The sequence below is a fragment of the Allobosea sp. AAP35 genome, from assembly GCF_001295925.1.
Classification (GTDB): Bacteria; Pseudomonadota; Alphaproteobacteria; order Rhizobiales; family Beijerinckiaceae; genus Allobosea.
In genome coordinates this window covers 56,952-114,622 of sequence record NZ_LJHQ01000038.1, presented here as the reverse complement: position 1 = coordinate 114,622, position 57,671 = coordinate 56,952, and the positions used below count along the sequence as shown (strand labels likewise).

The 57,671-nt window shown below is 62.2% G+C and carries 43 protein-coding genes and 7 pseudogenes (2 of these 50 cut by a window edge); 24 read left to right on the top strand and 26 right to left on the bottom strand.

Translation table 11 applies throughout. The annotated features are described in order from the left end of the window. The 3 genes and pseudogenes from IP69_RS13745 to IP69_RS21465 form a co-directional block, all read left to right on the top strand. Window positions 1–942 carry the 3' portion of an AAA family ATPase gene (locus IP69_RS13745; RefSeq protein WP_054143392.1) on the top strand. The gene continues 930 nt to the left of window position 1, outside the view, so only the last 942 of its 1,872 coding nucleotides appear in the window; its start codon lies beyond the left edge, outside the window; the stop codon is at window positions 940–942. An 8-nt stretch (window positions 943–950) separates the two neighbouring features. Next, the gene (locus tag IP69_RS13740) at window positions 951–2,774 is read left to right on the top strand and encodes a UvrD-helicase domain-containing protein (protein ID WP_054143391.1); all 1,824 of its coding nucleotides are present in this window, start codon (window positions 951–953) and stop codon (window positions 2,772–2,774) included. Window positions 2,775–3,417: 643 nt separating this feature from the next. After that, window positions 3,418–3,736: pseudogene (locus IP69_RS21465) on the top strand (DUF736 domain-containing protein). Between the two features lie 95 nt (window positions 3,737–3,831). Here the strand turns inward: IP69_RS21465 and IP69_RS13730 are convergent. Continuing rightward, the gene (locus IP69_RS13730) at window positions 3,832–4,797 is read right to left on the bottom strand and encodes a LysR family transcriptional regulator (RefSeq protein WP_054143389.1); all 966 of its coding nucleotides are present in this window, start codon (window positions 4,795–4,797) and stop codon (window positions 3,832–3,834) included. A gap of 243 nt (window positions 4,798–5,040) precedes the next feature. Here IP69_RS13730 and IP69_RS13725 point away from each other — a divergent pair, with 243 nt between their 5' ends. The 6 genes from IP69_RS13725 to mobF all read left to right on the top strand — a co-directional run bounded on the left by IP69_RS13725 (window position 5,041) and on the right by mobF (window position 12,563). Beyond that, window positions 5,041–5,661 (top strand): hypothetical protein, encoded by a 621-nt coding sequence (locus tag IP69_RS13725; protein WP_054143388.1) that lies wholly within the window; start codon window positions 5,041–5,043, stop codon window positions 5,659–5,661. Window positions 5,662–5,666: 5 nt separating this feature from the next. Then, entirely contained in the window at window positions 5,667–7,388 is a 1,722-nt protein-coding gene (locus IP69_RS13720) for a type IV secretory system conjugative DNA transfer family protein (RefSeq protein WP_248306832.1), read from the top strand. Between the two features lie 3 nt (window positions 7,389–7,391). Then, on the top strand, window positions 7,392–7,862 hold the full coding sequence (locus IP69_RS13715) for a hypothetical protein (protein WP_156323452.1): 471 nt from the start codon (window positions 7,392–7,394) through the stop codon (window positions 7,860–7,862). Then, window positions 7,859–8,578, top strand: coding sequence for a hypothetical protein (locus tag IP69_RS13710; protein WP_054143385.1), 720 nt, complete (start codon window positions 7,859–7,861; stop codon window positions 8,576–8,578). Before IP69_RS13715 ends, IP69_RS13710 begins: the two co-directional genes overlap by 4 nt. 827 nt (window positions 8,579–9,405) lie before the next feature. Further along, window positions 9,406–9,696, top strand: coding sequence for a hypothetical protein (locus tag IP69_RS13700; RefSeq protein WP_054143383.1), 291 nt, complete (start codon window positions 9,406–9,408; stop codon window positions 9,694–9,696). Then, window positions 9,693–12,563 (top strand): MobF family relaxase, encoded by a 2,871-nt coding sequence (gene mobF, locus IP69_RS13695; protein ID WP_054143382.1) that lies wholly within the window; start codon window positions 9,693–9,695, stop codon window positions 12,561–12,563. The genes IP69_RS13700 and mobF overlap by 4 nt, the downstream gene beginning before the upstream one ends. A gap of 48 nt (window positions 12,564–12,611) precedes the next feature. On the opposite strand, the pseudogene IP69_RS22410 reads toward mobF, so the two are convergent. The 5 genes and pseudogenes from IP69_RS22410 to IP69_RS21460 all read right to left on the bottom strand — a co-directional run. After that, a pseudogene (locus tag IP69_RS22410) lies at window positions 12,612–12,731 on the bottom strand (IS5/IS1182 family transposase); the annotation flags it as partial. Window positions 12,732–12,826: 95 nt separating this feature from the next. Then, window positions 12,827–13,627, bottom strand: a complete 801-nt coding sequence (locus IP69_RS13690) for a DUF1269 domain-containing protein (RefSeq protein WP_082359308.1) — start codon at window positions 13,625–13,627, stop codon at window positions 12,827–12,829. A gap of 358 nt (window positions 13,628–13,985) precedes the next feature. After that, window positions 13,986–14,588 carry an HdeD family acid-resistance protein gene (locus IP69_RS13685; protein WP_054143380.1) on the bottom strand — a complete coding sequence of 201 codons (603 nt, stop codon included), beginning with the start codon at window positions 14,586–14,588 and terminating at the stop codon, window positions 13,986–13,988. Between the two features lie 74 nt (window positions 14,589–14,662). After that, entirely contained in the window at window positions 14,663–15,361 is a 699-nt protein-coding gene (locus IP69_RS13680) for a hypothetical protein (protein ID WP_054143379.1), read from the bottom strand. Between the two features lie 99 nt (window positions 15,362–15,460). Further along, entirely contained in the window at window positions 15,461–16,252 is a 792-nt protein-coding gene (locus tag IP69_RS21460) for a Crp/Fnr family transcriptional regulator (protein WP_082359307.1), read from the bottom strand. Between the two features lie 308 nt (window positions 16,253–16,560). On the opposite strand from IP69_RS21460, the gene IP69_RS13670 reads away from it, so the two are divergent. After that, complete coding sequence (locus IP69_RS13670) at window positions 16,561–17,181, top strand: hypothetical protein (RefSeq protein WP_054143377.1); 621 nt, start codon at window positions 16,561–16,563, stop codon at window positions 17,179–17,181. 14 nt (window positions 17,182–17,195) lie between these two features. Here IP69_RS13670 and IP69_RS13665 read toward each other — a convergent pair. Beyond that, window positions 17,196–17,615, bottom strand: a pseudogene (locus IP69_RS13665) (helix-turn-helix domain-containing protein); the annotation flags it as partial. A 569-nt stretch (window positions 17,616–18,184) separates the two neighbouring features. Here IP69_RS13665 and IP69_RS13660 point away from each other — a divergent pair. Next, window positions 18,185–19,336 (top strand): annotated as a pseudogene (locus IP69_RS13660) (alpha/beta hydrolase); the annotation flags it as partial. A 229-nt stretch (window positions 19,337–19,565) separates the two neighbouring features. Here IP69_RS13660 and IP69_RS13655 read toward each other — a convergent pair. From IP69_RS13655 to IP69_RS13630, 6 genes are all read right to left on the bottom strand, one after another. After that, a complete protein-coding gene (locus IP69_RS13655; RefSeq protein WP_054143374.1) occupies window positions 19,566–21,074 on the bottom strand; it encodes a globin-coupled sensor protein in 1,509 nt (502 codons plus the stop codon). A 91-nt stretch (window positions 21,075–21,165) separates the two neighbouring features. Beyond that, a complete protein-coding gene (locus IP69_RS13650) occupies window positions 21,166–21,660 on the bottom strand; it encodes a hypothetical protein (protein WP_054143373.1) in 495 nt (164 codons plus the stop codon). A 130-nt stretch (window positions 21,661–21,790) separates the two neighbouring features. Further along, window positions 21,791–22,489 carry a TetR/AcrR family transcriptional regulator gene (locus tag IP69_RS13645; protein WP_054143372.1) on the bottom strand — a complete coding sequence of 233 codons (699 nt, stop codon included), beginning with the start codon at window positions 22,487–22,489 and terminating at the stop codon, window positions 21,791–21,793. A gap of 146 nt (window positions 22,490–22,635) precedes the next feature. Next, on the bottom strand, window positions 22,636–25,722 hold the full coding sequence (locus IP69_RS13640; protein ID WP_054143371.1) for an efflux RND transporter permease subunit: 3,087 nt from the start codon (window positions 25,720–25,722) through the stop codon (window positions 22,636–22,638). Further along, the gene (locus IP69_RS13635) at window positions 25,719–26,798 is read right to left on the bottom strand and encodes an efflux RND transporter periplasmic adaptor subunit (RefSeq protein ID WP_054143370.1); all 1,080 of its coding nucleotides are present in this window, start codon (window positions 26,796–26,798) and stop codon (window positions 25,719–25,721) included. The genes IP69_RS13640 and IP69_RS13635 overlap by 4 nt, the downstream gene beginning before the upstream one ends. After that, complete coding sequence (locus tag IP69_RS13630) at window positions 26,795–27,838, bottom strand: efflux RND transporter periplasmic adaptor subunit (protein WP_248306831.1); 1,044 nt, start codon at window positions 27,836–27,838, stop codon at window positions 26,795–26,797. Before IP69_RS13630 ends, IP69_RS13635 begins: the two co-directional genes overlap by 4 nt. Before the next feature lie 289 nt (window positions 27,839–28,127). Between IP69_RS13630 and IP69_RS13625 the strand changes: the two genes are divergently transcribed. After that, window positions 28,128–29,021: a LysR substrate-binding domain-containing protein gene (locus tag IP69_RS13625; protein ID WP_054143368.1), complete on the top strand. Its 894-nt coding sequence runs from the start codon at window positions 28,128–28,130 to the stop codon at window positions 29,019–29,021. A 90-nt stretch (window positions 29,022–29,111) separates the two neighbouring features. Here IP69_RS13625 and IP69_RS13620 read toward each other — a convergent pair whose 3' ends face one another. After that, window positions 29,112–30,488, bottom strand: a complete 1,377-nt coding sequence (locus IP69_RS13620) for a GGDEF domain-containing protein (RefSeq protein ID WP_197279871.1) — start codon at window positions 30,486–30,488, stop codon at window positions 29,112–29,114. 249 nt (window positions 30,489–30,737) lie between these two features. Here IP69_RS13620 and IP69_RS22405 point away from each other — a divergent pair. Beyond that, a pseudogene (locus tag IP69_RS22405) lies at window positions 30,738–31,018 on the top strand (IS5/IS1182 family transposase); the annotation flags it as partial. A gap of 490 nt (window positions 31,019–31,508) precedes the next feature. On the opposite strand, the gene IP69_RS21455 reads toward IP69_RS22405, so the two are convergent. From IP69_RS21455 to IP69_RS13590, 6 genes and pseudogenes are all read right to left on the bottom strand, one after another. Beyond that, entirely contained in the window at window positions 31,509–31,913 is a 405-nt protein-coding gene (locus IP69_RS21455; protein WP_082359311.1) for a MucR family transcriptional regulator, read from the bottom strand. Window positions 31,914–32,349: 436 nt separating this feature from the next. Continuing rightward, complete coding sequence (locus tag IP69_RS13610) at window positions 32,350–33,696, bottom strand: globin-coupled sensor protein (protein WP_054143365.1); 1,347 nt, start codon at window positions 33,694–33,696, stop codon at window positions 32,350–32,352. 212 nt (window positions 33,697–33,908) lie between these two features. Further along, window positions 33,909–35,744 (bottom strand): methyl-accepting chemotaxis protein, encoded by a 1,836-nt coding sequence (locus IP69_RS13605; protein ID WP_197279869.1) that lies wholly within the window; start codon window positions 35,742–35,744, stop codon window positions 33,909–33,911. Between the two features lie 868 nt (window positions 35,745–36,612). Continuing rightward, window positions 36,613–36,960 (bottom strand): annotated as a pseudogene (locus IP69_RS13600) (transposase); the annotation flags it as partial. A 232-nt stretch (window positions 36,961–37,192) separates the two neighbouring features. Further along, window positions 37,193–37,384: pseudogene (locus IP69_RS21450) on the bottom strand (SPFH/Band 7/PHB domain protein); the annotation flags it as partial. A gap of 328 nt (window positions 37,385–37,712) precedes the next feature. Continuing rightward, window positions 37,713–38,669 (bottom strand): LysR family transcriptional regulator, encoded by a 957-nt coding sequence (locus IP69_RS13590; protein ID WP_054143363.1) that lies wholly within the window; start codon window positions 38,667–38,669, stop codon window positions 37,713–37,715. A gap of 155 nt (window positions 38,670–38,824) precedes the next feature. Here IP69_RS13590 and IP69_RS13585 point away from each other — a divergent pair, with 155 nt between their 5' ends. Both IP69_RS13585 and IP69_RS13580 read left to right on the top strand, forming a co-directional pair. Next, window positions 38,825–39,250 (top strand): hypothetical protein, encoded by a 426-nt coding sequence (locus IP69_RS13585; protein ID WP_054143362.1) that lies wholly within the window; start codon window positions 38,825–38,827, stop codon window positions 39,248–39,250. Window positions 39,251–39,411: 161 nt separating this feature from the next. Beyond that, window positions 39,412–41,823 (top strand): transketolase, encoded by a 2,412-nt coding sequence (locus IP69_RS13580; protein ID WP_054143405.1) that lies wholly within the window; start codon window positions 39,412–39,414, stop codon window positions 41,821–41,823. Between the two features lie 190 nt (window positions 41,824–42,013). Here the strand turns inward: IP69_RS13580 and IP69_RS13575 are convergent, their stop codons facing one another. From IP69_RS13575 to IP69_RS13565, 3 genes are all read right to left on the bottom strand, one after another. Continuing rightward, window positions 42,014–42,319: a hypothetical protein gene (locus IP69_RS13575; RefSeq protein WP_054143361.1), complete on the bottom strand. Its 306-nt coding sequence runs from the start codon at window positions 42,317–42,319 to the stop codon at window positions 42,014–42,016. 100 nt (window positions 42,320–42,419) lie between these two features. Beyond that, a complete protein-coding gene (locus IP69_RS13570) occupies window positions 42,420–43,214 on the bottom strand; it encodes a hypothetical protein (protein WP_054143360.1) in 795 nt (264 codons plus the stop codon). 19 nt (window positions 43,215–43,233) lie between these two features. Next, a complete protein-coding gene (locus IP69_RS13565; protein WP_156323450.1) occupies window positions 43,234–44,337 on the bottom strand; it encodes a hypothetical protein in 1,104 nt (367 codons plus the stop codon). A 475-nt stretch (window positions 44,338–44,812) separates the two neighbouring features. On the opposite strand from IP69_RS13565, the gene IP69_RS13560 reads away from it, so the two are divergent. The 6 genes from IP69_RS13560 (at window position 44,813) to IP69_RS13535 (ending at window position 49,408) form a co-directional block, all read left to right on the top strand. Then, entirely contained in the window at window positions 44,813–45,847 is a 1,035-nt protein-coding gene (locus IP69_RS13560) for an aspartate-semialdehyde dehydrogenase (protein ID WP_054143358.1), read from the top strand. A 173-nt stretch (window positions 45,848–46,020) separates the two neighbouring features. Continuing rightward, window positions 46,021–46,950, top strand: coding sequence for a DMT family transporter (locus IP69_RS13555; RefSeq protein ID WP_054143357.1), 930 nt, complete (start codon window positions 46,021–46,023; stop codon window positions 46,948–46,950). Between the two features lie 276 nt (window positions 46,951–47,226). Further along, window positions 47,227–47,748, top strand: a complete 522-nt coding sequence (gene irrA / locus IP69_RS13550) for an iron response transcriptional regulator IrrA (RefSeq protein ID WP_197279867.1) — start codon at window positions 47,227–47,229, stop codon at window positions 47,746–47,748. After that, on the top strand, window positions 47,745–48,032 hold the full coding sequence (locus IP69_RS13545) for a (2Fe-2S)-binding protein (protein ID WP_197279865.1): 288 nt from the start codon (window positions 47,745–47,747) through the stop codon (window positions 48,030–48,032). The genes irrA and IP69_RS13545 overlap by 4 nt, the downstream gene beginning before the upstream one ends. Window positions 48,033–48,126: 94 nt before the next feature. Further along, window positions 48,127–48,612: a bacterioferritin gene (gene bfr, locus IP69_RS13540; protein ID WP_054143355.1), complete on the top strand. Its 486-nt coding sequence runs from the start codon at window positions 48,127–48,129 to the stop codon at window positions 48,610–48,612. Between the two features lie 253 nt (window positions 48,613–48,865). After that, on the top strand, window positions 48,866–49,408 hold the full coding sequence (locus IP69_RS13535; protein WP_156323449.1) for an MOSC domain-containing protein: 543 nt from the start codon (window positions 48,866–48,868) through the stop codon (window positions 49,406–49,408). Between the two features lie 234 nt (window positions 49,409–49,642). On the opposite strand, the gene IP69_RS22520 is transcribed toward IP69_RS13535, so the two are convergent. Both IP69_RS22520 and IP69_RS13525 read right to left on the bottom strand, forming a co-directional pair. After that, window positions 49,643–50,323: a cold shock domain-containing protein gene (locus IP69_RS22520; protein ID WP_054143354.1), complete on the bottom strand. Its 681-nt coding sequence runs from the start codon at window positions 50,321–50,323 to the stop codon at window positions 49,643–49,645. Window positions 50,324–50,469: 146 nt separating this feature from the next. Then, window positions 50,470–51,771, bottom strand: coding sequence for a Zn-dependent hydrolase (locus IP69_RS13525; RefSeq protein ID WP_082359298.1), 1,302 nt, complete (start codon window positions 51,769–51,771; stop codon window positions 50,470–50,472). A gap of 201 nt (window positions 51,772–51,972) precedes the next feature. On the opposite strand from IP69_RS13525, the gene IP69_RS13520 reads away from it, so the two are divergent. Beyond that, a complete protein-coding gene (locus IP69_RS13520) occupies window positions 51,973–53,253 on the top strand; it encodes a phospholipase D-like domain-containing protein (protein WP_054143352.1) in 1,281 nt (426 codons plus the stop codon). Between the two features lie 42 nt (window positions 53,254–53,295). On the opposite strand, the gene IP69_RS13515 is transcribed toward IP69_RS13520, so the two are convergent. Next, on the bottom strand, window positions 53,296–53,541 hold the full coding sequence (locus tag IP69_RS13515) for a hypothetical protein (protein ID WP_054143351.1): 246 nt from the start codon (window positions 53,539–53,541) through the stop codon (window positions 53,296–53,298). A gap of 223 nt (window positions 53,542–53,764) precedes the next feature. Between IP69_RS13515 and IP69_RS13510 the strand changes: the two genes are divergently transcribed. Together IP69_RS13510 and IP69_RS13505 are read left to right on the top strand one after the other, a co-directional pair. Next, window positions 53,765–54,595 (top strand): methyltransferase domain-containing protein, encoded by an 831-nt coding sequence (locus IP69_RS13510; RefSeq protein ID WP_054143350.1) that lies wholly within the window; start codon window positions 53,765–53,767, stop codon window positions 54,593–54,595. 905 nt (window positions 54,596–55,500) lie between these two features. Beyond that, window positions 55,501–57,671, top strand: the 5' portion of a protein-coding gene (locus IP69_RS13505) for an EAL domain-containing protein (protein WP_054143349.1). Its footprint extends 1,219 nt past the window's final position; only the first 2,171 of its 3,390 coding nucleotides appear in the window; it begins with the start codon at window positions 55,501–55,503; its stop codon lies beyond the right edge, outside the window.

The window sequence follows — 57,671 nt, the reverse complement described above, 5'->3', positions numbered from 1 at the left end:
GCAATGCTGTCGCAGATCGCAGAGGACAAGCAGAATGTCATCTTCGCCATGGAAGAGGTCGAAACCGCGATCCCGCCCTATGCTCAGAAGCGGATCGTGCATGAGCTGCGCAAGCTGGCAGCGCAGTCGATCGTTACCTCGCACTCGCCTTACGTACTTGAGGAGTTCAAGCTCGACGAGACCGTGATCCTTTCGCGGACCAATCACGGTGTGCTCAGCCAAGCGCAGATATCGTTGCCCGACAGCGTAAAGCACAAGCGTTATCGGCAGGAGTTTCGCACGCGCTTTTGCGAGGGCCTCCTATCCCGCCGCGTGCTCATCGCCGAGGGTGCGACTGAGGCCAGCGCCTTTCCGGTGGCTGCGCGCCGGCTGTCGGAGCTAAACCCAGCCGCCTATGCGTCGCTTGAGGCGCTCGGGATATGCGTCATTGATGCAGGCACGGAGTCCCAGATCGCCGACCTCGCCGGGCTGTACAAGGGCCTCGGGAAGCGGACGTTTGGGCTATGCGACAAGCAGACCGATCCAGCGAAGGCGGCGATCGAAGCCCAGGTCGAGCGGCTGTTCATGCATGAGGAAAAGGGGATTGAAGATCTCATCATCAAGAAGACGACCCAAGATGCGCTTGAGCGGTTCTCCGACGCGCTCGACTGGCCGCCGCATATCCTTGCGAAATATCCCGATCCGAAGGGCAGCGTGAACGCGGCGCTGAAAGAGTATTTCGGCTGGGCAAAGGGCAATTGGGGCATCGCCGATTTCCTAGGCCAGTGTTCCGAGGCCGAGTTCCCCTCCTGGATTCGCGACGCCTGCATAACACTGAAGGCGATCTGTGATCCGCCGCCTGCGCCGCCGATACCGCCCGCTCCTCTTGCACCGACTGTGCCAGCCCCGCCAGCGCCACCGGCAGTGAACGGCCAGCAAGCCGCGCCAGCGTCCGGCGCCTAGAGGGCGCGATGGTCGATCTGACGCCAGCGCAAAAGGATGTTCTGGCTGCCGAGGGGCATCAGCTCGTCGTCGGCGGTCCCGGCTCGGGCAAGACCACTGTGTCGATCCTGAAGGCGGCGAAGATCGCGCGCGAGAAACTTAGGCCGGGGCAGCGCATACTTTTTCTGAGCTTCGCGCGAGCGACCGTCTCGCGAGTGTTCGAGGCGATCGACGAAGAACGGTCGGTCACCAAGGAGGAAAAGAAGCGGATCGAGGTCGATACCTATCACTCCTTCTTCTGGCGCATCCTCAAGGCGCATGGCTATCTCGTCGGATTTCCGCGGCGGATGACGATCCTGACGCCGCCGAATGAGGCGATCGCGCTTTCAGCGATCCGCGGCGGCTTCAAGGCGCCGTCAAAGCTATCGGATGAGGAGAAAGTGCATAAGGCCGCGCTGGAGGTGGCCGAGCGCATGCGGCTCGCGACCGAGGAAGGTAAGGTCTGCTTCGATCTGTTCGCCGAGCGCGTGGCCATCTTGCTGCATGGGTCAACAAAGGTCTGCGAGCTTGTCTCGACGATGTACCCGTTCATCATCCTTGACGAGTTCCAAGACACAAGCGCTGATCAATGGCGCGCGGTCGAGGCGATCGGGAAGAGCAGCACGCTGATCTCGCTGGCTGATCCCGAGCAGCGCATCTTCGATTTCATCGGCGCGGATCCCGAGCGGCTGAACCACTTCAAGGAGGCGTTCAAGCCGTTCGAACACGACCTGGCCGGGGACAATCACCGAAGCAAGGGGACCGATATTGCTATCTTCGGCAATCACCTCCTCACGGGCAAGTTTCGCGACCAACCCTACCACGGCGTGGAGTATGAGGGGTTTGCCTCGAATCCTAACCAGGCGTATGCGTCGCTCGTCGCTCAGGTGCTCAGGGCCCGGCAACGGCTCCTCGCGCTGGGTCGCCGGGACTGGTCGCTCGCAATCCTGGTTCCGACCAAGCGTATGACACGTCTGGTCTCCGACAATTTACGCGCGCCGTTTGGCAACGTGCCGCCGATCACGCACACTGCGGCCGTGGATATGGAAGGTCCGATTCTTGCCGCCGAGGTGATCGCCTTCCTGCTGCAACAGCGCAGCAACAGCGGCTGCTTCGATGAATTCGTAGGAGTGCTTTGCAGCTTCTTCAACGGACGAGGCGGAGCGACCCCGACCAAGGGCGATCTAGAGGAAGCCTTGCGCTTCAAGTCCGCGCTGGAGAAATGGAATGGATGCATTGCTAAGGGCAAGGCGACGCCGGGTAACAGCGTTCTTCAGGCGACATTCGCCGTCCATGAGGCCGCGAGCACTATTGCGCTGACGGGGCAGCCCGATGCCGACTGGACAGCGATTCGAGCCGTCCTCGAAGCCGGAGGCTGCAAGCGTATCGTCGAGGTTGCCCAGGAAGCCCGTAATGTCCGCCTGCTAGAACGCGGAACCCAACTGCGTCAAAGCCTCTCACAAGATTGGCGCGACACCGGCGGCTATAAGAACGCCCTCACCATTACGCGGCAGTCCTTTGCCCAGGAGCATTTCGCGACGGCACACAAACCCGAATCCGGCATCGTCGTGATGAATATGCACAAGGCCAAGGGGAAGCAGTTCGACGAAGTCATAATCTTCGAAGGCTGGCCTAAGCGGTTCAAGGGCGAAATCGTGGGCAATCCGGATCGTATCGTCGGCGGCAATGTCAAGTCGCGTGCTTTGACACAGGCCCGCCAAAACTTTCGCGTCAGTGTAACCCGAGCGAAAATGCGCACGACCATCATGTCGCCGAAAGACGACATCTGCGTCCTGTTGATTCCCATGGAATAAAAAATTAGCGGGCCTGCTTCCTCGAAGGATCTCTGTAGCTGGGCCTGTCGCACCATATGCTATCTGCGGCGTTGATATCCGCGATCAACGCTTGGCGACGACTGCGACCTAGCCGCCGTGGTAATTGTCCACCATCAATGCGTCGCCCGGGAGCAGACGCTGGCAGCGTCTGCTTGGAGCTGCTCCAAGGCGAACAGCCTGCTGACAAGCGGACCTCCTGGATGTGAACAATGGGACATGAGAAGGTCTTTTCGTTGAAACGGAATGGCTCCCGGCCTGTTTGCCGACTTCTGCCGGTGAGGTTGATGGTGAGCATGCGCCTGTCGTGTTCGCCGACGCTGCTGAGTAGGCGGACGCAGAGGTTCGGGATCATGGGCGGCCGCTCCGGTTGGGGCGGCCGTTTTCGTCGCGCTTGAAGGTGCCGATTGGCGCGGGAGGGTCTCTCGATTCCGGGATAGGGCCGCGTCGATCGCGACCTCTCATGTCTGGTTTTCGTTGCCGAGCATGCCCTGTTCCGCGCAACGGCTATCGCCGTTCTCCACATGAGTTTCGACCCTACGGGTGCGCGTCGGGCCTGCCCGGCACTTCGACCGCTATCGAGGACGCGGTGGTCGCGGCCCGACCATAGAAACAGGAGACCATCATGGCGACGATCGGCACCTTCAAGCGCGACGAAAACGGCGGCTTCGCCGGCGCGATTGCGACCCTCACCCTCAACGGCAAAATCCGCTTCGTCCGTAACGCCGCCGAAAGCGACAAGGGCCCCAGCCACCGCCTCTTCGCCGGCAAGACCGAGATCGGCGCGGCATGGGCCAAGACGTCCCGAGAAGGCAAGACCTACCTCTCGGCCAAAGTCGACGATCCAAGCTTCCTTCCCGGCAGCAATCTACGCGACCCTCATCGAGGACGCCGAGACCCCCGGAGCGTTCTCCCTGATCTGGTCCCGCCGGACTGCCGAGTGAGAGGCCGGCCAATCGCCCCGCCCCACAAGGGCGGGGCAGCACTCAGACGGGTTAGCCATCCATTCGGTAACCCGTTGAAACACCGTGCCAGCGCTTCAGATGCGCACCCCTGCAAATTCGTCCGGGTGGATGAACTCGTCGCCAAACCATGGATACTTGCGTGTATCGTAGATCGACTTGATCCAGTCGATAACATGGGAAGCGCTACTGGAGGCGCGGACTTCAGGCCGAAACGTTAGCCAGATATCGAGGTGGCAGGTGCGCAAGCCGATGTCGATCGGCTCGATCTCGCTACCGAAGAAGGCGATGGTGTAGGTCGGCAGCACGCCGATGCCGAGCCCCGCCTCGATCGCCGCTAGGTTGGCGGAGCTGTTGTTGACGCGAGCGACGATCCGGCTCGCGACCTGAGAGCCTTTCAGAATGTCTTCGACTTGGCCACTGGGCACGCCGCTATCAACCTGGTCGACGAATGCGTGCCGGGCGATATCGCCCCAGTCATGAGGCTTGCCGAAGCGCTCGATGTAACTGGGGCTTGCAAACAGGTGGAAATGCATTCGGCCCAGGCGGTAAGCCACGACGTCTGCATTTTCAGGTCGGCGCAGTTGTATTGCCATCTGGCAGCCAAAGCGCAGCACATCAGCAAAATCCATCGATAACCTGAGATCGAGCTGGATGTTGGGATGCGCGGCCTGAAACTGGTTCCAGCGCGGGATCAACCAGCCAACTCCCATGCCTTGCGTCACCGTGACCGAGACGGAGGAGGCGCCGGCGCGCTCGTCCTCGATAAGGGCTTTCAGATTCTGCAAGGGCGAGCGCATCTCGGCCACGACCTCAAAAATCCGTTCACCCAGCGTGGTGAGCACGATGCCATCAGGCATGCGGTTGAACAGTTTCAGGCCGAGCTGATCTTCGAGAGCATCAATGCGCCGTGCGAAGGTCGAGGCGCTGACCTTTGCGGCAAGGCCCGCCCCCCGGAAACTGCGGTGGCGAGCGGCCATCGTGAAGAGACGCAGATCGTCCCACGAAACGGCATCGAGATCGATCGGGCTCGATCCTGTCATGAGAATCACTCCACTAGCGGTACCCATAGGTCGTTGGCGGGCGACCCGACGCAACCCTGAGTGTGCGTCATACCTGAAGCACGGCGTCGCTGCGATGACGCACTTCCGGCAAGGATTCATTAAGAAGACGGGGCAGATGATTAGCGAATGAAAACTGCTAAAGCGTTTTCATTTAATAGTGTCTATCCGTATCAAGCTTACATAATCTAATTCGGAAACCCGTTTTTATCAGAGAGGCTTTCAATGCCGACAGAAGCAGGCGATCATCGCAACGTCATCCTTGTCAATCAGGATTTAAATAAAGAATTCGGATACGAATATTTCGTAGTCAATTTAAAGGAACAGCATGATATTCCCGATGCTTTGGTAATCGAAACCCTCAATCCTGATGCGGAATTCCTCGCAGTCAACGATCTGACGCCGCTTTCTGGAAAGCAGCGGGCTGCATTCGACCGCGACGGCATCGTGCTCCTGCTGCAGCACGCTCTGGTGCCACGCTTAACGATGCCGATCGCCACAATCGCTGCCAAGGCAGTCGAGTTCGCGTACGAGACGTTGACAGCGCAAGTCGCCATCCTGACCCCAGATCTCAAAAGAGACGATGCGCAAGAGATTTTCGATGCCGCTTGGGCAGCGAGAACAAACGACATCATCGCTAACATCGATCAAATGCCCGATGCCGAGCGGATAAACTACTTCATCGCGGCGTTTCGTAATGCGTTCACGGGCACGGATTCGACGGTAATTGATCGCTACGTCAACGATCAACGGGAGGAACTGCGTGCGGCGTTGACCGAGGCCTGGGCCGAACGCCGCCACTTTTTGCAGCGCGGCCAGCGGGCTACGCGCATGCCGGGCGCGTAACCTCGATGATGATCCGTCCCGATCTGCCGGCTCGTGCCGTTCGCATCGCGCTCATCGCGTTCTTCGCACTGCTGATCGCATATCCCGTCAGCTTCGTCGCCACGCACGGCTTCGATCCTGACGGGTGGCCAAGCGCGAGGACGCTTACGGGAGAATTCCCATCAAACGCTCTGACGCCCGCGAGTTATCTAGCTAGATTGCTGAACGGTCAATTCGGCGCGATCGCGAAACTCTACGGTGCCATGGCTATTGGGCAAGCTCCTATGCTGCCTGCCGGTGGTCGTTGGTGGGCTCTCGGCTGGGTTGTACTGCCTTGTATCTACGGTGCCGTAACGGTTGCCATCGCGCCGCTGATGTTGCGGCGTGACCCCAACAAGCCATTCGGGGACGCGAAATGGGCCTCCCCGCAGGCGCTGGCTCGGCTCAACCGCGGTGTCGAGATCGGGCTCGATCCGAACTCAGGCAAAGCCGTGCGCATCGCGGTTGAGGGAAACCTCTTGACGATCGCACCGCCGCGGATGGGCAAGACGAACGGTCTCGTCTTGCCAAACCTTGCGCTGGCGGAGCCTGGGGCCTTCGGCGGCCCTGTCGTCGTCATCGACCCGAAGGGTGACGCCTATCGCGCGGCCAAGGCGCACCGCGAAATGCTCGGCCAGACCGTTCGCTGCCTCGACCCCTTCGGACTCGTCGAAGGGAGCGACCGGTGGAACCCCCTGCTTCACAAGGAAGCTGGCGACGTCACCTATCTTCTGGCCATGGGCAGAGCGCTTCTCCCCGACACGGCAGGCGACAGCGCCGCCAGCGCGTTTTTCCGCGACCGCGCCAGCGCGCTGATCGCGGCGGCCCTCGCGGTGGCCATCATCGACAATCGCCATAATCCGATCGTCGCGGCGCGACTGATCCGCGACGAGAATGCATTTCGCAAAGCGCTTGAGGGACGCACCGATGATTTGTCGCGAGATGCGATGTCAACGCTCAACAGCAGCGACGATAGGACCCGCGGAAATATCGTTTCGACCACTCAGCAGGCTTTTCAGTGGACGCTGGACGAGCGGATGCAGGCGGCAGTCGATCATACATTCGACATTGCCGATCTCAGCTCAGGCCAGACCGATCTGTTTGTTGTCCTGCCGGCCGACGATCGGGGCGACATTGTCGCGCCCTATGTGCGCTGGCTCCTGTCGGACCTCTTTTCAAGCATCCGGCGCAAGCGGCCAGTCGAACGGATCCTCATCGTAATCGACGAAGCGTTCGTCCTTGGCCGGTTCGCGGCGCTCCTGAAAGGCGCTGGCGAGTTGCCCGGCTATGGCGCCAGCATCTGGACGTTCTGGCAAAGCCGCCAACAGCTCGTCGAGGCTTACGGAAAGTCGGGAGCCGACATCTTTATCGACACTGCCGAAGTGGTCACGCTGTTCAACCTGACACGGGCCAATCCCGACGAGGCAGCGCATTGGTCGAAGGCGCTGGGGACATATTCGGGGTTGATCGACTCGACGACAACAGGGGGTTCGACGACCAAGCCGACCACAAGCTCGCAATCCATTGCGATTGATCTGGTCCCGGCCAGTTCTCTCGCGGAGCTGACGCTGGAGAAGACCATCGCCTTCGTCAACAAGCGCCGCGTAACAAGCAATCCGTTCCTGCTCGACAAGACGCTGGCATTCGACGACCCCAGGTTTGCAGGCTTGCTGCATTTCGTTGAGCCCGTCGGGCAGGCGAAAGGATAGCCAATGCCGAAGCTCGATTTGGCTCGGCTATCGCGTGACCTGGCCTGTCTTCGCCGTGATCGCCCACCTGGCGTCGGCCCGAACGGGCGGTCAGCCACAGGCGCTATGGCCATCGTGCGAGACAATCTGGCCAAGTTGGAGTCGCTGCATGCCGCTGGCGCCAGCTGGGTCGAGATCGCCGCAACCCTTGCAGCACAGAACGTGCGCCATGGCAGCGGCGCCGCTCTGACTGGCCGACAGCTCACCGGCCTCATCGCCAGCGTGCGTCGCCAGCAGCGCCGCCGGGAGGCGAAGTTGGCTCAACGTGCGACCCGACCCGACCTGCCCAACACCGGCGGCCCGCGCCTGACACTTGCCGCAGACCTCGCCGCGCCACGCAGCGCACCAGTTTTATCGGCACTGCCGACCGAAGACGATCTTCGGCGACAGCAGCTGGCTTCGCTCGACAGCCTATTGAAAGAGGATAAGCCATGACCCGCATTTTGCTCGTCGTTCAAGATAAGGGCGGCGTCGGCAAGAGCCTCGTGACACGAGCGCTCGCCGAAGCCGTGCCGGACGCGCCCGTCATCGAGGTCGATGCGAGCCAACGCCTGATCGAGCTGAAAGACCGTGTCACCTTTTTTCCCATGCGCGCCGATCGTGCGGCGATCGACCTCTCCGGCGGCAGAGCGGCCCGCGCGGAGTTCGACGGCGTCATCACCGCGATGCAGAGGGCGACCAGACCGACGATCATCGACGTCGGCGCCAACACCTCTGCCTCGTTCATGAGCGTTCTTGGTTCTCTGGCTGACGCCTTGACGGCCTTGAAGATCCAGATCGGCGTCGTGGTGCTCGTCACCTCGGAACCGGGCGCACTGGCCGAAGCACCGCGATTGATGATGCTGGCAAAGCCGCTGGCGGCGACACGGTTCTTGATCGAGAACCGCCTGCGCGGCGAGGTGGAGGCCAAAACGATCGCAAAGATCGCCGATGGAGCAACGGTCACGGTATTGGCCGAGCATGTGATGGAAGATCACGCTGTCGCCGTCTTGCAAGCCGGTGGCCTTGCCTCAATCCGTAAGCTCGACGTCGCCAAGCTCATCGATCGGCATGGGGTGGCGCTCGGCAGCCGGGTTCACAGCGACCTGACGCGCTTGCGTGCTGATGCGATGGAAACTGTCCTGCCTGCGGCCACATGGCTGGTGGGTTGACCTCATGATCACCCCCAAAAGACCGAGAGGGCCGGCCCAACGGGTCGCCCGCGCGAGGGCTGATGCAAAAGCCGCCGATCGCCGGCTTGAGCTGGCGAGCCGGTCGCGTCTGAAAGAGCTGATGCAGCTCGCCCCCCGCGAACGACTGGCTCACATCAATGATGTCGATCTCATACCAAGCGATCGGACCAGGCTGCGGCGAGCAGTCCAGGCGCAGCTTCCGCTTAAGAGGCTGCGCCTGCCAAGGAAATTGTCATCGTTGTCGTTGGTGTCCTGGCTGGGCCGCCTTGACGAGGCGACGTTCGTCAGGGGCACAGCGCTTTCTGTCCTGTTCATCGCATTCGGCGTGGCCGGATGGTGGACGACCGCGACCGCCCACATCCTTCGCGAAAGCGAAGAGATAAACTTCGTAATGCCCGAAGGCTGGCGTTCGCAAATGAAAATCCCGGCAAACACCAAACTTGCCACACTTCAGCGCGGCGGTGTCTTGAGAACGAGGCTCTGGCTCCATGGGCGGGGCTATGCCCAGACGGACCCATACGTGCGTAGCCCTCCCCGATAATCGCGGGAGCCGTTGCTGGCGAGCCGATGGAGCCATGGCAGCCCGTTCGCGAGCACGTCCTGCGGGGGCTGCAAAGGGCAACACAGGGCTGCAAGGGGCAGCATCAAGGGCAACAGGAAGACAACAATATTGGGGTTATCACACCACACGCACTGAGAGTGCTTTTGGTAACCAAGCTGTCCGATCGCCGCTGGGAACGGCTTGTTTTTGGGGCCCCGTGATCTCAGGTCCTATGCCGACCCTTTCGTGTCAGGATTCTCTCGCCATGGCCAGCGCCGAGCCTGTTTCGATGATGATCACGCTCCCTGCGGACGTCGCCAGCCTGTTGCGCAAGGCCGCGTCTCAGCGCGGCTGGACGCCCGAGAGCCTGGCCGCCGACTGCATAGCGCAGCAGCTTGAGGTTGCGATCCGCCATCGGGTCGCAATCGAACGGATCGACCAGGTCGATGAGGCGCTGATCGATCTGGCCAAGTTTTTGGGCGTGATCCATGCCATCACCGAGAATGCCGAGAAAGCCGATATCTGCCGTTACCGGCCGCTCACCGTCTCAACATGACGATCAAGCCGAACCCTATCGGTCATGGTGGGGATGCCGCCAACTACTACACGAAGGACAGCCTGCGGGAGGCCAGGCCCGATCGGCGCGACGAGTACTACGCCAAGGACGGCGCCGGCATATGGTGGTCAACCGGAGAGAGCATCGTGCGCCATGGCGCAGCGATCGATGCCCAGAGCTTCCGCGACCTCTGCGCCGGAATCGATCCGGCCACGGGCCAGCCGCTCGTGCGCGGGGCTGGGCCGACGCATGTTGCAGGAATTGATCTCACGGGCACCGTTGGGAAAAGCGTTTCCGTCTTGTGGGCTGCCGGCAATAGCCAGCAGCGTGCCGTCATCGAAGCTGCCCATCGCAAGGCTATCGATGAAGCGCTACAGCTGATGCTCGACGAGGGTCTCGTGGTCGTGCGCTCGGGCGCCGGCGGCACTGTCAAACATCAACCAAGCGACATGATCGTCGCCAAATTTGAGCACTTCACCACCCGGGAGGGGGACCCAAATCTGCACTCACATTGCGTCCTCTTGAACGTAGCCGGCTCAGCAAAAGAGCCGAGATCTGGCCGATATCGCACAAAACATCTGACGACGGATCCGGCCGCCGTCTTTGCATGGCAGCGCACGCTGGGCGCTAACTATAGAGCTAGTCTCGCCCGGGAGTTGAAGCAAGCGTACGGATTCACCTTCCGCGAAGCTGGGCAGGGACAGTGGGAGATCGAAGGCGTCGATCCGAAGGTGCTGGCCGCATTCTCGAAGCGCTCGGCCCAAATCGTGGACTATGCCGGACCGAACGCAACGTCCGCGCAGCGTGAGATCGCAGCCCTTGCAACCCGCAAGGGCAAGGACCAGGTGCCGACAGGAGCTGAGCTGGAGGCCCGCTGGCAACAGGAGCTCGCTGCGCTTGCTGCGGACCCCTGGCGCGATGCCATGAGGCCAGTCCGTGAGACTGAACACGCGGTCGACCGGGAGGATCGCGATTTTGATCCGCCAGAGGTCAAAGGCGACGGCGCGGTAGCGAGGGCAGCGTCGGAGTTGTTTAGCCATGAGAGCGTGATCGAGCGTAGGACGCTGCTGCAGCGGGCGTTCGAGGTTGCGAGCCTCGACGGGCAAGGGCCGGATATCGTCATGGCCGAACTTGATGTGCTGGAGCGCGATGGCACGCTGGTCGCGCTCGGCTCCGAGGAGCGCTCGATGCGGTGGACCACTCCCGCTATCGCTCAGAGTGAGGCCGCGATGCTGCGTGCGGCGAGCCGGCCCGACGAGCGTGAGTGGATTACATCAGAGGCAATAAACACCAGCCTGGCGCTGGCGCCGAATCTGACCGTGGAGCAGCAGGACGCTGCCCGCGAGCTAACCGGGCGAGACGGTGTCACGATCGTCGAGGCTGGCGCGGGTACTGGCAAGACCACCATGGCCAATGTTGTGGTTGAAGCTGCGCGGCGGTCTGGCCTCGAAATTGTGGGGCTGGCGCCATCCTGGGTTGCGGCCGATGCGCTGGCCGAGTCAACGGGTATCCCTGCACAGGCCATCGCGCGGTGGCGTTATGATCGCGCTTCGGGTGTAGCGCCGCAGCTTAGCCCGTCGTCGCTGCTGATCGTCGACGAAGCCGGGATGGTCGGAACCCGCGACATGGCGGCGATCCTGACTGCGGCGCAGGAGGCCGGGACAAAAGTGCTGTTGCTTGGCGATCGCCGGCAGCTCCCGTCTGTAAGCGGCGCCAGCGCGCTTCGCGCCGTATCGAATGTGATCGAGCGCTCTGCCATCATGACCGAGGTCAAACGCCAGCGGGTCGATTGGCAGCGCGCCGCTACGGTCGCGATGGCGCAAGGCGATTCCGAAACCGGCCTGCGCGCTTATGCGATGAACGATCGTCTCGACCTCGTCTCGGGTGCTCAGGCTGCGCAGGACCGAGTGATCGAACAATGGCAGAGCCTACGCGCCCAGTACGGCGACGACGTCATCATCATCACCGGCCGCAACGACGACGCCGTGGCATTGAATCAGAAAGCCCGAAAAGCGTTGCGCGCAGAGGGTAAGCTCGGGATCGACCTCGTAGAGCTCCCGGCGCTCAATCGGTCGGGAGAGAAGACGAAACTCGCACTGGCCATCGGGGACCATTTGCGTTTTGGCGAAACACTACCGCAGCATGGCATCCGCAACGGTCATCAGGCGACGGTCGACGGTGTGATGCGCGATCACGATGGACTGGTCATTTTGAGGCTCTCGCTTCAGGATGGGCGAAAGCTCATGCTGCCTTGGAATGAGCTCGCGCGCGAACCGCGCTTTGGCCGCAAGCCCACCCTCCCGCGCATTGTTCACGCGATCGCAGGCACAGCATACGCGGCCCAGGGACGGACTTGTTCTGCAAGCGTTCTCTACGTCGCAAAAGCGACCGATGCGCGCGAGGTTTATGTCGGCATGAGCCGACATTGCCATGATGCGCGTATCGTCGTTGAACGCGAGCGGCTCGACGCGCTTTGCCGTCAGCGCCAGGCCGATCCGCGCCGGCACGCAAGCGCCGACGCCATCCGCGATAAGTTGTTCGAGGAGTCAACGCGGTATCGCGAGAAAGCAAATGTGATCGATTACGCCGACGATGCTCAGGAATTCATGAACGATGGCCAGATCCGGCGGCGGCATGGGCAGTTGGAGTCGGCCACCACTCGCGTGCTGAAAGCCGTGCGATTGCTGGAAAATGCGCTGATACGGCTTGGGCACGGTCGGTTGCCGACAGCGTGGTTGGGTTTGAGCCTCCGTGAGGATCGTGTGAACCTTCCTGCCAAAAGTCAAAATTTGCTTACGAAAGTTAGAATAAATCTGACACACAAGGCGATGACGCGGGCTGATCGAGCGCCGTCTTACGATCGATGAGACTGGCCTGCGTCGACCCTTCGGCCTGCCTTAAAGTCCGTCCCGAATTTATGACGCTCGCGCAAGGCGGCAGATGAGGACTATGGCGGCGGCGGCTGCAAAGAGGAAAGCCGTCGCGGATGCTGACGGCTTCGCCTCTTTCCAGAGTCGTCTGTTTCGACTGATCCATGGTGCCACAGACGTTCGATGCGCAGTTTGCACGCATCGAACGGCCGATGATGACCTCGCGGGTACCATAGTAGTGAAGCCACCGCTTGTGGTGACTACGCAGCCAGTCCTTCCTTCGCCAGAGTCCACGCCTGCTTGAGTTTGTTCGTGCGCGCTTCGAAATCGGCATTGGCGTCGGCAATGCGCTTCTCGATCCGCGCTTTGGCGCGATCGCTCGCGCCTTTGGCTTGATCTTGGAGCGCCTTAACCCTGGCGTCGATCTCGGCTTTAGCCTGATCCAGCCTCGCCCGGGCGTGGTCTTGGTTCGCTTTGATGTGCTTCTTCACCCGCTCAATATCATTCTGAATCGCTGCCCGATCTTCTGCAACTGCCTGCGTTAGATCAGTCTGCAGCGCTTTCAAGTCCGCTTCGAAGGCGGCGTTTTCGCGGACAATCTGATCTTCGACGACCTCCGAACGCAGCCGCCGGAATATAATACCGCCCTTGGCGTGCAACCGGGTATCGACAGGTGTTGTCCAGCTCTCCTCCACTTCCGCCAGCAGGGCCACCTTTCCATCCGTGAGCGTTTTCGAAACATCATCCAGAAACGTCACGCCGATGCCGCTTTGGTCGAGATCGAACAAAAAGCCGGTGAGGCCACCAAGGGTGGCGCCGACTGCCAGCCCCCCCGGCCCGCCCAGAAGACCGATCAAGCCGCCTGTGAGAAGCCCAACCGAGGTACCGACAGGACCTTCATCGGCGGCCTGCCTGATGCTGATTTTTCCCGCCTGGTCTTTGACGATGACGGACGATGCATACAGTGTGATATCGCCGTTCCCATGGAGGTCTCTGAGGGCGTTAAGACCCTCGAATGCCGCGGTCTCGGTATCGAATACTGCAACCAGCATCTTGTTCATCGAGGACTCTCCTGTTTCGTCGCTCTTACGCCAGGGTTGGCGCAGTAAGCGATCTGGCGCCGCGTCTCAGCCCGTGCTCATCTATCGCTAAGCATGCCTCCGCACTGTTTGATTCCGAACAGTTGCGGCACATCCCTGTCAGCGCATCTCTCGCTCCAGGGCGTTCCCCTGCATCGCTGCCCCGGCATGGGGCTCGCGCGGTGCGCCGTTGAGGCACCATGGCGAGGGCGGTAGCCGGCGCGATCCTGGCCCGCGATCTTGGCCACGGCATCCGTCCAGGCGCGTCGGTTCGCTTGATCCCGGCAACGAGGCGCTCGGCCTCGACACGATCCCGCTGCTTAAAGATCCAGGAATTTCGTCAGCGCGCCGCGCTTGCCAGTGTCTTGGCGAAGCCGCGCCCCGCCAGTGCGGCCATCGTGATCGCGAGGCCTGAGGTGAGGAGGTTTACACCCACGATCAGTCCGAGGGCCCAACTCGCGGTACCTGGCCATCCGCTGATGATGGCCCCCGCCAGGGCCAGATCGGCGATGCCACTCATCACCATCCATCCCCATGACTCGGGGCACGCATCGCGATACCGGATCGCGGCCGCGATCTGAAAGATACCTTCGACGATGAAGAAGGCGATCAGCGCGAGCGTAAGCGAGATGACACCCTCGACCGGGTGCCAGACAAGCAGGATGCCGACGATCAGCGAGAGCGCCGCGGTGAGCAGTGACCCGGGAAACCCGGGGATGCTCGGTGCCCAGAACATCATGACAAATCCCACCATTCCGCTGAATAAAAACAGCCAGCCGATATAAATGTCGGCGGCCACGGTGGAGATTTGAGGCCATAAAATGGCAAGTACACCGAGAATCATCGTCGTAACGCCCTGGACCATGAACATGCCCCAATATGTTCGCATCGTCTCATTGAGCGTGTGCTGCACGTCGCCCGGTGTCGGGTTCGAGGAATTCATCGGAAACTCCCATTCTGCAAGTCGGATTTCGGGGTATCCACGCTCGGCAGGGTCCACAGGATGATGGTTTCTCCTCAGTCGGTCGCGCGCTTGAATGCCTCGGCTGCGGTCTGGTTGGCGCGATCGAAGGCAGCACGCGACTCGGCGAGTGCCCTGGTCAGGGCAGCCCACGATTCCCTTCGTGCCTGCTTCAACGCTTCGAATTTGGCCTTCGTTGCTTCCGCATCGGCGCGAATGGTAGCTACTGCGGAGTCGATTTCTCGCTTCCGCTCCGCTGTGGCACCTTTCGCCGAAGCCTCAAGTTTGCCGATCACGTCCTGCCAGGCCTTGAGCTGGGCCTCGGCACGAGCAACGAACACCGCATTCTGTTCCGCAACACGCTCGCCGGTTGCCTCCACCCACGTCTGGACGGCGGCATCGAACGCAGTCCAGCGGGCCTCGACCGTCGCCTTCGCCTGTTGCCAATCGGCTTCGCTCGCTTGCCTTTTTGCGTCGATGACTTGCTTCAGCGCCTCGCGCTGCTCCCGCATTTCCGCGATGGCACGCTCAGCCTTGGCCCGGCTCTCCGCGCTCACATCGCCGATCTTCTTCTCTAGCGACGCCAAAGTGGCGTCCATCTCGTCGAGACGCGACTTCGCCCAGTCGATTGAAACGTGAACGCTGCTGCGTACCGTCACTCCGCTGCCGCCGGCGGGCGCGCCCACCTGCGCCTGCGTATCCAGAGGCGTTATTAAAAGCGTGGCGCTCAGCAGAAGCAGATGAGAAGTTTTCATGGCACCCTCTTTGTGGGGCGTACCGAGTACGCCTCCCTCAGCCGACCTGTCGGAAATGGCTACGAGCGACGCGCCTCTTCCGCCTGGAGAAGCGCAAGGCTAGCGTCGGCTGGCCGTTTTGTTCTGTTTGAATCCGAACACTCGCGCCGTTCTGACTGACGGGAGGAAATCATCGAGTTCATTCTGCATCTCGCGGTAACAATCGCAGGCCGCAGCTTCGAGTCCAGATCGATTGATGATGATCGCTGTCCCTCGCTTGTGATCGATCAATCCGGCCTTCACGAGCGAGCCCATGGCGATCGATACACCTGCCCGCTGGTAGCCGAGCATCATTGCAAGGAATTCATGCGTCACTGGAAATTCGTCTGACAGGGCGTTGTCGTGCGCGATCAACAACCAACGGCAGCAGCGTTGCTCGATATGGTGCAACCGATTGCAGGCGATGTGCCGGGAAAGTTCGCTCAGCGCGAAGCGCACGTAGTTTTGCACCACCTGGCGAAAGGTATTGTCATTCTCCAATTCGCGGCTCACAGCATCGCATCTCATGCGAAGAGCCGTTCCTGGAATTTGCACAACAACATCTAAAATCGTCTTTTTAATACCCATAAATGGAAGCAAATTTGCGACGCCATCGATGCCGATGGCGCCAATCTCGACTGTCCGACCGTCCGCGAGAGTCTTTGTAATACAAACCAAACCTCGATTGATGAAGTGGATATTCCTGATCGGTTGATCGGCACAGTCAATTCGCTGGCCCCGGACGAGACTCACAGGTTCTGAAACCTGGAGAATCCGGTCCAGCGTCGCGGGTGGTAGTGCAAGCAGAAGGCGATTGTTGATGCCTCTAAGGTCGTCGGTGGTGGGGGGCGCAACATCAGAAGTCACGTTCATGCCGGCTCACCTTCAACAGGCTGACCACAAGGTCACAGTGCGCAGGGTCCCCACCTGGAAGAGATGCCCTACAGGCCCCTGCCGCTGTCCACCTCCAATACGTCGAAGGTTCCACGGGACCGGCTGATCAGTGGCGCTCGATCAGCTTATGACGAGAATAGACGCCCCTGGCAGTCCCTTCGTTGATCCAAGTCAACACGCCGGCGTCCTTTGTCCGGCGCGGTGTTCGAAATCGAACAGAACGCCGGGCGCTGGACCGGCAATATGCGGGTACTGAACGCCGAAAGTTGGATTCGAAAGGACAGATCATGGCCACGCAAACGAGCAGTGCCCACTTTTTTCTCAGTTGGGCTAAGGAGCGGATCGACGAGATGGATGCCACCTTGGCGTCTCTTGAAAACAAATCTGCGCAACTGCAGGCTGAGACGCGCGTCAAGGCAGATGAATTCATGACCGGGATGAAGAAGAAACGGGATGAATTCGAGGCCGCCGTCAAGAAAGAAGCCCAGATAGGCGAGGCCGCCATCGAGCGCGCCAAGGAGCGGTTGGAAGCCGATTGGAAAAGCTTCGAGGCCAAGACAAAAGTGTACCTCGAGACATTCAGCAAGAGCGTCGAGCAGGAACAGGAAGTGTTCCAAAGCCAGGTCACAGCCCAACTGAGTTCCTGGCGGGAAACCGCTGACAAGCTCAATGCGGCCTCGAAAGAATTCGCCGTCGAGCGGCGGCGCGAAATAGATGCTACCGTTTCTCGGATGAAAACCGACGCGGCCACTGCCGAAAAAAAGCTGCAAGAACTCGCCCACGCGGGAACCGAGTCGTGGGCTGCGCTTAACTCTGCCTTGGCCGAGACGCGTGCCACATTCGATCGCGCCAATCAGGCCGCCAGGGAAGCTTTCAAACGAGCTGTTAGCTCAAATCCGGCCCAATAGCGCGTCGACGAGCTGATCTGCTTCAGAAGCTTCCCGATCGTGCGCTCGTGATAATCGACGCCGAAGCGCTCGCGGACGACCTTCTGCAGATCGATGCGCCGCCAGCACACCACGCCATCGACTGCCCGGTCGGGGCCGATCTCGACGATGCTCGCCAAGGCGGCGAGTTGATCGATCGAGAGCCGAGGCGGATGTCCCTTGGAGCGAATGTCCTTCAGCCCGTCGGGCCCGCCTTCGTTGAACCGGTGAACCCAGTCGCGCAGCGTCTGGCGATCCATGCCGCCGATCCGCGCGGCCTGCTCCTGATCCATACCGTCGAGAACCGCCGCCAGCGACAGAAGCCGGCGGCTCTGGTTGGCGTGCCTCGACCCCGCCGCAAGCCGACGCAGGTCGAGGGCCGAGTAGTCCGTTCGAAGCTTCACCGCAGCAGCCATGGCGCGAATCCTCCTCGCGCACATGGAATCAGCGAAACGAGCCGCCGAAAAGACCCCCGTGAGACAGCCTCGATGGCCGTTGTTATTTCCCGTCCCATCGACCACGCACACGCTGCTCTCTTTCAGAGAGATATCGATTTCCGCATAGTGCTCCACGGCTGTTCCTCTCATGATGCTTGAGGCCGATCGCTCGGACCTCGTTTCAGACGCCATCATTCTGAGGGACAGCCACCCAACATGGCTATTCGAAGCGCCGGCCCATTACGGCATCTAGTCGAGGCTGAGATCGGCCTCACCAAAGCTCAGGCGCGCATCGGACGCTGGTTCCAGTTCGCAGGAGGAGACCAGGCAAAATTCCGCCCCACTCGTTGACTGAGAATGCCTCGAGATCGGTCAGCATCATAGCAGCACTGCCCGCCCCTCCAGCTATCTATATATCCTCGATATTATTAAGCACAGTACAATATATTGGACCTGAAAGGAGGTTTCGGCGAGCGTATGACCGCCAATATCCGCGTCATGCAAAGCGGTCGCGGTATCGGATCGGTCGAAGCAGGCAATGAATACCCATGATTGCATCAAGGTCGTCGAGAATCCGTCGCATCCTGCGCCAACCCCGACTTGTCGCCGCCGTCCTTCCACTCTGCCTGGGCTTGCTGGGGTGTGCAGGCCTGCCCCAAGGCGTCCTGACGCCGGTCGAGGTAACGGTTCCAGGGACCTCGCGAGTCAACCTTCTCGTCGCGACGACGCGGGCGCCAAGCTCGGATCGCGCAGTGTTGTTCTCAGGAGAGCGGGGTGATGTGTTGCAGTCGACCGAACTCACGGTTTCGATTCCCCCATCGGAAAACCGCCAGGTCGGGCAAGTGCAATGGCCGAAGCAACTGCCGCCGAATCCTGCAACGGATTTCGCGACGACAAGGGTCAAGGCCTTGTCCAGCCCCGGCGAAATCCGCGGATGGGTTAAGCAGCACCTGCCGCGCAGTCGTCGTGTCCTGATCTTCGTGCACGGATTCAACAATCGCTACGAAGATGCCGTGTACCGCTTCGCCCAGATCGTGCACGATTCCCGCGCCGACGTCGCGCCAATACTGTTCACCTGGCCTTCTCGGGGCAACATCCTCGACTACGCCTATGACAGGGAAAGCACGAACTACTCCCGGACGCAGCTTGAGGAGGTTCTGCGGCAAGCCGCGCGGGATCCCATGGTCGGCGAAATCACGATCATGGCGCACTCGATGGGAAGCTGGCTGGTTGTCGAGGCCCTGCGGCAAATGGCGATCCGCGACGGCCGTGTGGCCCCCACGATCAGGAACGTCATTCTGGCGTCGCCGGATATCGATGTTCAGGTCTTTCGCAAGCAGTGGCTGGAACAGGGGCCGCATCGTCCACAGCTCACGCTGTTCCTATCGCAGGACGACAAGGCCCTCGATATGTCGCGCCTCATCGGCGGTGCTGTCGACCGGCTCGGCCAGATCAACCCGGCTGCCGAGCCGTACAGGTCCGAACTGGAGAAGGCAGGCGTGACGGTCCTTGACCTGACGGCGCTCCAGGGCGGCGACCCGCTCAATCACGGCAAATTTGCGGAGCGCCCCGAGGTCGTCCGGTTGCTCGGCGAGCGCCTCATCGCTGGGCACGCGAGCGTGGAGAGTAAGATCGGCATTAGCGACCAGTTAGGGATCGTCGCGGCAGGAACGGCACAAACAGTCGGAGGCGCAGCGAGCCTCGTCGGGTTCCGATGACAGCTCGATCGGTGTCGAGGCCGCGCCAATGCCAGCCGAGCCATCGCACCAGCTACCATGACATCGGAGCGCGAGTGGGCAGGAAAGATGAGCAGAGTTCAACCTGGCGGCAGCCAGACGAAATGCCCTCGCGGCCTCGATCGCGTCATCCCGGCCCGCGCTTTACGGAGGCGGGATAACGCCTTGCGCACATGTTCGATCTTGGGTCTGCTCAGGCCGCCCGGCGCTGCGTCCGAGCGACATGGCGTTCGTCATCAGTGCGGAAGGCCGCGACGAGCCGGTTGAGCTGCGAGATCTGATCGAGCAGGAGTTTGGCGGATGCCGCGCTCTGCTCGGAAAGCGCCGCATTCTGCTGGGTCATTTCGTCCATATGGGCGACCGTCTGGCTCATTTCCTGGATACCGTTGGCCTGTTCGCCGGAGGCGGCGGCGATCTCCTCGATGGTCGAAGAGACCCGGGCCGAGGCCTCAACGATCTTCTGCAGCGTATCGCCGGCCAGGCGCACGAGCTTGACGCCCTCCGTCACCTCCGCGTCGGAGGAGGCGGTGAGCCCGGTGATGTCTTTCGCGGCGGCGGCCGAGCGTTGGGCGAGAGCGCGCACCTCGGCGGCGACGACGGCGAAGCCACGTCCGGCGTCGCCGGCACGGGCCGCCTCGACCGCGGCATTCAGCGCGAGCAGGTTGGTCTGGAAGGCGATGCCATCGATCACCGAGGTGATCTCGGAGATCCGCGTCGATGCGCTTTCGATGCGCGCCATGGCGTCGATCGCATCCTTGATGATGGTGCCGCCAGTGCGCGCGACGGTCGTCGCCTCGTCGGCGAGCGCGACGGATTGGCGCGAGGCCTGCGCCGAGGTCTTGACCGATGCGGCGAGCTCTTCGGTGGTCGCCGCGCTCTCTTCAAGCGCCGCAGCCTGCTGCTCGGTGCGGGACGATAGATCTTCGGCTCCGGCATTGATCTCCTGCGAGGAGGCTGCGATCGCAGCCGAGGTTGTCTTGATCGTCGAGACCATTTCGCGCAGGTGTTCCATCGCGCCGTTGAAGTGATCGCGGATTGCGGCGTATTCGGCGGGCATGTCGGCGGCCATGCGGTGCGTCAGGTCGCCCTTCGACAAGGCTTCGAGGCCGAGGCTGACATAGCTGATCGCCTTCTCGCGCTCGGCGGCCTTGGCCTCCTCGATCGCGCGGGCTGCAGACTCTGCCGCGATGCGAGCGGTCTCGGAGGCCTGGAGATAGACCGAGATGGCATAGTCCATGTCGAGCAGCGCCGCCTTGACGATGGCGCCGATCTCCGCGCCTCGCTCGGCCGCGCCGGCAACCTTGCCGCCAAAGCGATTCTTCGGCCAGCGCTCTTCGAGCACACGCTTGATGACCTCATCGAGGATCAACGCGTAGCCACCGATATACCAACGCGGCTCCAGGCCGATGCGGGCATGGACCCGGCCGACTGCGCTGACCGCGTCGACATAGTCCTGATCGAACTGACCCTTGGCGATGCGGCTCCAATGGCCGATCTGTGCCTGTTTGGCGCCATCCATATGCGCTGGGTCCCTGAAAAAGGGACTGGTTTCGGAGAAGGTCTTCACCTGGGCATAGAAGGCATCCAGAGCGCCCGGCAGCGCCGCGGTCAGGGCCTCGTTAGCGTCGCGGATGTGCTGCTTGGCTGTGTCGTCGAACTTGATGAACGCCAAACGCCTGCCGAGTTGATCGGATGCCGTCATGCCTACCCCCGAAACGGCTCCGTACGGCCGTGTGATAAGAATAAGATATATTAACGCGGTTAATATTCGTTGACCGCAGCGGGCACGGTTTTCATTCGCCCCGTTTGACCCGCACCCATTCCCGCTTGAGGATCGCCTGCGCGATTTGGGTGATGCCATCGTTGATGACCTCTATGCGGCCCTCGATGCCATATCCGGGCGGCGGCGAGCGGAGCTGGTCTATGCCAGTCTTCATCAGGGCATTGAGCTGCTGATGGTCCTGCTCCAGCGGGTTCAGCATCAGCTCGATCTTGGAAACGGTCAGCAGCAGATTTTCGACACGCTTGAACAGCTCGGGGTCCCGCGCGATGACGGCGGCGGTCGGCTCGTCCACGGTTTGGCGGATGATCCCTACGGCCAGAAACTGTGAGCTGAGGGTGGCCACCAGGTCGCGCATCGTCTCGATCCATTTCTGGCGGTTGACCGACAGCACGTTGGCCTTGAACTGGATGTTGGCGATCCGCGTGTTGACGAACGGGCCTGCGACCGAAGCGATCATCGCCGTGCAGGCCACGACCAGGGTGATCCACTGCGGGTTGATGTCCATGATTGCGATCCGTCATGAGTGCGTGTGCGCCGGCTGCCGGTCCGAAGGAAGGCGTCCGGGTGGTGGGAGAAAGCCAGGCACGTCGTGCAGCCTGCGATCAAGATGGTCAGGGTGAGCAGCAGGGACGTCGTCATCGCGCTTGACGCTCGCCGCGGGGAAGCAGTTTTGCGCTGTCCTGTCCGCTAGGGTCCTGCCGCCAGCGGACGCCGCAGTTGCGGAGAATATCCCCGGCCAACGCTGTGCATTCGGCATCCGTCAACGAAGCTTGTCCGGGCACCAGAAGGCGCTCGATGACTTGCGTAAGGCATTGCCGCGCGAACTCCTCCGCCGCGACACGGCCATTGTCGATCCCGATTGTCCCGGAAGCCGCCTGGCGTTCGAGATAGGTCGCGATCTGCTCCATGGTGGGGCCGAGACTGGCCCTCAGGAATTCTTCGCCTAGTCGCGGAAAGATCCCGAGCGCGCCGATGATCAGACGCAAGGTGGCCGCGGTGGTCGGATGATTTAAGGTTTCGATCGCGGCGCCCCCCATCTGGCGCAAGGCGGAACAGGGGTCTGGCTCACAAGGATCAAGGGATGGCAAGGCCTGCGCGATCCTCGCTGCTTCCTCGGCGATCAGCGATTTGAACAGGTCTTCCTTTCTACCGAAATGGTGATGAAGCGACCCCTTCGAGACGGCGGCTTCCGCCGCGATCTGGTCGATGCTAGCGCCCCTGAAGCCATTGAGCAGGAACACCTGGCGCGCGCCCTCCAGGATCCGCTGTCTTGTCAGCGTCGTCCTGAGATCAAGGCTGGGCCGGTCACCCCCTCGAGGGTTGTCGTTAGGCATGGGCTTTTGGTCCTATTTAGAGGCCATGGAAGGGGCCCCGGTCGCGGCGGGGGCGCACTGCGACCGGGGCGATGCTCGGCGTTCGCGAGATCGGATGCGGGGCGAAGCTCCGGTCCGGTACGCCGAGCAATTGGGGCGGCGCGGCCTCAGGCCGGCTCGTGCGCCGGCCTTGCCGGCAGCGGTTCAGCAGGCTGCGCGGGAGCCTCGATGCGGAACCAGGCCACATAGAGCGCCGGCAGGAACAGCAGGGTCAGCAGCGTGCCGACGATGATGCCGCCCATCATGGCGTAGGCCATGGGGCCCCAGAACACTTCGTGGGAAATCGGGATCAGCGCCAGGCTCGCCGCGGCCGCCGTCAGAATGATCGGCCGCGTGCGGTGCATGGTGGCCTCGAACACCGCCTCCCACGGCGCCTTGCCATCCCGCCGCAGATCCTCGATCTGCACCACGAGGATCACCGAGTTACGGATCAGGATGCCGATCAGCGCCAGCACGCCCAGTATGGCGACGAAGCCCATCGGCGCGCCGCTGGGCAGCATTGCCGCCACCACGCCGATCAGCCCGAGCGGAGCCGCCGCCACCACCAAAAACAAGCGCGAGAAGCTCTGCATCTGGATCATCAGGATCGTCGCCATGAGGAACAGCATCAGCGGGACCACGGCCGCGATCGGTCCCTGGGACTTGGCGCTTTCCTCCACAGGGCCCGCGACGACCGCCGCGTAGCCGGCCGGCAGCGCCCGGACGAACGCCTGGACCTTTGGTTCGAGTTGCCGGACGATCGTCGCGGGCTGCGTCGCATCGACGATGCTGCCCCGGATCGTGACGGTCGGCAGTCGGCTACGGCGCCAGATCACCGGCTGTTCGAGTTCGTAACGGAAGGTCGCGACCGCCGCGAGCGGGACGGACTGGCCGCTTTTGCCAGGCAACTGCAGGTTTTGCAGTGTCTCGATGGTGCCCCGCTCGGCGGCGCTGGCCCGGCTCACGACGTCGACAAGGTAGATCGCGTCGCGCACCTGGGTGATGCTCGTGCCGCCCACCACGCTGTTGAGGACGCCGGCGATGTCCTGCGAGGTGACGCCGAGTTGGCGGGCCTTGTCCTGCAGCACGTCGATCTTGACCACTCGGGCAGGCTCGTTCCAGTTGAAGCCGAGATCGCTGACCCGGGGATGCTCGCCGACGATAGCGGCGAGTTGCTGCGACAGTTCCCTCACCTTGTGGATGTCGGGCCCGCTCAGCCGGTACTGCACCGGCCGGCCGGCCGGCGGCCCGACTGCCAGAAGGTCGACATACACATCCAGGCCGGCGAACTCCTCCCGGGTCCAGGTCTTGATCTTGGCCCTGAGGCGCTCACGGGCTGCGATGTTCTTGGTCACGATGACCATCTGCCCGTAGTTGGGGTTCGACGGCTGCGGGTCGAAGGACAGGATGAAGCGAACGGCGCCCTGGCCGACATAGGACGACCAGTGGTCGATGTCGGCATCACCGGCGAGCTTGGCCTCGAAGCGGTCCATCTGCGCCCTGGTGTCGGTGATCGAGGCGTTCTGCTGCAGGGTAAAGTCGACGAGGAGTTCGCTGCGGTCCGAGGACGGAAAGAACTGCTGCTCGACAAACCGCATCCCGTAGAGCGAGACCACAAACAGCGCGACCGTCACGCCGATGGTCAGCCAGCGCCAGCGCATGGCGCCGAACAGGACACGCGAGAACATCGTCGAAAGCCGGCTTGGCTTGTCGTGATGCTTCTTCATCGTCTTGGGAAGCAGCGTCACGCCGAGCAGGGGCGCAAACAGCACCGCGACGATCCACGACAGCAGCAGCGAGACCGCGATGACGACAAACAGCGTGAAGGTGTACTCGCCCGCATTGCTGCTGTTCAGGCCGACGGGGATGAAGCTCGCGACGGTCACGAGCGTGCCGGTGAGCATGGGGAAGGCGGTGGAGGTATAGACGGCGGTCGCTGCCTTGCGCAGCGTGTCGCCAGCCTCCAACCGCGCCACCATCATCTCGACGGCGATCATCGCGTCATCGACCAGCAGGCCAAGCGCGATGATGAGGGCGCCAAGCGAGATCCGCTGGAGAGAGATGCCGGTATACTGCATGACCACGAATGTCATCGCGAGCACGAGCGGGATGGTGATGGCCACCACCAGGCCGGCCCGCATGCCGAGGCTGATGAAGCTGACCACCAGCACGATCGCCACGGCCTCGAACAGCGCCTTGGTGAAGCCGCCAACAGCCTCCTCGACCACGACGGGCTGGTCGGCCACGAGGTGCACGCCGACGCCAATGGGCAATTCGCCAGTGATCTTGGTCATCTGCTCCTTCAGCGCCTCGCCAAACTCGAGCAGGTTGGCGCCAGTCTTCATGCCGATGGCGAGGGCGATCGCCGGCTGACCCTTGAACCGGAAGAGAGCCTGCGGCGGATCGACATGACCGCGGCTGATGGTGGCGATGTCGCTCAGGCGGAAGAAGCGGTCGTTGACGCGCAGGTTGAGGCCGCGCAGATCCTCCTCCGACGTGAACTGTCCGGAGACCCGAACGCTGATGCGCTCACGACCGGCCTCGATGACGCCCGAGGGCGTGATCGCGTTCTGCGCCTGGAGCGTCCGGACGACCTCCTGCTGGCTGACGCCGAGGGCGGCCATCTCGCGCGTCGAGAATTCGAGGAAGATCACCTCGTCCTGGGCGCCGATCAGATTGACCTTGCCGACATTCGGTACCGTGAGAACCTTGGCCCGCACATCCTCGACATAGTCGCGCAACTGCCGCTGCGTCAGACCGTCCGCGGTGAAGGCGTAGACATTGCCGAAAACGTCGCCGAAATCGTCGTTGAAGACGGGACCGACGACACCCTGCGGCAGCTCCCGCTTGATGTCGTTGATCATGTTGCGGACCTTGACCCAGACACCCGGTACGTCGCGGCTTTTGACCGTGTCCTTCAGGTTGACATAGATCACGCTCTGGCCAGGCGTCGTCTGGCTGCGGGTGTAGTCGAGCGAGTCGAGCTCTTCGAGCTTCTTCTCGATGCGGTCGCTGACTTGGCGGGCGGTGTCCTCGACCGTGGCGCCGGGCCACTGGGCGGCGATCACCATCGTCTTGATGGTGAACGACGGATCCTCCTCGCGCCCGAGACTGACATAGGCGAGCATGCCCGCGATGGCCGAGACGATCATGAAGTACCAGACGAGGGAGCGATGCTCGAGCGCCCAGTCGGACAGGTTGAAACGGTTTGTCATTGGAATGCCCCGTCTGGAATTTTGACTGTTTGGCCAGGGGTCAGGCTGTTCACACCGGCGGTGACCACGCGCGTCCCGGCGGTGAGCCCGTCGAGGATCCGGACGACGGATCGGTCCCGCGCGGTAAGCGTCACCTCCTGGATCGACACCGTCCTGGTGGCGGGATCGACGACCCAGACCATGGTCTTTCCGTCCCGCTCAAGCAGGGCGGTGGGCGGCAGTTCGATTCCCGGAGACACCTGTTGCGTGACCGTTGCGTTAATCGTCGTTCCGAGGCGAAAGCTCCTCGCAGGGTTGTCGAGTGTTATCCTGACCCGCCGCGTGCGCGTTGCGGGATCGGCTTGCGGGGCGATCTCCCGCACCGATCCGGTGGTTTTGACTGACGGATCGACTTGCAGGGCGATGTCGAAGCGCATCTGCGCCTTGAGATCCCGCCCGATGCTCTCGGGCAGGTCGACGACCGCCTCGCGGATATCGGGACGGGCCACGGAAACGACCGTCTGGCCCGGCTGGACCACCTGCCCGAGTTCCGCCTCAACCGTGATGACGACGCCGTCGAAGTCGGCCCGTAGCTCGGTGTAACCGAGCTGTTCCCGCGCCTTGTCGAGATCCGCTCTGGCGCGGGTGACGGCGGCCTTCGCGGATTCGAGGACCTGTGTAGCGGCGTCGAACTGCGCCTGGTTGGAAATATCCTGCGAGAGCAGCTTGCGCTGCCGTGCCTCTGTCGCGTCCGCGTTGTCGAGACGGGCGCTGGCGCTGGCCAGGTCGGCCTGGGCCGACCGCACCGCAAGCTCATAAGCGACGGGATCGAGCCTCGCCAGGCGATCCCCCTGCTTGACGACGTCGCCGACATTGACGTCACGGCTCACGATGCGCCCGAGCACCTGGAAGCCGATGTCGGATGTGTAACGAGGCTCGACGGTTCCGGCGAAGCCCCAGCTCCGCGCTGTCTGCGGCGTCGCGACGACGGAGATAACGGGCCGCGGGGACGGCGCCTTTGCGTGCTGCTCTTCGTTGCAGCCCGCAAGCAGAGCGGCCGCCCCCAGAACGGTCAGGGATATCAGGACAGGTTTCACCGGGCTGCTCCTTTGGCAAGCGCGACAACCTGGCTGGGCCGCAGGAACTGCGCCCCACCGGTCGCGACCAACTCGCCGGGCTGGAGCCCCTCCCGCACGAAAACCTTCCCGGTTTCATAGCCTTCGATGGAGATCGGCTTCAGCGACACCGCTTTCGTCCCGGGATCGACGGTCCAGACGGCCGGCTGGCCGCTTGCGCTGGACAGCGCACTCCATGGCACCACCACGAGCTTGCGGGGCTGCATCCGGCCCTCGCCGATGACGGAGGCGCCGAGTGTCATCGCTGCGGGCGACTGCGCGAGGCCGACCTTGACTCTGACGGTGCTCGTGACCCTGTCGACGGTCGGCGAGACCTCCCGCACAGCACCCGTTGCCGTCACGGCGGGGTCAGACAGGAGCGTCAGCGCGATGGCGGGATCGGCGAGTTCGTGCGTGAAGATCGACTCGTTGACATTGAACACGGCATCACGCGGCCCGTCCTGGGCGATCGAGAACACGGCCTGCGCCGCTTGCACGACTTGCCCGGTCTCGACGTTGCGGGCCGTGATGACGCCGGCAACGCCAGCCCGCAGCACCGTGTCGGACAGACGGTCGCGGGCGGTTCCGAGCTGAGCTTGCGCATCGGCGAGCGAGGCCTGGGCCGTCCGATAGGCTTCTTGAGCCTGATCGTGTTCGCGCTGGGTCGTGAAGCCTCGGGCAAGCAATGCCTTCTGGCGCTCATAGCTGGAGGTCGCCTGGCGCAGCACGGCCTCGGCGGAAAGGATTGCAGCATCTGCGGAGGTCACCGTCGCCCGCTGCTGCTGCGGATCGAGCCTGGCCAGCACCTGGTCGGCGGTTACGTGGTCGCCGACATTAACCAGGCGTTCGGCGATGCGGCCTGCCACCCGGAACGACAGCTCGCTCTCGACCCGTGGGCGAACCTCGCCCGTCAGACGAATGGTCGGCGCGTAATCCGACAGCGCCGCCGCCTCGACCTGCACTGCGGTCGGCGGGTTTTGCGGGCCGCTGGTCTTTTCCTGACAGGCTGACAGGCCCGACACGGCAATCAACGCCGTGCAGCAGGCCGATTTCCGCCATCGACGACGGTGTTCCATCACATGCCCCTCTCATGGCTGAAAGCCAGTGTCAGGGGGTGGGATAGTCACGTCGCGCTATGCGGTCCAATATATTGTTATTCGTCCTATGATTGAATAAAGATATCAATCTCAGGCGTCCATGTCGCTGCTGAGCTGAGAATCCGCGTTAGGATCGGCTCTGCCTTGAGGACGAAGCGGCCTCATGGGGTCCGCGTTTGATCACGCGCCATAAGGACAGACAGGCTATACATCGATGGACCTGCGTCATCTCCGGTACTTCGTCGCAACGGCCGAAGAGCTGCATTTTGGCCGGGCCGCAGAGCGGCTCCATATCGCGCAGCCCGCGCTGAGCATCCAGATCAAGGCCCTGGAGGAGATGCTGGGGGTCCAACTCCTCAACCGGACCAACCGAGTGGTGACCCTGACGGAGGCTGGCCGGTTGTTCCTCCGGGAGGCCCGTCGCACCCTTGAACAGGCACAGCATGCAGCGGTCGTGGCCCGCCGGGCAGGGCGGGGCGAGATTGGCCGCATCGAAATCGGCTACTCCGCCGATGTTTCCTATTCCGGGGTGCTTTCAAAAACCCTGCGGGAGTACCGGCGCCAAATGCCCGACGTCGAGCTTGGGCTGCATGAACTCCACCCGAGCACTCAAGTCGCCCAATTGCTGGAAGGCAGGCTCCAGATCGGCTTCCTTGCCAGCTTTATCGGGAGCCCTGCCTGGAAGCTGCCGCAGGAACTCGATGCGATCCGGCTGATGGAATGGCCGCTGCGCATCGCGCTTCCGGTCGACCATCCCCTCGCGCGGCTCAGCCGGATTCCGCGTGAGGCGCTCGCCGATGAACCCTTCATCCTCTATGTCGGGTCGGACGTCGAGCAGGATCGCTCATTGGTGCAGTTGACGCTCGGATTTGCGCCGCGCGTCGCCCATGAGGCGCGCAGCGGATTTTCGCTCATCAGCCTCGTCGGCGCAGGCCTGGGCGTGGCCATCGTGCCATCGTCGGTCAGTTCCATCAGCATCGGCGAGCATGTGGTCTACAGGCCCATTTTGGGTAACACCATTCAGGTCGGCACCGAGATTGTCTTCCGACGCGATGTGGAGGACCCGGCTGTTCTCAACTTCCTGAAGATGGTCCGCGTCGAGTCATAAGCCCTTAATGTGGCGTGATCGACTGCAGACGCTTCCTAGCACCATCCCACCCAATGGAAACGGTACTCCATGGCATGCCGGGGGCTTCCGTTAAGCTGATCCCACCTTTTTCTCGGCGCGAGCGCTCCTCGCATTGCGCAGCGCGAGCGCGGCTCGGTCAATCAGATGGCGTGGATCGGGGTGCCCGTCATACTCCGTCACCCCAGTACTGAGCGAATTGTTAAGAGTGGACTGGCCGTTGATCTCGAAATGAGTTGCGGCGTAGCCCTGCACGAGTTCGTGTGAAAAGGCCGCAGCTTCTCGGGCATTTGTTTCGACGCGGATGATGAGGAATGTCTCGCGGCCCATGCTGAACACCGAGTCGCTCGACCGCACCGAGTTGAACAATATGGCCGCCGTCTTTTGTACGACGAGGTCGGCGCCTGACTCGCCCAGCCGAGCCCGCAGTTCCGCAAAGTTGTCAATCTCGATCATAATTAGTGAGAATGGGCGGCGTGAGACGCTTTGCAGGGCAATTTCGCGGGAGACTGCTGTGCGAAGGAAGCGGCGATTTATAAGCTGAGTCAGCGGATCCTTTGTGCTCCCGATCTCGATAGATCGGTCGAACAGTATGGTCAGCATTGCGTTGATTCGATCGATGTGGTGCTTGATTTTCTGCATCAGCGCCAGCCGGTCTGCATGACTGTGGCTGTCATAGGCAAGATCAACGAGGCCGTCCACAGTCACGACACCTTCAGCGATCAAGGCGTATTCGGAGTACTGTTCAAAAAACAATTTCGCTCTGTGTAAGACCCAAAGTCCGAACTCCGACTGACCCAAAAGCAGCCTATCTTGCGGTTCACTTGGAATGTGCACCGCGAGGAATACATCTTTCGCCCAGTCCGCCAGAACCGCCTTTTGGCGCTCGCGTTCGGCCAGAAAATCTTGGCCTATTGAGAACTGGCGCAGGGCTTCGCTAGAGCGCGCGCTTCGCTCCGCACCTTGGATAGAGGCCGCCGTCATCACTCCCAGGGCGACATCGAGCAGAATCCCCACATAGTTGACCGCCTGCGCGATCTCTCCGCGCGGCAACCGGGCATGTTTGAGACTGCCGTGGATACCTCGCTTGATCTCACGCATCCCATGCATTACCAACAGCGTCGGAACCTGGATCCGCGCATGCGCTGAACCAATTTCCAGCTGGCGGCGCACGGTCTGCGCTGCCTTTACGCTTTCTCCATGGAAGAGATCAATCACCCACTTTGTTAGGGCAGTTTGCAACCGCTGGCTCACGAGCTCATGATCGAGGTAAAATCGGGCCTGTGATATTTTCAGCAAGGAACGATAGAAAAGCTTGCTTGAATCATCAGCTGATTGTTTCACTATAGACGCAACCATCTTGCGAGTAGATACGGGCGTATTATCGATTATTTGTCTAATTTCTTCTTCTAGTACAAATAAATATTCTTCACTGAGAGGATTATTCATCATTAATTCTCTGAGCCGGCGAGCCACAATACATTGTTATTTAACATTGGTTGCCTCAACTTTTGTTCAGCCGATCTCGTCGAAAAATTCGACCGCGTCCAATATATTTTTATTCGATCTATGATATCGAAACCCATATCAATCACGAATTTGGTGTCCTGTGATTACGTCTACGATTTCGACACCTGCCCTAGCGGGAAGGAGCTCCACCAGTATCGTCGCCCCTTTAGCATCTACCTCGAGGGCGTCGAACCTGAAGGCTTCATGCGCTACCGCGTCAGCAAGCTCGACTGCGACCTGCTCGCCGAAGCCGCAGAACTGCCCCAATACGCCGGCCCGCAACTCGATCCACGAGGGCGCCCGCGACATTATCAGGGACGTCGCGCGAACCGACGCCTATGTCGTCTCGCGACGAGAGCGGAAGAAGGTCGAGATGCTCTTCGTTCATCTCACTCGCATCCTGGAACTCGACCGCTGCGCCTGCGCGGTTCCAACGGCGCCAGAGCGGAGTTTTCGCCGCAGCAGCTTAAAATATTAGGAAGCTCGCCCAGCTCCTACTCAATGGATTGAAGATGAGGGCGGTGTGAACTGCAACGCCCCCGCAGGCAAATCGCAGTTCGTGATCGCTCCCGAACCCGAGTTTTTCAACGGTATCGGCGCAAAGAGCCGCGATGATGATTGTCATCCTCGATCGGCTTGAGGAGGCCGAGATCTAGATTAATGAGCCGTGGCAATAGACGACGCTCAAGCGTACCAGAAAGCTTCCGAAATATACCTTTCGGCTTCGTGGGACAGAGGCCGAGGTGAGACAAGTGCCGCCTCTTTATCAATCCGCTGCGATTTCAATCTGGCTATTTTCGCTTTGCGAGCTCAAGTTTCTCTGTATCGGACATTAGTCTTGCCTGTACAGAAACGCGATTCTGAAATCGAGAAAATGCGTTAGCCGCATTGATACGGTGTTTCGTTTTTATGGTCATTTTTCCAGCCATCCAAATTTGCTGCGCGCTTGCTTTTCGATGATTATTTCCTGAGTTTGTGTCCCAAGCCAATTGATCTTGCCAAAGCAGAGCGCGCCTCAGAATAGTCCGGGGCGACCGTCGGATAATCAGAAGGCAGGCCCCATTTCTTGCGGTACTCAGCCGGCGTCAGGCCGTAATTGTTGCTTAAGTGACGCTTCAGCGATTTGAACGACTTGCCGTCCTCGAGGCAGATGATTGCTTGGGGAGTGACCGATTTGCGGATCGGAACGGCTGGAACTAGCGGCGCGGCTGCCGGCGCTTCGGGCTCGCCGCTGAGCTTCGACAGCGAGGCATAAACGCTGGCGATCAAATCGGGAAGATCACGATGCGAGACACTGTTATTTGCTACGTATGCGGCCACGACATCTGCAGCCAGTTCAACAATATTTGAATGGGTTTCAGCCATATCTTCCTCTAGTTTTTGCAGCCCACGCCCATACATGGATCACCGCGGCCTGATCGCAGAGTAAAACCGCCAGAGTTTAGCATCAAGCTCAACGAAACATCCGCTGCGACGCGCTTCGAGCGTGACAGACGTTCATGGCAGCACGTCGCGATGTCTGCCGTCCAGTTTCCCAAATCATGAGCTGGGTGGCATTGAACGTCCAGCTCTGCAGTTCTTCGACATAGCAAAGGCATGTCCCCACACGCTGCGCAGGAGGCTCCATTGCCTCGGCATCTGAGCAAAATCGGATAACATCGTCGAACGAGGGCGAGGTGAGCGCCGGTACCGAAGCAGCGAATGCCGCGGCGCAAAATAATAGAGCGAACAATTTTGGGAAGTTCATTCCGGCATCACGATTCGGCTTGGTGGTGGTCACTCAGGCGACGGCGGCATAAGCTCACGCCGCTGCGACCCTGGAGAGGAAGCTAGCGACCTCGAGACGTAGCTGATCGGCCTGGGTGGTCAGGTCAGCTGCGGAAGACAAGACTTGCTCGGCCTCCACGCCCGTTGTCATGGCTGCTCTGTTGACGCCCGATATGCTGAGAGAAACGCTTGCAATCCTGTCAGACATCGCCTGTACGATAGAGGCAATCTTCTGTGTCCAAGCGCCGTGCTGGCGAATGGCTAACGAGATCGCTTCGGAGCTGACGTTAATCTGCTGTATGGTATTCGTCATTTCGTGTATGCCTGATGACGAGACCTCGACTGCGGATCTCATCTCATCTATTTGCGTACGAATCGCAGTAGTGGCGCGGGCCGTCTGCTCAGCTAGTAACTTTACTTCTCGCGCTACGACTGAAAAGCCCTTCCCGGCATCCCCAGCCCGAGACGCTTCGATCGTGGCGTTTAAAGCCAGTAAATTCGTCTGACCGGCAATGGCATTGATAAGGTCTGCAATGGTGCCGATCTTTTGCGACGCGCTGGAGAGTTTTTGCATCCTGTCGACCGTTGCTCCGGTGATCTTGGCCGCTTTGATCGCCACCTCGGTCGAAGTTAGCAACTGCCTGTCGATTTCAATGGTTGCAGCCGCCATCTGCTCTGCCGCGTCTGCGAGCGATCGGATGTTGGCTGAAGCCTCAGAGGATGCGGAAGCGACTGAGCCTGCCTTAACGATGGGCTCCTTCGCAGTGCTCGCCAGCCCCAATGCGGCAACTTGAAGTAATTCGGCCGAGACGGACACCGAGGATACAATCGCGCCGACCGTGCCTTCGAACGTCCCGCCCAAATTTTCGAGCAACGCGCGCCGCTCCTTGCGGCCCGCTTCGATATAGGTGCCAATGACATAATCGACGTCGAGCATCGCGACCTTGGTAACTGCTTGCTGCAGCCGATTTACGCTATGCCGGCGGCCGAAGCCAAACAGGCCTCGCGGATGCCTGTGTGCAATTAAGTCGGTCAACCGCGCGAGGACGAAACTGTATCCGCCTATATACCATTTTGGCTCGAGGCCGATACGGCTATGCGTTTCTCCGACTCTCACCACGGCAGTAACATAGCTGGCATCGAAACGTCCCTCCAGCAGACGTTCCCAATGGCGAAGCTGCATATCCTTTGCGTGTTCGATGTGGGCACCGTCCTTGAAGAATTGTGCGGATTCGGGCCGAGCCTCGATATGCTTATAAAACATGCTCAGAGCAGTTGGGATGAGCAAAAGAAGAAAAGGCTTTGCTTCGCGAACTATCTTTGTGGTTTCCGCGTCGATTCCATGAAACGCTAGGCGCTCGGTTATGCAATCGTTGGGCATTATAGGCCCTCGGGAAGAATGTTGTTTTATCTTGAGAGAAAATCGGGCGCCGCTTAACGCCGAGAGTGTAATTTTTCAATTACGGCGAGTTAAGAGCTATTTGACCTGCGGGAGGCCGTCATCGCGCCCCGTCAGGCCGATCGACGGAGTTAGGGGTCCGCTCATTACCGAGGCCGCCTGCTGGACTGTCGGGATCGCGCGTTGCCCGTGTCCTAAAACTCGTGCCAGCCCGATGAAACGTGCGCGTTGGCAAGCCTCCTGAGCGGCGGCTGGGTTGTGGCGCTGGAGGCGGGGGGGCAAACGAGCCGACTGGTGAATGCTGCGCTCACCTGCCGCTGCAGACCAATCGGGCTTAACGCTTCCGCAGAGCCGCCCGCTTCGGTTCGATATCCGGCCACAAGTAGGTTGAGCTGCGCGATGCGATCGGCCAGGGCGTTGGCCGAAGCCGCGCTTTCTTCCGCGAGCGCCGCATTGGACTGCGTCATCTCGTCGAGATGAGCCACCGTCTGGCTCATCTCGTCGATGCCATTGGCCTGTTCGCCTCCCGCCGCTGAAATCTCGGCAATGGTCGAGGCCACCTTTCGAGAGGCATCGAGGATGACAGTCAAGGATTCGCCAGCCTTGCGTACGAGCTTGACGCCCTCGCTGACCTCCGCGTTCGAGGAGGAGAGGAGGGACGATATGTCCTTGGCGGCTTCGCCGGAGCGCTGGGCCAGGGTGCGGACCTCGCTCGCCACGACCGCGAAGCCCTTTCCGGCGTCGCCTGCACGTGCCGCCTCCACCGCTGCGTTCAGCGCCAGCAGGTTCGTCTGGAACGCGATGTCGTCGATCACACGGGTGATCGCCTGGATCTTCTGAGAGGCATCCTCGATGCGGGCCATCGCCCTCACGGCCTCTCCCGCGATGTCCCCGCCCGATTGAGCGGCGACCGTGGCCTCCGAGGCAAGGGTTGCCGCGTTACGGGCATTGCTAGCCGATGCCTTCACGCTGGCGGCCAGCTCCTCCGTCGTTGCCGCCGTCTCTTCGAGGCTGGAAGCCTGTTCCTCGGTCCGCTTCGACAGATCGTCCGCACCTATCGAGATTTCCTTGGCTGCGGTATCGATCCCCTGCGCTGCGACGGCGACCTGGCCGACGATGTTAGCGAGGGTGGCGACGAGCTGGTTGACGCCTTCGCACAGGGCGGCGTTCTTGGCGTTCAGGTTCTCAAGCGGGATCCTGCAGGTCAGGTCGCGAGCCTTCGCGGCTGCGACGACCGTGCCGACTTCTGCGATCGCGAACTCCATCTGGGCCTCGTTTTCTTTGCTGGCCGTGATGTCGGTCGCGTATTTCACCACCTTGGAGGGCGCGCCCATCGCGTCGAGGATCGGGTTGTAGCTTGCCTGCAGCCAGACGACCTTGCCACCCTTGCCGATGCGGGAATAGCGGCCCTCGTCATACTCGCCCCGCCTAAGCTTCTCCCAGAACTGCATGTAGTTAGGGCTGGAGCGCTCTTCGTCTCTGACGAAAATACGATGATGCTGCCCGACGACCTCCTCGAGCGCGTATCCGGTCACCGCCAAGAAATTGGTATTGGCGTGCAAGATCTTGCCTGTCAAATCGAACTCGATGACTGCCTGGGCCTTGTCGAGGGCCGCGAGTTGACCCACCATATTGGCGATATCCGCCTTGTGAGAAGTGATGTCGGTGGCGAATTTCACCACCTTCTTCACCCGACTGCCTCGGTCGATGACGGGCGTATAGACGGCCTGGAGCCATAGGCGCGCGCCTCCCTTTCCGATGCGCAGGAACTGGGCCTGGATCGCCTCGCCGGCAGCCAGTCTCGGCCAAAACCCTTGATAGTCTGGGCGGGTCCGCGCGCCAGCTTCGACGAAGATCGAGTGATGCTGGCCCACGATCTCGGCCAGCGAGTAGCCCATGGCCGCGAGGAACAGGTCGTTTGCCCAAAGGATTTTGCCCGAGGGATCGAACTCGATGACCGCTTGGGTGCGCCTGATCGCGGCGGCCTCCGCGGAAAGGGCGCCCGTGTTCATAAAATGGCGAAACGACATTTTAGTTCCTCTCTCCACGATCGGCGCAACGGCCGCCTTGCATCCGTAACTTTTGTTAGGAGCGACTCGTATATCCAACATGAAATCGGCGTCGCTTTACGATAATGTAGAGTTGCCGCCTAGATAAATGCTTGAAATCTACGTTAAAATCGAGCACGTCGGCTCTATCGTCCACTGTGAAACAGCTATTTGCGATCATTAAATCGAACAAATGCGTACTGAATACTGGTATCAGAAAAATATCTCTTTTAACGTTCCATCTGATTTGGCTGCGCCCTCTTTTTAAACGACCGGACATCATTAATTCTGGATAATCGACTCCTCTCGTTCATTACAAACTAAATTAAAATTAAATTATGATTAACGTTTTATACATGATTGTTAATCGTAGAATGTGACACCGGAATTTTTCCGTTATCAAAAATAAAAATGGCCGTCGAGCCGGCATAAAATCTGGTGGATATAGATTTAGTATTTGCAATTATAGATTTATATTACGATATTTGAGATTTATATCGTTAAATTTAGAACTATTCAAGCGTAATTACATTGAAGGTTCGTTAATTTACAATTTAGCATTGATCCAAATATTTCAAAATATTGCGTTTAAATAATATCATTGTTGATCGCGATTATTTGATGGCGAGTTCTTGTAGGCCGGCAGATGGGGTTAAAAATGGCGTGCCGCGTCAAATGAAGGTAGGTTCGATTCGCTGAATTAACGATGTTGGCCTCATGCGACAGCGCGTGCGATGCAATCACGATGCAAGTTCGTATTGCCGCATTGGGTTATGTTCGACTTGGGTCATGTCCCTGATGGTGGTGTAGCTTCTCGGAGCCACCACGATGCCGGCTTTGGCAGGGCTGGTCAGGCGGCCACGGCTGGCAGGCTGACGATGGGATCATCGCTGATCGGCGCGATGCTTTCCAGCCTGACGTAGCGAGCGGGCTGGACGGCCCATTCGTCGTTCTGTTCGAGCAGGATGGCGCCGACGAGCCGGGTGATGGCGGCCTCGTTGGGAAAGATGCCAACGACCTCGGTGCGGCGCTTGATCTCGCCGTTGAGGCGCTCCAGCGGGTTCGTGGAATGCAGCTTGGCGCGGTGCTGCGTCGGGAAGGTCATATAGGCGAGCACGTCGGTCTCGGCTGTGTCCATCAGGGCGGCGAGCTTGGGGACCGTCGGCCTCAGCTGGTCGGCGACCCTGCGCCATTGCTGGCTGTGCGCCGGTGATTTTCGGGCCTCACATTGCCAAGACCGGCAACGAGATCGCCTGAAACTGACCTTGGCTCGGCTTAGGCCCAACCTTCAGCTGCTTGACCGCGAGCCTCACCGCGGGGTGCCTGGAAGCTGACGTTCCACACGTCGGCTGTGGGCCAACATTTCCCATTGTAATGACATAGGCAGTCCGCCGAGGACGCAGATGCATGGCTGACAATAGTGACCTTGACATGTTCACCTTGTGCCCGATGCGATCGATATAGGGCACGATCAGGTTGAGGCCGGCGCTCAGCGTGCGCGAATAACGGCCGAAGCGCTCGACGGTGTAGTTGTAGCCCTGCGGAACCGTCTTAACCAGGAAGGCGATGGTGATGACGACCAGCATCACCAGCACGATGACGAAAATGCTGAAGCCAGACAGCGTGTTCATGCGAGGCGTCCCTTCTCAGATCGGGCGGCGCGCCGCCCCGCTAGCCGCACCGTTAAGGGCACAAAATCAACGACGCAATCGGTCAGATGCCGATTGTCCGGGCTGATGGTACCCCAGCGAAAAACGGATCGGGGTACCATCACGCCGCAAAACAGCGATCAATCGACCGAGGTTCAGTCAAGCTCAATTCTGTATAAATATTATGAAATATGCTTGTCCCGAACGCTTGTGTTCGCTTATTTGACGTGCTGTCGGACAATAAATTTCATGTCTTTGTTCAGATTGATGACGCGGGCTTCCATGCCCAAGCCGGTCGTCGTCATCGCATCAACGGAATATCTTCGATCGCGATGTAATCATCCCGGAAACACGGCCAGCGCCGTGGGTCGAACATGCTCTTGATCCAGCCGATCGCTGCGGCGACCCCCTGGTTCTGGCGCAGATCCCCCCGGTATGTCAGCCAGATGTCCCTGTGGTTGCGCAAGGGTAGCCCGACAGGGACGACGCGATTGCCGAAGGCCACCGAGTAATTCGGCAGCACGCCGATCCCCAGCCCGTTTTCAATGGCTGAAATGGCCCCGCAACTGCCCGACACTTTTGCCGCGATCTGAACGGACCGAAGTTCGCCAGCCAGATTGGTCAGGTGTCCGCGATCGACGTGGCCATCCCGCTGCTCGACGAAACGGTGGTTGCGAAGCGCCTCGACGGTCTGGGGCGTGCCATGGCGCGCCAGGTAATCGGCCGAGGCAAAGAGTTCAAAGTGCATCCGACCGATCTTCACGGCCATGATGTCTTGCGCCGTCGGCGGCGTCATCTGGATCCCGAGATCGCTATCGAACCGCAGGATATCGGCAACCTCGTTGGACACACGAAAATCGATGCCGATGGTTGGGTGCAGCTGCTGAAAACTCGCAGCGTTCGGGATCAACCAGTTCACTCCCAGCCCCTGGGTGACCGTGATCGAAACGAACGTGCGATCCGCGCGCTGCTCTGCAAGCAACCGCCCGAGATCGTGGACAGGAACAAACATGGCCTCCACGACGCCGAGCACGCGTTGACCCAGCAAGGTCAGGGACATGCCCTCGGGGACGCGGTTGAGCAATCGCCCGCCGAGTGCCTTTTCCAGATCTGCCATCCTTCGAAACAAGGTCGCGCTGCTGACACCGCCCCGAGCCGCAGCCTTGCGGAGGCTCCCCTCTCTCGCGACAAGGATGAAGAGGCGAAGATCATCCCAGGGAAGATGTTCAAGTTGGGCCAGATAGGTCAGCTTATCCATAACCATCGGCTCAGTCGGCATAGGCATGGGCATAGGCTGTTTCATCTGGGGATCACCTCGGCAACAGAGTGAAACGATATTCTTAATAATTATGACTGTCCTGCGGTGCTTTTGTTTGTCGACACAACGCAACCGGCTTCGCGAATGGTGTGGCGATGGTGACGAACAAGACTCTCGAAGGCATCGATCGTCCCGTCCAGGGGTGGATCAACTGGCAGCAAAAGACCCTGTCGGACTGCCAGGCCCGACTCGCAGCGGCAGATGCTGGGAGGATCGGCCAATTGAAGTTGCTTGCGGCGGCGCTGGAAGCATTGGAGCCGCATCATCATCTGCTTGAGGCTACCGGGATGGTCTATTCCGACGGAAGCCCGGAGCTGCGATGGCACCGAGCCTATGACGCGCCTTATGACGCCGTGGCCGCACGCCACGGCATAGCCCTTTGCGAGAAGGCAATGTCGGCTGGCGAGTTCGACCGCCTGAGCCCGACCAAGACATCGGCGGCTCGGCTGTTCTTCTGGTTTGGGGGGACCAAGGCGCGACACGATCTTGACGGTTCAAAGGAGCGATCGCAGCCTGCCTGACACGGGTTTTCAGGCGGCGCGGTGCTGGCAAGGCCCGTTGCGACGGTGCCAATCCGCTCCGATCACGCCTGATGCATGATGATCTGCTGGATCACGGCCGATTGCGGTTCACTCCGCCGGCCGATTTCGTGCATGATCGGTGCCTTGCTGGAGCCCTGTCGATGTCCGATCCGCGTCTGCCCGAAGATACCCGCCTGCCGGTTCTCGCCGAGCTGGAAAAGAAGATTCTCTGGCTGGCGTCATGGACGATCCACCACGCCAACCATCTGCGCGAGAGCGGCGACGGCATGAAGGTCGGCGGGCACCAGGCCTCCTCGGCCTCGCTGGCGACGATCATGACGGCGCTCTACATGGCGGCGCTGCGGCCCCAGGACCGCGTCGCGGTGAAGCCGCATGCTTCGCCGATCTTCCACGCGATCAACTATCTGATGGGCTTGCAGACCCGCGAGAAGCTGGAGAATTTTAGGGCCTACAAGGGCGCGCAGAGCTATCCCTCGCGGACCAAGGACATTGACGACGTCGATTTCTCGACCGGCTCGGTGGGCTTAGGCGTGGCGCAGACTCTGTTCTCCTCGCTGACGCAGGACTATGTCCGGGCCCATGGCTGGGGGCTGAACCGGCCGGAGGGCCGCATGGTCTCGCTGATCGGCGATGCCGAGCTCGACGAGGGCAACATCTTCGAGGCCCTGATGGAGGGCTGGAAGCATGGCCTGCGCAATACCTGGTGGGTGATCGACTACAACCGCCAGTCGCTCGACGCGGTGATCCGCGAGGGGCTCTACGACCGCTTCGAGACGATGTTCCGCAATTTCGGCTGGGATGTCGTGACGTTGAAATACGGCTCGCTGCAGCAGGCGGCCTTCAAGGAGCCGGGCGGCGAGCGTTTGAAAGTCTGGATCGATTCCTGCCCCAACCAGCTCTATTCGGCGCTGACCTTCCAGGGCGGTGCGGCCTGGCGCAAGCGCCTGATGGACGATCTCGGCGATCAGGGGCCCGTGACGAAGCTGATCGAGAGCCGCACCGATGCCGAGCTCTCGAAGCTGATGTGCAATCTCGGCGGCCACGACCTGCCTTCGATCCTGGAAGCCTTCGAGGCGATCGACCATGATCGGCCGGTCTGCTTCCTCGCCTACACCGTCAAGGGCTTCGGCCTGCCGCTCGCCGGGCACAAGGACAACCATGCCGGGCTGATGACCAAGGAGCAGATGGCGGGTTTCCAGAGCGCCAATGGCGTCCGGCCCGGCCATGAGTGGGATCTGTTCGAGGGGCTCGCCCTGCCCGAGGACGAGGTGCGCGCCTTCCTCGATCAGGTGCCCTTCTTCGCGGAAGGCCGCCGCCGGCTGACCGCGCCGGTGCTGCCGGTGCCGGCGAAGCTCGAGGCCGGCATCCAGCCGGTGATGTCGACGCAGATGGGCTTCGGCAAGATCCTCGACGAGATCGCCAAGGCGGGCGGGCCGCTCGCCGACCGCATCGTCACCACGGCGCCCGACGTCACCGTCTCGACCAATCTCGGCCCCTGGGTGAACCGGCGCGGGCTCTTCGCCAAGGCGTCGATGGCCGACACCTTCAAGGACGAGCGCATCCCCTCGATGCAGAAATGGGAGTTCTCGCCCAAGGGCCAGCATGTCGAACTCGGCATCGCCGAGATGAACCTGTTCATCAATCTCTCGGCGCTCGGTCTCTCGCATGCGACCTTCGGAGAGCGGCTGATCCCGATCGGCACGCTCTACGACCCGTTCATCTCGCGCGGGCTCGATGCGCTGAACTATGCCTGCTACCAGGATGCCCGCTTCATGGTGGTGGCGACGCCGTCGGGCGTGACGCTGGCGCCCGAGGGCGGCGCGCATCAGTCGATCGCGACGCCGCTGATCGGCATGAGCCAGGACGGGTTGTGCGCCTTCGAGCCGGCCTTCGTCGACGAACTCGCCGTGATGATGCGCTGGTCCTTCGATTATCTGCAGAAGGATGGCGAGGGCGATCCCGACGAGCGGACCTGGCTGCGCGACGAGACCGGCGGCTCGGTTTACTTACGCCTCTCGACGCTGCAACTCGAACAGCCGCAGCGCGTCATGACTCCCGAGCTCGAAAGCGAGATCATCGACGGGGCCTATTGGCTGCGGAAGCCCGGCCCCAATGCCTCGGTCGTGATCGCCTATACGGGCGCTGTGGCCGCGGAGGCGATCAAGGCGGTTGGGCTTCTCGGCGAGGACCGGCGCGATGTCGGCCTGCTGGCGATCACCTCGGCCGACCGGCTCAATGCCGGCTGGCAGGCGGCCGAGCGGGCCCGCCAACGCGGCAACCACCGCGCCACCAGCCATGTCGAGCGGCTGCTGGGCGACCTCTCACGCGATTGCGGCATCGTCTCGGTGATCGACGGCCACCCTGCGACCTTGGCCTGGCTCGGCAGCGTGCATGGCCACAAGCAGAAGGCGCTCGGCGTCGAGCATTTCGGCCAGACCGGGACGGTTGCCGACCTCTACCGGCATTTCGGCATCGACGCGAATGCGATCGTCCATGCCGCGCAGGCGGCGGCGCCGGGCCGGCCGGTGCGCTATCTGAAGGCTTTGCCTTGAGGGTTTGGCCGTGACCGCTTGACGGTTCGCTTCCAAACCAAACCGTCATCCCGGACGCAGCGAAGCGGGGCTCCGGGATCCATCATAGGGCACTACGGCGCTCTATGATGGATCCCGGGGCAAGCCCGGGATGACGGTGGTGTCTGTTAGACGCGGCCGAGTGCTGGACCCGACCTTATCGATCGCTTGCTCAGAAGCGCGGCGTCTCGAAGGTATTCGCGAAGGGGTTGACGCCGGCGCCGATGCGGCCGGGCAGGGTGTCCTCGCCATAGAAGCCGCCGAAGCTGGCATAGGCGGGCGTCGCGCTCATGTGCTGGCTGGCGTAGCGGTTCAGCGAGCCGACTGGCACGACGTTGCCGAGGTCGAAATAGCTGCGCTTCTGCACGGTCACGCGCAGCGGGCCGCGGCGGTTCTGCGCCTCGGCGAAGGAGACCATCACGGTCGACGCCGCGACCGACAGGGCAAACACGGCTGCAAGGCGCTTGAACGAGGACATGATGGGCTCCGGGGACAATGATCGTCTGATCACAATGTGGGGCTGAAACGGTACGACGGAAAGATACCCCAGCGTAGTTAATGAACTTATCAGTGCCGTGTCAGCGGGCCCAGAGCGGAAAGGCCTCGCCCGTGTCGCCCCTCATGCGGACCACGCCGCCATTGCGGTCGCGGATGACCTGTCGCGTGCCCGGCTGGTAGAAGCTCGCATGGCTGCATTGCGGGGCATTGCCGGCTCGGGCCGCCAGATAGGCGACCGCCAGCGACGGGGTCTTGCCGGGCTCGATCCGCAGCTTGTCGATCATGCAGGCGAGGGGGCCGGCATCGGCGGTCTGGGTGCCGGGCGCGCAATAATACCCGCCCAGCGCGAATTCGGAGGTCTCGAAGGCATTGCGGAAGATGATGCAGGTCCGCATCCGGCCGTCGTTTTCGCGATAATAGATGTCGCGGCCGCTGAAGCGCCCGTATCGCGTGGTCATGGTGTAGTGCGGCCCGCCGACGCGCGGGCGGAGCACCTTCAAGGGCGCGAATTGCCAGAACATCGGCGTGGTCAGCGTGAAGGGCACGGCGCTGTCGCTGCGCTCGGCCAGGATCATCGCCGCGAAGGGTCCATCCGTGCCGGGGCCGCCGAACTGCAAGCCCTGCTCGCGCCCGCGGAAGGGACTCGTCGCGGTGACTGACGTCGATCTGAGCATCGCGAGCGGCTCGGGCGCCCAGGTGAAGGCGGGCTTGCCATGGCCGATGGTCGGGACGAAGCCCGAGAGCCACCAGCCGACCAGCAGGATGGCGAGGAAGACGCCCGCGCCCAGCGCGAGGAAGAGGAAGCGCGCGGTTCCCATCGCGACGCGGCCGGTGGCGCCGAATGCGGCGATGGCCTGAGAGCGTGTGTCGGACATTCCAAGCCCCTCCCTGCAGTCAACGCCGCTGGTTCCGCTTGCCCTGAACGACAGCAGCGCTCTTCGTGCGCAGAGCCGGCGTTGCTCCGTCCGCGTCGAGCCAGAAGACCTTGCGGCCACTCGCCGAGAGGCGCGGCGGGGCGCAAGCCGGCTGACGGTTCAGTTCGGTACGGGCGAAGGCGGTCCGCAAGGCGCGGTCGTCGCCGGCATTGAGCAGATCGATGCGGTCGATCAGGCAGACGAGCTGCTGCCGGTCGGCCGGCTTGTCGCCACCGCACCACCAGCCGCTCATCGACAGCGGCAGCGCGCCGGCTTCCATCCGAAAGGCGATGCAGGCGCGCGTGGTCTGGCCGTCGCTTAGCGTCGCATCGGCGGTCTCGACCGGGCCGAAGCGGGTCTGGATTGCGGCCGGCAGGCTGCTGCGCTGCACCGACAGGGCGCGCGCGGCGGCCTCGCGCACCAGCGCGATGATGAAGGGGCGGGAGAGCTCGTCGCGGTCATGTTCCACGCTGAGGCGCAGCAGCAGATGCGGTTTCGGCTCGGTGAAGGCCGCGAAGCGCAGCACATCCTCGCGCTGGGCGCCGTCCTGGCTGCGGCGTGCCTCCAACGTCGCGGAGCCGCGGTCGAGTTCGGGCGACTCCAGCCCGAAAATGGGGATCGGCTTGGTGATGGTGACCCAGTTCTCGCGGCTGCCGAGGCTCGGGCGCGGTTCCTGACGGACGTCGCGCACGGGGCGGGCGTCGGGCTCCGGGGGCAGGGTCAGGCTCGCGATCGTCACCTCGCTCCCGGACGACAGGGTCGTGACCAGCGTGGCCGCCAGGCCGATGCCGGTGGCGGCCGCGACGCTGCGCCAGACCAGCCCACCGGTGAGGCGCAAGGCCCGGACCCGCAGCAGGAGCCGCAAATGGCGCAAACCGGAAAGGCCGCGCCAGAGATAGCCGAACCCGACCTCGATACCGTCGGCGAGGCGGATCAGGACGGCGGCGAAATCGACCGCTTTCAGGCGCGCCCAGACATGGCCCAGCCCTGACCGGGCATCCCGAAGGACGGGCCAGGAGAGCCTGACCCGGTCGCGCAGACGCGATGCGATATGACCTGACACGACCCCGAACCCGTGTTCCACGCGGCTTTCCAACCGCGTCTTCGTCCTCACCCGCGCCCACGGTGACGGCTACCAGGTCAGCTTCCGGTTACCGGGCCGGGGGAATCGCGAGGCAGCGTGAACGGCCGGTCAAGAAGCAGGGTTAATGGGCGGGGGCCGGGGCGAGGTAGGCGTTGGTGCGGGCGTCGGACCAGGCGATGATTGACTTTTCGCCGCCCAGGGTGTTCTCACAGCGTCGTGTCATGGGAGCCAAACACGCTTGCATGGCGCCGCGAAGCTTCAGCCTTTTCGGGATTGGCCCTGTGACTGTCCGTCTCACGACGAAACGCACGACCAAACCGGCGACCGGGACCACCGGCACGCCGCGCTGAATTTCGCCTCGGTTCCGGGCCCCTCTCCCCCCGGCGGGGGCATGATGCCGGGCTAAGCCTCACGATCGAGGCGTCCGGTGCCCAGGGGGAGACGAAACCGGCTTCATCCGAAAGGAACACATATCATGAGCTTCAAGGTCGCGATCGTCGGCGCCACGGGTAATGTGGGCCGCGAGATGCTGGACATCCTGGCCGAGCGGGCCTTCCCGGTCAGCGAAGTCGTGGCGCTGGCCTCCTCGCGCTCGATCGGGACCGAGGTCTCGTTCGGCGACAGGACGCTGAAGTGCAAGTCGCTCGAGCATTACGACTTCTCCGACACCGATATCTGCCTGATGTCGGCCGGCGGCGAGATTTCGAAGGCATGGTCGCCCAAGATCGGCGCCCAGGGCTGCGTCGTGATCGACAACTCCTCGGCCTGGCGCATGCACCCCGACGTTCCGCTGGTCGTGCCGGAGGTGAACGCGGCTGCCGTCGCCGGCTTCACCAAGATGAACATCATCGCCAATCCGAACTGCTCGACCGCGCAGCTCGTCGTCGCGCTAAAGCCGCTGCACGACAAGTATGTCGTCAAGCGCGTCGTCGTCTCGACCTATCAGTCGGTTTCCGGCGCCGGCAAGGAGGGCATGGACGAGCTCTTCAACCAGACGCGCGCCGTGTTCTCGGCCGGCGAGGTCGTGACCAAGAAGTTCCCCGCCCGCATCTCCTTCAACCTCATTCCGCAGATCGACGTCTTCATGGAGGACGGCTACACCAAGGAAGAGTGGAAGATGATGGCGGAGACCAAGAAGATCCTCGATCCCAAGATCAAGCTGACCGCGACCTGTGTGCGCGTTCCGGTCTTCATCGGTCATTCCGAGAGCGTCAACATCGAGTGCGAGAAGCCGATCACGGCCGACGAGGCGCGCGAGGTGCTGCGCGCCGCGCCGGGCATCCTGGTGATCGACAAGCACGAGCCCGGTGGCTACGCCACGCCGCATGAGGCGGCCGGCGAGGACGCGACCTATATCTCGCGCATCCGCGAGGATGCCACTGTCGAGAACGGGCTGGCTTTCTGGTGCGTCTCCGACAATCTGCGCAAGGGTGCGGCGCTGAACGCGGTGCAGATCGCCGAGGTGCTGATCAACCGCAAGCTGATCCAGCCGCGGCAGAAGGCGGCCTGAGGCAGGCTGCTTCGACATGAGTGAATGAGGCGGGCTTCGCGGCCCGCCTTTTTTGTTGGCGCCCGGCGGTTGGCCGCATGCGGGCCGTTCGTTCTTTGCGCAACGGGGCAAGGCGGAATGGGTTAGGCTGGCTTTGGTCAGACGCGCTCAAGACGTCGGGAAACGCCGCCTCCTTGCCAAACCTGCCTCATCCCGAGCCGACGCGCGTGCCGCCAGGGCCGGCCCTGTCGCATCGTCGCGATGCGCCGCTGCGTGCGATCGGCCTGGTCCTGGTGACGGGGATCTTCTTCACCGCGGCGGACGCCGCCTCCAAGGTGCTGACGGCCGATATGTCGGCCGTGCAGGTGATCTGGCTGCGCTACGGGACCTTCGCCGCGATCATGCTAGCCATGGTCTGGCGTGCGGGTGGGGCGCGCGTCCTGCGCACGCAGCGGCCGGTGCTGCAGATCCTGCGCGGGCTGGGCGTGACCCTGTCCTCGATCCTGTTCACACTGGGCCTGCAATATCTCCCGATCGCGGATGCGACCGCATCGAGCTTCATCGCGCCGCTCTTCGTCACGGCGCTGTCGATCCCGATTCTGGGCGAGACGATCGGCTGGCGGCGCTGGTGCGCGACGCTGGTGGGGCTGACGGGCGTACTGATCGTCGTGCGGCCGGGCGGCAGCGGCTTCCAAAGCGCCTCGCTCCTGCCGGTGGCCTCGGCCCTATCCTGGGCCTTCGCGATGATCATCACCCGCATGATGAGCCGGACCGAGAGCCCGCTGACCACGCTCACCTATTCGGCGGTGATCGGATTCGTGCTCGTCAGCCTGGTCGTGCCCTTCATCTGGCAGCCGATGACCTGGCCGTTCCTGCTGCTAGGGCTGTTCATCGGTGTCTCGTCGACGGTCGGGCACTGGCTTCTGGTAACGGCGTTCCGTTATGCCGATGCCTCGCTGCTCGCGCCGTTCTCCTATCTGCAGCTGCTTTGGGCCTCGATCTTCGGCTATCTGCTGTTTGCGGTGCTGCCGGACAGCTGGACGCTGGTGGGCGCCGTCATCATCGCGGCGTCGGGCCTCTATACCGCTCATCGCGAGCGGATCAGGGCCAGAGCCCTGCGCTGAAGCGGGCGCCCGGCCAAAGGACGCGTGACGTCCGATGCGCTCGGCGCGCGCCCGTTATGCGCTGTCTGCTTCCAGCGGTGTCTGTTTGTGAATTTGCGGCGCGAGGACGGCATGCCGCAGCTCTCAGCGATTGACAGCGCCGTACGCATGCGACAAATATAGTAGTAATATCAGTAGTTTAGATGTTTTCTAAACTACGGGCCGGTCAAGCCGGCACTCTGGAAGGCGTGAGCGATGAGCGTTTTGTTCCAAAAGGATCAGCAGCCGCAGCGGGCCATGGCGGATCATATCCCCTGGCCCCAGAAAAGCCCTGCCTCCTGCCCGATCAATGCCGTGAAAGCACGGCTGCGCACGGCCGGCCTGCGGCCGACGCGCCAGCGCATGGCGCTGGGCTGGCTGCTCTTCGCCAAGGGCGACCGCCATGTCAGCGCCGAGATGCTGTATGAAGAGGCGCTGCGCGCGCGTGAGCCTTTGTCGCTGGCGACCGTCTACAACACGCTGCGCCAGTTCTCGGAGGCCGGCCTGCTGCGGCAGGTTTCGGTGTCGGGCCCGAAGACCTTCTTCGACACCAATGTCTCCGAACACCACCATTTCTACAATGAGGACGACGAAACCGTCGTCGATATCCCTGGCTCGACCATCCAGGTCGCCGGCCTGCCCGAGGCGCCCGAGGGGATGGTGATCTCGTCGGTGGAGGTGATCGTGCGGCTGCGCCGCGCCGACGGACAGTTCATCGAGAACCGCGCCAATGAGGGCGAGACGATCGAAAGCCGCCTGGCGGCCGGTCACCACGCATGATCGTCTGCTCCTGCAACGTCCTGTCCTGCCGGCAGATCAAGGGCACCATCGCTCCTGACGGCTCCGGGCCGCGGACGGCGGGAGAAGCCTATGACTGCCTGGGCTGCAGCCCCAGTTGCGGGCGCTGCGCCCGCGAGGTGCGCGCCATCCTGGCGCAGGCCCGCGCCGCCTGCATGACGCAGTGCGGCTCCTGCGCCGCGCGCGACATCGACTGCGCGGTCCATGTCTCCGTCGGCCAGATGATGGACGGGCTGGCCGTCGATGCCGACCGGGCCGCCGCCTGAGCGCATCCGCCGTCGGCTCGCCTTTTCGCTTCCCTTCCGGATTGCGACGCCCTACCTTAGCATCATTCTAATGTAATTGCCTGGGAGCGCCGCCATGAAGGGTGACAAGAAGGTCATCGAATATCTCAACAGGGGGCTCCGCTCGGAGCTCACGGCCATCAACCAGTACTGGCTGCATTATCGCATGCTGGACAATTGGGGCCTGAAGAGCATGGCGAAGCTCTGGAAGAAGGAATCGATCGAGGAGATGGTCCATGCCGACCGTTTCGTCGATCGCATCCTGTTCCTCGAAGGCTTCCCGAACCTGCAGACGCTCGACGCCCTGCGCATCGGCGAGAACGTCAAGGAGGTCATTGAATGCGACCTCAAGGCGGAAATCGAGGCGCGCGCGCTCTATCAGGAGGCCGCCGGCTACAGCCGCGAGGTCGGCGACTACCCGTCCGAGCAGCTGTTCAAGGATCTAATGGCGGATGAGGAAGGCCACATCGACTTCCTCGAGACGCAGCTCGAGTTGATCGCGCGCATCGGCCTGGAACTGTACACCCAGAAGCATGTGGGCTCGATCGACGAAGGCCACTGAGCCGCGCCCCCTGGGCGAGGTTTTGCCGAGCCGGTTCCGTCCTGCGGGGCCGGCTTCGTTATGGCGGCCGCGTGTCCGGCTTGATCGGGCCGTCGGCGGACAGGACTGGCACTCCGTCATCCCGGACAAGCGGCAAAGCCGCGCCGCTCCGGGATCCATCGCAGGGCACCGTCGCTTCCTCTGATGGATCCCGGGGCAGGCCCGGTATGACGACGGTCTTCCGAGCAGGATTTCGACAGTGAGGACGGTGGCGATGACTGCGCGGGTGGTGTCGGTGAGCGGGGCCATGGGGCATGCCTTCAGCAAGCCGGTTCAAGATTCCATCCGCCTGCTGGCCGGGCTCGGCGTCGAGGGCGATGCCCATTCCGGAGAGACGGTAAAGCACCGTTCGCGCGTCGCGGTCGATCCGACGCAACCCAATCTGCGCCAGGTCCATCTGCTGCATGCCGAGTTGCTCGACGAGGTGAACGCCGCCGGTTTCGATGTGGCGCCCGGCCAGATGGGCGAGAACATTCTGACGCGGGGCATCGATCTGTTGGGCCTGCCCCGGGGGGCGCGGCTGCGGCTCGGAGCGGGTGCGCTGGTCGAGATCACCGGGCTGCGCAACCCCTGTGCTCAGATCGAAGCGTTCCGTCCGGGGCTGCTCAAGGCGGTGCTCGGGCGCGACGCGGATGGAAAGCCCGTCCTGAAGGCCGGGATCATGGGCATCGTGCTGGAGGGCGGTGGGGTCGCGCCAGGCGATGCGGTCGGCGTCACGCTGCCGGCGCTGCCGCATCGGCCGCTGGAGCGGGTGTGAGCACCTTGGCCTTTCTCAACGAACCACAGAAACGTGCCGTCATCCTGGGCGAGCGCAGCTCGGCCCGGGATCCTTCATAGGGTTCGACATCGCCCTACGATGGATCCCGGCGCTGCGCGGCTGCGCCGCTTGGCCAGGATGACGCGGCGGCTGCGAGCCAAAACCCCGATGGTCGCCCACGAAAAACCCGCCGACACGAGCCGGCGGGCGTGATCGTCTCTCAGCGCGGCTGTGTCAGATGTAGCTGACGCTGGCCGCTTCCGGGCCCTTCTTGCCGGCGCGGATCGAGAAGCGCACGCGCTGCCCGTCCATCGGCGGCTGCAGGCCGCTGCGGCCGAGCGACGAGACGTGCAGGAACACGTCCGGGCCGCCCTGGTCGGGCGCGATGAAACCGAAGCCGCGCTCGGTATTGAAGAACTTCACGGCGCCGTCGAAGGGGCCTTCCATCGGGCCGCTGTCGCGGCTGGCGAAGCCACCGCGATCGCCGCGATCGGCATAACCGCCGCCGCCGCCACCCCCGTAGCCACCACGATCACCGCCGCCGCCATAGCCGCCGCGGTCTCCGCGATCGGCATAGCCGCCGCCGCCATAACCGCCGCCGCCGAAATCGTCGCGCGGGGCGCGGGGCGCGCGCGGGGCCGACGGCGCCGCCGTCGAGGCGTCGATCTCATGCACGGCGACGACCTGAAGGCCGCGACGCCCCTCGCCGAGATCACAGACGATGGTGGCGCCGGGCAGCAACGACTGCTGATCGAGCGGGCCGATCGCCGAAATATGCAGGAAGACGTCGCCCGAACCATCGGCGGGCGACGCAAAACCAAACCCCTTCTCGGGGTCGAACCATTTGACCTTGGCTTCGATATTTTCGTGCGTGACGAAAGGCTGAGCAGCGGCAGGCGGGCGACGATCGTACATGAGCTTCAAGGATGAGTGACCGGGAGCCAACAATCTAGCGCAAGCAAAGCGCGCCGTCATGGGGGGCTGACGGGTAAATTGTCAGCAGTGACGCGTCCCAGCCTTGAGCCCCTGAGTGATGCCGAAACCTTTTGCCGGCGTTGCAGTCAGTCGTGTCGGTCGGCGCGGGCCAGCACCGCCTGCAGCAGCACATCGAGGCCCGGCGCAAGGTCCTCTCGCGTACACAGCTCACCGTTGTTGTGGGTGATGCCGCCCTTGCAGGGGGTGAAGATCATTGCGGTGGGCGCATGCCGCGCAATGAAATAGGCATCGTGCCCGGCCTGGCTCAGAATATCCTTGTGACGATAGCCGCGCGCAGCCGCGATGCCCCGGATCTGCTCGGTCAGGTCTTGCGCAAAGATCTGCCCGCCCCATTGCCAGACATCGCGGATCTCGACGCCGCAATCGGCCTTGGCGGCCGCCTCGAAGGCGGCGCGACGCATGGCCTCCGCCATCACGGCCGAGGTCGTCGGATCGGGATGACGGACATCGCCGACGGCCTGGGCCCAATCGGAGAGGATGCCGGGCTTGTTGGGCCAGGCAATGAGGCGCGCGGCGGTGGCCTTGCCGCCGGTGCCGGCATGGACCCAGCCGAGATCGTCGACTGCCACGAGGAAACGCGCGCCGGCGATCAAAGCGTTCTTGCGCTTCTCCATCGGCCAGGGCCCGGTATGGGCGGTCTCGCCGCTGAATTCGATCAGCATGCCGGTCGAGGGAAAACCACCGGTGACGATGCCGACCTGCATGCCCTCGCGATCGAGGATCGGGCCCTGCTCGATATGCAGTTCGAAATACGCATCGAAGGGGTGGGGCGTTGCCTCCATCTCACCGCGATAGCCGATGCGGGCGAGTTCTTCGCCGATGGTGCGGCCGTCCTCGTCGGCGCGACCCAGCGCCCAGTCGAGCGCGTAGGTCCCGGTGAAGGCGCCCGACCCGACCATCGGCGGCGAGAAGCGCGCACCCTCCTCATTGGTCCAGTTGACGACCTCCAGCGGCCGGCGCGTGCGATGGCCGACCGCATCGAGCGCGCGGCAGACCTCCAGCCCGCCAAGCACGCCGAGGATGCCGTCGAAGCGGCCGCCGTTGAACTGGGTGTCGAGATGGCTGCCCATCACCACCGGTGGCAGGGTGTCGTCGGTCCCAGCGCGCCTGGCGAAGATATTGCCGATACCGTCGATGCGGATGGCGAGATCGGCCTCACGGCACCAGGCGACGAACTGGTCGCGGACCTCCTTGTCGGCATCGGAGGCGGCGAGGCGGGACAGGCCGCCCGGCCGGCCCGGGCCGATCTGGGCCGAGCGCTCGATCGTCGCCCAGAAGCGATCCATGTCGATGCTCGGCCGGGTCTCGTCGTTGGGGGGCAGGTCTTGGTGAGGCAGGTCTTTGTGGGGCAGGGCTTGTTGGTTCATCGGCTCGTGTCGTCGCTCGGCTTCAGGCCGCTCCCGCGGTGTCTAGCGATTATCGGGCCAAACCGCAGCGCTGAGCAATGGACCAGAAAGGCCGCACGACCAGCCCGGCCGTCATGCCGATCCGGGCGCTTGCGCCACATCGTTTCGGGAACCTTGCCCGGCCCGGGGTGTTGGGCAGACACGCTGCTGGCGGGGACCTTGATGAGATTCTTCAAACATCGGCTGGTGATCGCGGTTCTCGCCGCGATGGCCGGCGCAGCCGGCTGGCTGATCGTCACCAATCTGACGCCCGAGCCGCGCGATCTGCGCGAGCCGCTGCCGCATCACCTCGCCGTCTCAGACATTCAGTTCAAGACCTCGATGGCGGCGCTGTTCGGGTCGAACGTCCTGCCCGGCAACCGGATCGAGACGCTGGTCAATGGCAACGCGATCTTTCCGGCGATGCTCCGGGCGGTGCGGGACGCCAAGAACACGATCACCTTCGAGACCTATATCTACTGGCGCGGCGAGATCGCGACCCAGTTCGCGCAGGTGCTGGCGCAGAAGGCCAGCGAGGGGGTCAGCGTCAAGGTCCTGCTCGATTGGGTTGGGAGCATCCCGATGGAAGAGCAACTGGTCGAACAGATGCAGCGAGCGGGTGTCGAGGTCGTCCGGTTCCGCCCGGTCACCTGGCGCACGGTGGACAAGGTCAACAACCGGACGCACCGGAAGCTCCTGGTCGTCGACGGCCGCATCGGCTTCACCGGCGGCGTCGGCATCGGCGACGAATGGAATGGCGATGCCCGCACCGCGGCCGAATGGCGCGACACGCATTATCGGCTCGAAGGGCCCGTCGTTGCTGAATTGCAATCGGCGTTCGCCGAGCACTGGATCGAGGCGACGGGCGAGTTGCTGATGGGGGACCGCTTCTTCCCCACCCTGCAGCCCGCCGGCGACCTCGACGGCCAGGTCGTCGCCAGTTCGACGCATCAGCGCAACGTTATGCATCTGATGCTGATGACGGCGCTCGCTGCCGCGGAGACGAACATCCGGATCGGCACGCCCTATTTCGTGCCCGACGCGATCACGCGGCGGCAACTTCTGGAGGCGCGCCGGCGCGGCGTCCAGATCGACATCCTGGTGCCCGGGGAGAAGACCGATGCCCGGATCGTGCAGAAGGCGTCCCGGCACGTCTGGGGCGAACTCCTCGAAGCGGGAATCCGAATCCACGAATTCGACCCGACGATGTATCACGCCAAGCTCGTCATCATCGACGAGCTCTGGACCTCGATCGGCTCGACCAATATCGACGACCGCGCCTTGCGCCTGAACGACGAGACGAATCTGAACGCCTATCACGCCAGCTTCGCGCGCGAGCAGGTCGCGATCTTCGAGGCGGATCTGAAGCGCGCCACCCCCTACACATTGGCGATGTGGAACGAGAGATTCATCAAGGAGCGGGTCTCGGGGTGGCTGGCCAGTCTGTTTCGAAGCCAGATCTAGCGTCGCAACAGGCCGGCCGCGCCAACCCTTGTCGCCGTGCGATCAGCCGGAAATCTTGTCGCCGCGCAGCCAGCCCTTGCGGCCCCAGTTGCGGACCCTCAGGCGCCGCGCGATCCAGATGCCGAGGAAGGGCGACAGCACAAGGCTGACGACCACGACGACCGGCAGCCAGAAGAACGCCTCGACCGACAGGGCCGGTATCGCCAGCACCGCCGTGGCGCCGATGCCGAACAGCACGGCGTTGACCAGCAATCCGCAGATCGCCGTCAGAAAGATATCGACATTCATGGGGGTGATGATCCTTGAGTTCCAGCAAGGTCAACACAACCCGGCGGGGCATTGTTCCGTCGCCAGGCTCAGACGAGCGCCAAGGCGCGTGCTGGCGTGATCGTGATGGCCGCGCAACAGTCGCGACTGTTTTCCACCGCCGTGACGGGCATAATTGCAGCGATACGTCGTCTACAGCGATGATGCCCGCCTCAACACCCAAGACCCGCCCAGGAGACCTTCCATGACAACGCTTCGCCAGCTTGCCCTCGCCTGTGCCGTCTCGGCCCTGGCCTTGAACGGGGCCATTGCCCAGACAGCCCCCGCGACCGCGCCCGCCGGGACCTACACTCCCTCGTCCGGACAGGCGGGCAAGGACGTCGTCTGGGTCCCGACGCCGCAGGCGCTGGTCGATCGCATGCTCGACATGGCCGGACTGACCAAGGACGACATCCTGATCGATCTCGGCTCGGGCGATGGCCGCACCGTGATCACCGCCGCCAAGCGCGGCACGCGGTCCCTGGGCATCGAATACAATCCCGATCTCGTCACGCTTTCGCAGCAGAATGCCGAGAAGGAAGGCGTCAGCGCGCTCGCCACCTTCCAGCGCGGCGACATCTTCCAGTCGGATTTCTCGCAGGCCACAGTGATCACGCTGTTCCTGCTGCCGAGCCTGAACGTCAAGCTGAGGCCGATCCTGCTGGACATGAAGCCAGGTACCCGCGTCGTCTCCAACTCCTTCGATATGGGCGATTGGGAGTCTGACGACCGGGTCGAAGCCGGGGCCGGCTGCACCAGCTATTGCCGGGCTTTCAAATGGGTCATCCCGGCCAAGGTCGGCGGCAATTGGCGCTTCGGCGACGGCCAGCTCGCGCTGACGCAGACCTATCAGATGCTGTCGGGCAGTCTGACCCTCGACGGCAAGTCGATGCCGATCAGCGAGGCCAAGATGAACGGCAGCGAGATCGCCTTCACGGCGGGCGGCAAACGCTACACCGGCCAGGTCACCGACGGAACGATGACCGGCACGGCCGAAGGCGGCGCCAAATGGTCCGCAACGAGCTTCAAGGGCTGAGCCCAAACCTCATCCAGCAAGCCGGCCCTCGACGAAGGCCATCACGCCATCGTCAGGCCGGGCGACCAAAGCGAAACGGCCTCCCGCAAGGGAGGTCGTCAGTCCTTGGCTCAAGCTCAAGGAGCCACCGCTCGAACGAAGCACTGGTCGTCGCTTGCGCTCGCGACGCTATACTGCGGGCCGATCGAGCCGGAAAAGTTCAACCTCAATCCGCTCCAGCAAATGCCAGGATCACAGATATTCGGCCTTGAGCCGAGACTGGCGTGCCTGGCGCAATGCGCGCATATCGATGAATGACGCCCCGATTGATCATCCGGACACAAGCTGACGAAACGTTTGTCCCCATGGTGTAAGGCTCAAGCGTGTCGTGAATCCGATATCTCCGTTATCATCAAAAAGGTATAAGGCGCGTGCACCTGGTGGGTTCCTGGCACCGCCGCGTATGCCTAATCCCCGCGGCGTCTTTTCGAGCTTGGCTTTGATATCGGGCTTGCGGTCGATCATCTCCTGAGGCGTCAAGTCCGCATTTCGCGTCGCCTGCATCGCTTCTGCGCGCCCCCTCGGTTGCTGGTCGCCGAGCATTCGTCCGACCAAGAGGCGGGTGATGGGCATCGTGCTGGATGCCATATTTCGCCGGGAGCAGCGCTGAGCAGGTGCGGCGCGTTAGGCTCCCACGTCGATTACGTCAGGCTCGCCGAACCCTACGTCCATATCGAAGTAACGGATTGTTCAAGCAACGGCCGCATGTTCATTAATCCTGGACATTCTCAGTGGTGACAAATGGGTTTCGATGATGTCCGATCGAGATGTATCGTTGTAACATGTCAAGAGGTTTTGTTTAGGTTTTAGTAAGTCCACATTCGTAGCGTTGCCGTCTCGCGCGCGTCCTCGGAAAGATCATCGGTTTGTCAAAACAAAGCCAACCGACTTTTTCATGGGCCTGCCCGCAACGTCTTGCGGCACTGCATGACTTCGACATTCTCGACACGCAGCCCGAGGCGGCGTTCGACGAGATTACGCAACTCGCAAGCGAGTTCTGCGGTGCGCCGATCGCCATCGTCAGCTTCCTGGAGGCCGATCGGCAGTGGTTCAAGTCAAAGATGGGGCTGGGCTTTAACGAGACGCTGCTGGAAAATTCTATTTGCGCGAAAACGATCCATCTCTCGAAGCTTGTGATCATCAATGACTTAGCCGACGACGAGCGCGTGCGAGACAGCCTGTTCGTGACAGGCCAGCCGCACATGCGCTTCTATGCCGGCGCCCGTCTGGAAACCTCTGACGGTTTGCCGCTTGGTACCGTGTGCGTCTGCGATTTTGTGCCACGACCGGATGGATTGACGGAGGCGCAGTCGAATACATTGTTGGCTCTTGCGCGGGCTGTGATGCGCGAACTTGAGTTGCGTCGCTCCAACAAGGCGCTGGCTGATAACACAGCCCTGCTGAACGGGACGCTGGAGAATGTCGACCAGGGTATCCTGATGGTTGACCAAAGCGGTGACGTCGTCGTTTGCAATCAGCGGGCGATCGACCTTCTCGGCTTGCCATCCGAAATGATGCGGTCTGTTCCGAAATTCGAGGACGTCAAGCGCTGGCAGATCGAGCAAGGCGAATTCACCAATTCCGATGCGGCGCTGGTGAACGCCATCCGATATGAAGGCAACAACATCGAAGCCTCGGTTTATGAACGGCAGAGGCCCAATGGCACCGTGCTGGAGGTGCGAACGAACCAGCTCCCTAATGGCGGGGTGGTGCGCACCTTCGCCGACATTACAGCGCGTAAGTCAGCCGAGAATGACCGCAAGGTCGCGGAGGAACGTCTCCGTGAAAGCGAGCAGCGCTATCGGCTGGCGGCGCATGCAACGTCGGACGCGATCTATGATTGGGATTTCAAAACCGACCGATTGCAATGGGGCGAAAGTCTTCAGGGATTATTCGGGTACGCGATCGCACAAGCGCCCGCCACGGGGACAACATGGTTGGAGAGTGTGCACCCGGAGGATCGAACCGCCATTGAAGATGAAATCAAGCTCTTCACGGCGGGGCAAGCCGGCGAGCGTTGGGAAGGCGAGTATCGGTGGCAAAAGGGCGACGGCGCTTATGCTTACGTCCGCGATCGCGCTTATCTGGTGAGAAATCAATCCGGCGATCCTGCGAGGATGGTTGGAGCGTTACAGGACCTGACGGAAGCACGCGGCGCCAGCGATGCGCTGCGAAGCAGTGAAGAGCGGCTTCGGCTCGCTTTGACCGCGACGGGGCTTGGCATCTGGGACCTCGACTTCGCCAGTGGCCATCGCGAATGGTCGTCCGAGGTTCGTCGCATCCTGGGGGTGCCGGAGACGGCGGCTCTGGATCGCGACGATTTCTTGCTGCTTGTTCATCCTGAGGACAGAGCGCAGGTCGATACCGCGTTCTACCCGGCTTTCGATGCGGGCATTCCCTGTATCTCGGCGACGTTCCGCATCACCAGAGCCCAAGATGGCGAAACCCGTTGGGTTGAGGTGGGTGGGCGGACGCTCTACGATGTCGAGCAACAGCCCGTCAGAATGTTGGGCACGCTCCAAGACATAACCCCACGCAAGCTCGCCGAAGACGCCGTGCGAATGGGAGGCGAGCGGCTGCGCCTTGCTCTGCACGCCAGCAACATGGTCGCCTGGGACGTCGATCTCGCCACGGCGCATGTCAATCGGTCGGACAACGCGTTCGCCCTGCTTGGTATCGGATCAGGCCCGACATCCCAGTTCGTCGAGCGCGTTCACCCCGATGACCGGCATAAAGTCGATTTGCTCTGGCTCGCCGCCATTGCTGATGGAACTCATTCCGCCGAGGTCCGCTACCGCGCTCCTGATGGCAACCAAATCTGGCTCGCCATCAGAGCTGAGCGGAAAGGAGAGCACCGTCTCATCGGCATAACCTTCGATATCTCGGATCGTAAGGCGACCGAATTGGCGATCTGGCAGACTGCAAATCATGACCCCCTGACAGGTTTGGCAAATCGCGCGTTGTTCCAAACCCGGTTGGAAGACGCGTTGGCAATCGCTGAAACAGCCGGTACAGGCGTCGGCCTGCTGTTGCTCGA

Coding starts and splice junctions, on each gene's coding strand:
- IP69_RS13685 (WP_054143380.1), bottom strand. CDS start 14,588: ATGAATTCCTCGAACCCGACACCGGGCGACGTGCAGCACACGCTCAAT.
- IP69_RS13585 (WP_054143362.1), top strand. CDS start 38,825: ATGGTGACGAACAAGACTCTCGAAGGCATCGATCGTCCCGTCCAGGGG.
- IP69_RS13715 (WP_156323452.1), top strand. CDS start 7,392: ATGCCGAAGCTCGATTTGGCTCGGCTATCGCGTGACCTGGCCTGTCTT.
- IP69_RS13610 (WP_054143365.1), bottom strand. CDS start 33,696: ATGCCCAACGATTGCATAACCGAGCGCCTAGCGTTTCATGGAATCGAC.
- IP69_RS13575 (WP_054143361.1), bottom strand. CDS start 42,319: ATGTCCTCGTTCAAGCGCCTTGCAGCCGTGTTTGCCCTGTCGGTCGCG.
- bfr (WP_054143355.1), top strand. CDS start 48,127: ATGAAGGGTGACAAGAAGGTCATCGAATATCTCAACAGGGGGCTCCGC.
- IP69_RS13720 (WP_248306832.1), top strand. CDS start 5,667: ATGATGATCCGTCCCGATCTGCCGGCTCGTGCCGTTCGCATCGCGCTC.
- IP69_RS13525 (WP_082359298.1), bottom strand. CDS start 51,771: ATGAACCAACAAGCCCTGCCCCACAAAGACCTGCCTCACCAAGACCTG.
- IP69_RS13690 (WP_082359308.1), bottom strand. CDS start 13,627: ATGAACAAGATGCTGGTTGCAGTATTCGATACCGAGACCGCGGCATTC.
- IP69_RS13515 (WP_054143351.1), bottom strand. CDS start 53,541: ATGAATGTCGATATCTTTCTGACGGCGATCTGCGGATTGCTGGTCAAC.
- IP69_RS13625 (WP_054143368.1), top strand. CDS start 28,128: ATGGACCTGCGTCATCTCCGGTACTTCGTCGCAACGGCCGAAGAGCTG.
- IP69_RS21455 (WP_082359311.1), bottom strand. CDS start 31,913: ATGGCTGAAACCCATTCAAATATTGTTGAACTGGCTGCAGATGTCGTG.
- IP69_RS13620 (WP_197279871.1), bottom strand. CDS start 30,488: ATGAATAATCCTCTCAGTGAAGAATATTTATTTGTACTAGAAGAAGAA.
- IP69_RS13725 (WP_054143388.1), top strand. CDS start 5,041: ATGCCGACAGAAGCAGGCGATCATCGCAACGTCATCCTTGTCAATCAG.
- IP69_RS13605 (WP_197279869.1), bottom strand. CDS start 35,744: ATGTCGTTTCGCCATTTTATGAACACGGGCGCCCTTTCCGCGGAGGCC.
- IP69_RS13560 (WP_054143358.1), top strand. CDS start 44,813: ATGAGCTTCAAGGTCGCGATCGTCGGCGCCACGGGTAATGTGGGCCGC.
- irrA (WP_197279867.1), top strand. CDS start 47,227: ATGGCGGATCATATCCCCTGGCCCCAGAAAAGCCCTGCCTCCTGCCCG.
- IP69_RS13580 (WP_054143405.1), top strand. CDS start 39,412: ATGTCCGATCCGCGTCTGCCCGAAGATACCCGCCTGCCGGTTCTCGCC.
- IP69_RS13700 (WP_054143383.1), top strand. CDS start 9,406: ATGGCCAGCGCCGAGCCTGTTTCGATGATGATCACGCTCCCTGCGGAC.
- IP69_RS13570 (WP_054143360.1), bottom strand. CDS start 43,214: ATGTCCGACACACGCTCTCAGGCCATCGCCGCATTCGGCGCCACCGGC.
- IP69_RS13670 (WP_054143377.1), top strand. CDS start 16,561: ATGGCCACGCAAACGAGCAGTGCCCACTTTTTTCTCAGTTGGGCTAAG.
- IP69_RS13640 (WP_054143371.1), bottom strand. CDS start 25,722: ATGACAAACCGTTTCAACCTGTCCGACTGGGCGCTCGAGCATCGCTCC.
- IP69_RS13710 (WP_054143385.1), top strand. CDS start 7,859: ATGACCCGCATTTTGCTCGTCGTTCAAGATAAGGGCGGCGTCGGCAAG.
- IP69_RS13655 (WP_054143374.1), bottom strand. CDS start 21,074: ATGACGGCATCCGATCAACTCGGCAGGCGTTTGGCGTTCATCAAGTTC.
- IP69_RS22520 (WP_054143354.1), bottom strand. CDS start 50,323: ATGTACGATCGTCGCCCGCCTGCCGCTGCTCAGCCTTTCGTCACGCAC.
- IP69_RS13680 (WP_054143379.1), bottom strand. CDS start 15,361: ATGAAAACTTCTCATCTGCTTCTGCTGAGCGCCACGCTTTTAATAACG.
- IP69_RS13535 (WP_156323449.1), top strand. CDS start 48,866: ATGACTGCGCGGGTGGTGTCGGTGAGCGGGGCCATGGGGCATGCCTTC.
- IP69_RS13520 (WP_054143352.1), top strand. CDS start 51,973: ATGAGATTCTTCAAACATCGGCTGGTGATCGCGGTTCTCGCCGCGATG.
- IP69_RS13590 (WP_054143363.1), bottom strand. CDS start 38,669: ATGGATAAGCTGACCTATCTGGCCCAACTTGAACATCTTCCCTGGGAT.
- IP69_RS13740 (WP_054143391.1), top strand. CDS start 951: ATGGTCGATCTGACGCCAGCGCAAAAGGATGTTCTGGCTGCCGAGGGG.
- IP69_RS13545 (WP_197279865.1), top strand. CDS start 47,745: ATGATCGTCTGCTCCTGCAACGTCCTGTCCTGCCGGCAGATCAAGGGC.
- mobF (WP_054143382.1), top strand. CDS start 9,693: ATGACGATCAAGCCGAACCCTATCGGTCATGGTGGGGATGCCGCCAAC.
- IP69_RS13510 (WP_054143350.1), top strand. CDS start 53,765: ATGACAACGCTTCGCCAGCTTGCCCTCGCCTGTGCCGTCTCGGCCCTG.
- IP69_RS13645 (WP_054143372.1), bottom strand. CDS start 22,489: ATGCCTAACGACAACCCTCGAGGGGGTGACCGGCCCAGCCTTGATCTC.
- IP69_RS13730 (WP_054143389.1), bottom strand. CDS start 4,797: ATGACAGGATCGAGCCCGATCGATCTCGATGCCGTTTCGTGGGACGAT.
- IP69_RS21460 (WP_082359307.1), bottom strand. CDS start 16,252: ATGAACGTGACTTCTGATGTTGCGCCCCCCACCACCGACGACCTTAGA.
- IP69_RS13650 (WP_054143373.1), bottom strand. CDS start 21,660: ATGGACATCAACCCGCAGTGGATCACCCTGGTCGTGGCCTGCACGGCG.